This window comes from Pseudomonas campi (assembly GCF_013200955.2).
In the GTDB taxonomy this organism is placed as follows: domain Bacteria; phylum Pseudomonadota; class Gammaproteobacteria; order Pseudomonadales; family Pseudomonadaceae; genus Aquipseudomonas; species Aquipseudomonas campi.
In genome coordinates this window covers 281,827-339,497 of the sequence record NZ_CP053697.2, presented here as the reverse complement: position 1 = coordinate 339,497, position 57,671 = coordinate 281,827, and the positions used below count along the sequence as shown (strand labels likewise).

The window sequence follows — 57,671 nt, the reverse complement described above, 5'->3', positions numbered from 1 at the left end:
CTGTTTCGGCAGCGGTTGTGGCGATATCGGCTGGAACAGAGCATGAGCCGCCGGGGCAACTGCCGGGATAACTCGCCGATGGAGCGGTTGTTCCGAAGTCTAAAGTCGGAGTGGATTCCTGCGACCGGTTACCTGACAGCCCAGGAGGCCCAACGAGATATCAGCCATTACCTGATGCATCGCTATAACTGGATCAGGCCGCATCAATACAACGACTGGCTGCCACCTGCGGTGGCCGAAGAAAAACTTCGGCCCACTGTCAGGGATGGGTTGACCACTACAGTGCAACACCTGGCCATTTCGGTACGGTGCTGCCCCTATGTCTTATTCCGAACTCAGCGTTGAAGAGCGCGCCACCATTCAAATCGGTCATGCCCAAGGCTTCAGCCTGCGTAGGAATGCCTGCTTGATCACCCGATCCCCTTCGACCATCAGCCGGAAGCTGCGCCGCAATCGAGATGCCTGTAGCGGCTACTCGGCCCGCGTGGCTCAGCAGCAGATGCAGGCCCACCGCCAGGTTTATCGACCGAGGCGAAAGCTGTTGCCGGGTAGCGAGCGTTTCGAGTTGATGGCCCATATGCTCGTGAGCGTTTGTCTCCCGAGCAGATTGCCGGCAAGCTGCGCAGCATGAACATTCCCAGCCTCAGAGATGCCTACGTCTATCGCGAGACGATCTATAACGCGATCAATGCCTTGCCGGTCGGCGAGCTGCGTAAGGAGCTGATCATCTGTCTGCGCCAAAGCAAGATAACGCGCCGGCCGCGCTCTGGCGACGTAGATGGGCGCGGTCAGATCCCTGAGATGGTCAGCATTCATGTGCGCCCGCCGGAGATCGAAGACCGGCTGATGCCAGGGCATTTGGGAAGGCGACCTGATCAAGGGCAAGGCCAACGCCTCGTCTGTAGACACGTTGGTGGAGCGCACCAGTGGTTATCTGATGCTGGTGAAGATGAATGACGCGACGGCAACCATCGGCGATGGAAGGCTTCAGTGCAGCGCTCAATGGCATGCCGCTGGCGATGCGCAAGAGCATGACCTACGGCCAGGGTCGAGAAATGGTGCGGCATGCTGAAATCACCCAGCAGACCAGGGTGGCAATTTACTTCTGCGACCCGCACAGCCTTTGGCAGCGCGGCGGCAACGAAAACATAAATGGCCTGATCCGCCAGTACTTGCCCAAGAGCACAGACCTGTCGGTACACAGCCCGAAGGAGTTGGATGCCATCGCATACTGAACATGCGACTGCGTAAGCGCTTCGACTTTAGGTGCCCCATCGAAGTTATGGGTGAGGTGATGCAGAAGGCCATGGCTATGCGGCATGATGCCCCATGTTGCACTCAGCTCCTGCAACCGCTCAGCTTCAAGTCAATAGCGGTGCTTTCCTCAGGTTCTGCAGCCTCCCAAATTAAGAGAAGTATGCTTCCAGGGCATGAATCACAGGAATTCGACATGACAATGTTTTTCGAAGACAAGAAAGTACTGGTGACCGGTGGCTGCGGCACTGTGGGCAAGGAACTGGTCCATCAACTGGTGCACAAGTACGCGGTGAAAGAACTGGTCGTGCTCGACAACAACGAAAGCGAGTTGTTCTACCAGACTGAAACCTACAGCGACCACGCGAACGTGCATTTCTACTTGTGCGACATCCGTGACGAGTCCGCCCTCACCCGCAAAATGGAAGGCGTGGATCTGGTCTTCCACACGGCTGCCTTCAAACACGTCATCCTCTGCGAGCAAGTCCCGCACGAAGCGGTGCAAACCAACATCCTCGGTGTCGATAACGTTGTGCGGGCTGCCGTTAATGCTGGCGTATCGAAGGTCATCTTCACCAGCTCGGACAAAGCCGTTAACCCGACCAACGTCATGGGCACTTCCAAGCTCATGGGTGAGCGCCTGATCACCGCCGCCAACGTCGAGTTCAAGAAGTCCGGCTGCATCTTTGCCTCTACCCGTTTCGGTAACGTTCTTGGCTCCCGTGGTTCGGTCATCCCCATCTTCCGCGAGCAATTGCGCAAGGGCGGCCCGCTGACCCTGACTCACCACGAAATGACCCGTTTCATCATGAGCGTTGAACAGTCGGTTCAACTGATCATCGACTCCGCCATGTTGGCCAAGGGCGGCGAAGTATTCGTTACCAAAATGCCGGTCATTTCGATCAAGGATCTTGCCGAAGTGATGATCCGCAAGCTGGCGGCCGAATACGACCGGGACCCGAGCACCGTCGAGATCAAGGAAATTGGTGTCAAGCCAGGCGAGAAGCTCTACGAAGAACTGATGACCGGTGAAGAGACCGGCCGCGCCATCGAGCTTGAGCATTACTTCGTCATCAAACCGGCGATCATGAAGCGCTTCACCGATATCGACTACAGCTATCAGGGCGTTCTCTCCACACAGGTCGACAACCCCTACAACTCGGCGAATGAACCAAAACTGAGCCAGGAAGAGCTGGGCGTATTCCTCGTCGAAAACAACCTGATCTGAACTGGATCATCAACACAATTCCGGCAGCTCCAGCGGCTGCCTGAAACTATCAGGAGCAAAAGATGCACGTTTTGATTCTCGGCGGTGACGGTTACTTGGGTTGGCCTTCTGCCATGTACTTCTCCGCCCGCGGCCACCAGGTGACCGTGGTTGACAACTACTTGCGCCGCAACAACTGCCAGACGCTGGACGTCGGCATGCTGTATCCGGTGCCGACCCTCATGGAGCGGGCCAAGATCTGGCACGAGCTGACGGGGCACGAAATCAAGGTGGTGATTGGCGATCTGGCCGAGCCGCAAGTCATGCGCTCGCTGTTCGACGGTAGTGTGAAGTATAACTGGTGCATCAACCCGGCTTTCACCGGCATCCCGGAAACCGTGGTGCACTACGCAGAACAGCCGTCGGCGCCGTACTCGCTGATCGACTATGCCCACGCCGACCTGACCATCGTCAACAATCTGCGAGTCACCAACAACCTGATGTTCGCCGTGCGCGACTTCTCTCGTGATACCCACATCATCAAACTGGGCACCATGGGCGAATACGGCACGCCCAACATCGATATCGAAGAAGGCTGGATCGAGATCGAGCATAAAGGCCGCAAGGGCAAGTTCCTGTTCCCGCGTGCTGCCGGCTCCATCTACCACACCACCAAGGTGATGGACACCGATCTCATGTGGTTCGGCGTGCGTATGTGGGATCTGCGAGTCACCGACCTGATGCAGGGCCCGGTTTACGGTATCGAAACCGACGAAGCGGCGATCGACCCACGGCTGAGCACCATCTTCAACTATGACGAAGTGTTCGGCACCATCGTTAACCGCTTCATCGTCCAGGCCGTTGTCGATTACCCGCTGACCGTTTACGGCAAAGGCGGCCAGACGCGTGGCTACCTCAACATCAAGGACACCCTGCAGTGCGTGCATCACGCGGAGATGAGCCCTGCGGCCAAGGGCGAACTGCGCATCTTCAACCAGATCATGGAAACCTTCTCCGCCAACCAGCTGGCCGAAAAAGTACAGAAAGTCGGGCAGTCGCTGGGCTATGACGTCAAGGTCAACCACCTGGACAACCCGCGTAAAGAGGCGGAAGAGCACTACTACAATCCGTCCTACCAAGGCCTGATCGACTTGGGTGTGAAGCCGCACTACCTCACTGACGAGGTGGTGGCGGGCATGTTCAAGGTGGTCGATAGGTACAAAGACAGCATTCGCAAGGATGTGATCTTTAAAGGTATTAAGTGGTAGCTCTCTAAGAGCGGAGCCACTGCCAGCTCGGGAGTGGTTCCGTTATTTATAAAAGTGGAGAAGTTCGATGAGTTTTTTTGAGGCGGAAGTTGCGCGAGTGCACGGAGAGTCGGTCTGGCATCCTCCAGTAGACTTTTTCGAGCCGAGAAAGCGGAAACCAAACTCCTCATTAAATATGGCTGCGGTTGTTGGCGAGAAGCTCTATCAAGGGTTGCGCTACGAGGGGCGGCTGCATGTTGCTCTGCCAGGTACATGGAGGGATATATTAGATTTTGCTGAAGTGGACTTTCTCATCATTGAGTCTTTTTTTGTTTCCTGTACAGGGCATTGGAAGTACGGGCAGACCAATGAGGGTGCCGCGCGAACTGATCTGGAGAAGTTGCTAAGCTACTCTAGGGAAAGAGGCATTCCGTCCGCGTATTGGATAACTCATGGCGTGGAATACTTCAATGCGTTCTTGGCTTTTTCTCGACTCTTTGATTATGTGTTTTGTGCAGATCCGGAGATGGTAGATCTATTGGCTGCGTCTGGAGTTGAGGCGAGAGTTTTGCTGCCGGCTGTACAGCCAGCTGTCCATAACCCGCTGAGGCAGACTGAAGCAGAGCCTTTTTCTATTGGTGTTTTAGTGGATCAGGTGTCGCTAATTTATAAATCGACGACTGGGGCTGAAGCGCTACATGACCTAGGCGAGCACGGTTATAAGTCTATTGACTTGGGTAGCGTTAGTGCCAGTTCACATCTTGGGCGGGATAAGCACTTTCTGGGTACCGTATCACCTGAAGCACTTTTAGAGGTGATAAAGCGCACAAGTGTGTATGTAACTTGTGAGTCTAGCGCGGAGTCACCTACGAGCCAGCAGTGGAGGAGTTTGCAGGCTGTAGCATGTAAAAGTTTGGTCATGCATTACGGTAATTTGGGTGAGAGTGACATACGTCAAGGCTTGGTTCAGTCCTGTAAAGATAGAGAGGAGCTGTTGGTGGCGTTGGCTGCGTTTGAGCAGGACGATCTCTATCGCCGCAGGCTTTGCCATAAAGTCTGGCGTACAGTTTATAGCGAGCATACCTTTTCTCATCGGATGCGTGATCTGGCTAGGGTTTTGGGCATCCGGCATGATTGGGTGGAATCTCAGAAAATTACAGTTGTTATGCCTACCTGTAGGCGAGAGCTTCTTTCAGTAGCGCTGGATAATTTTGAAAAGCAATTATATGGCAATAAAGAGTTAGTTGTCGTAATGAATTGGCCGGGTGCCTCGAATAGTTCTTTTCCTGCCAAGGCCGGCGTAAGAGCATTGGTTATGCCATTCGAGAAGTCTGCGGCGGCGTGTTTGAACTTTGGAATTGAGCAGGCGACAGGTAAATACTGCGTCCGAATGGATGATGATGACCTGTATGGTGAGTATTTCCTTAGTGATATTGCACTTTCTCTGAATGCTGTTGATGCGGTTGTATTTGGAAAGCCGCCGGCGTTTGTTTGCTTTGAGAGTGATGGTGCGATCTATTCTAGAGCGGTCACTTTGCCCGATACTCTTGTGGGTAAAGATGATGTTCTGAGTGGGAGTAGATGGTTGGCTGGGAATTCCCTTGGGGGGGATGTCGGGTTTTTTAAAGAGCACCCGTATCCAGAGTTTTTTTTGAATGCTGCCGATACTGGCTTTTTGAAGAATGCTGCCTTGTATGTGGATGATTTTTTTGTCTTTGATGCCTTCAATTCAGTTGCATGCCGGCGTGTAGATGCTTCCAGTCATACATGGAAGATCGCTGAGGTAGAGCTGAGGAAGAAAGGGGCCCGCTTAGTAGGGGTTGCGGTTAGCGATCTTTTTGTTTGAGGCTGGAGATGAGGCTTTTTCTGTTTTGTGGTTCTTTAGCTGTGGGGAAGGGTGGGGCTGAGAGAGTTGCCACTGAATTGGCAGCGGAGATGCAACGTAGAGGGCACGATGTCTGGTTGGGCTTTAATGGGCCTGGTTCTCCGGCCTATACCGTGCCAGCAGGAATATCTTTATACCGCCGAGATAAGAGGGATGACGCTGGGTTCCAGCAGGATTTATTAGAAATTGATCCCGATGTCATATTTATTTTTTATACCAATCAAGAATTGTTGCGGCTGTATGGTCTTGTTGGTGGGTTAGGAATACCTGTTGCAATTCAGGAGTGCACAAATCCTGATCGTTTGTATAGAAATAATTGGCGTAGTAAATGTGGGCGTCCTAGTGGCGCGCTTTGGGAACGGGAGTTGGTCGCGTCAGGGTGTGTCCGGCTTAGGATGGTTATGCCTGGATATGAAGATTCATTTCCAGAGTATATTCGTCAGAATGTAAGGGCGTTCCCCAACTACGCAATGCCACCGTTGGATGGCATGCTTGAAAAGCAAGGTCCCCGGAAAAGAATAATAAATATAGGGGGGCTGAAAAGGAATAAAAATCTGTCTGTTCTGTTGTCTGCTTTTGCTCAGCTTGCTGGTGAATGCAGTGATTGGGATTTGTATGTTTATGGTGGGGGGACGCCAGCAACTGATTCCTATAGAGAAGAGGTGGATGCCCTTATTTCGTCTTACTCTTTGGAGGGGCGGGTGGTCTTTCCTGGTGCAATCCAGGATATATCCTATGAGTATCAAAAGTCAGATCTGCATGTAATAACATCCCCCAGTGAAGGATGCCCAGGGTGTGTATTGGAGGCGATGGCGCATGGTATACCAAGCATTGGTGGTTCGCATTGCCATGGAACCAATATGCTGATAACGCCGGATAATGGTGTTTTATACGATGGGAATAATGAAGTGTCATCTTTGGTTGAGGCGCTCAGCACGCTGATGAATAACTCAGGTCTGCGGGAGCGGCTTGGCCAGCAGGCACTTGAGGACTCGCTGCTCTTTTTGCCGGAGCGCACATATGAGCAGTGGGAGGCGCTTTTCTCTGAGGCGGCTTCCTATAAGGATAATATGAGCAGGCTCTACCATGAGCAGGTCGCAATTGATCCAGAGCGCGCTCGTCATATGCTCAGAAGTCGTGAAAAATTCTTCAGTGAAGCAGGTGCTCTATGAATATCTTAATTACGGGTGGTTGCGGCTTTATTGGGACTTCCTTAATACAGTCTCTAATAAATGATCATGGGGTTTCTGATATCTGTGTCCTGGATAATCTATCTGAGGGCTCTTTTGAGGATTTGCAAGAGGTTGGTGGCTTCGTTCGATTTGACGCTGGCTCGAATATCCCTGAGGAGGGTCTCAGATTTGTCGAGGGGGATATTCGGGACTATGAAGTGGTCGAAAAATGTTGCCGTAAGGTCGGGGGGGTTGTGCATTTGGCGGCGAATACCGGAGTGGCTCCTTCGGTAGAAAATCCCCGGATGGATATGGAGTCAAACGTGATAGGAGTCCTCAACCTTTTGGAGGGTATGAGGGTCAATGCTATCAATAAATTTGTATTTGCCTCGTCGGGCGCTCCAGCGGGTGCCGTAGAGCCCCCTATTCACGAAGAAATAGCCCCGCATCCGGTATCGCCTTACGGTGCTAGTAAGCTTGCCGGAGAGGGCTATTGTTCGGCTTATTATCATTCATTCGGTATTAATACTATTGCTTTGCGATTCGGTAATGTCTTTGGGCCGCGTTCAAAAAATAAATCTAGTGTCATTGCTAAGTTCATTCGGCAAGCATTAAGTGGTCAGGTTTGTGAGGTCTACGGTGATGGGGCGCAGACACGTGACTTTATTTACATTGACGATCTGGTTCGCGCTATAGTTATGGCTTTTAACGCACCTCTCGGAGGCGAAATTTTCCAGATTGCTAGTGGTGGCGAGTTGAGCGTGTCGGAGGCCATTGATGAGGTCTCTTCTGCGTTGGGGAAGTTTGGTTTTTCTTTAGCGGTGGTGAAGTCTTCGCCTCGGGTAGGGGATGTCAGAAGGAACTATTCTGACACTAGCAAGGCAGCCAGAATGCTCGGTTGGCAGCCAGAGGTGCCATTTGCTCTTGGCGTTGAGAAGACTGTTAAATATTTCATTGATAGGCTGTAGGGGTTATGTCTGATAGAGCTCGTCAGGTTGTTTCCATTGTTGGGCCGGGAAGGACAGGAACTTCTTTGCTCGCTAAGATTCTCTTGGGCGTTGGAATGAAGCCCTCTCCTGCATACACTATGGCAGCGGAGCATAATCCTGAAGGGCTGTATGAAGATATAGAAATTCAGGCGGTGCATAAAGAAATCATCCAGGCTGCGGGAGGGCATCCTTACCTTCCAATGCCGGATGGATTTCTGGATCTACCCGGGATGGAAGTATTTCAACGTCGCTTGATCGATCTCGTTGATGCCAGAGTTGTAAGCGACGAAATATGGGGGTTTAAAGACCCTAGAACAGCTGGATTGATTCCGCTCTGGACCCGTGTTTTTAATAGGGCAAAAGTGGTTCCGAAGTATGTCTTGGCTATTAGAAACCCTGCTGCAGCCGTTGCCTCAATGCATCGCCAATATAATGACCCGCACGAGGTGGCTGAGCTGGTGTGGCTTTGGCGTACCTGTGAATCCATTTATCAAACGGGTGGTAACTGCTTCATTGTTAATTACGAGCGCTGGTTTGAGCCGGGGGCTGATGAATTTCTTCAACAGCTTCGTGAGTTTACGGGGCTCAAGGGCAATGAAGAGTTTCAACTTTCGGGTGTTCTTCGTGAAAATCTAAACCGGTCGTCGTATGATGATTATGTCGTAGTCAATGAGCATGTGCGGCAGTTGTACTCTGTTTTAAGCGAGTGTCATGGTGTTTCGTTTGATCGTGACCGTCTGATGCAGGCTGTCAGTTCATGTCGAAAAGCTATCAAAGGTTTTTCCGGGTGGGCGATGGCAGCCCGGAACCATTGGGCTCGATCGGAGAAGCTTAAGGCTGATCGCGCTGCACTTAATAAGCCTGCTACTAACATGGCCTCTCCAGAAATCAAGAGAGACCTTGAGCTGCTCAGTGAAACGCTAATCGGTCTCAAGGATCTGCAGGCTGAAAATTTTAATCTTCGTAATGCACTTAAGCAGAAAAATCTTAGTGCTGATGAGGCTGTTAAGAGCCGGCACAAAGAATTAGCCGAGCTCAAAGAAGCCCTTGTCAGTGAGGGGCGGCTAAAGCTTGAGAAGAATACTCAACGTATGCGTCGGCTTGATGAAGAGGTCTCTTTACTACGGATTCGTCTGAAAAAAGAGGCTGCACTGTCAAAGCAACGCTTGGGGCGGCTTTCTAAGGTGGAGAGGTCCACTTCGTATCGCTTGGGCTCAATCATTGTTCGTGCCTTTGCTCGTCCTGGTATCAATACGTTGAGATTGCCCTTTGATTTGTGCCTCCTCGTATTCAAGAAAAATTGATATAGGTACTCGAGATAATATGGCTCCTGTTGTTTCGGTTATAGTGCCTGTGTTCAATACAAAGGATTTTTTGCCTGAATGTATTGATTCCGTGCTTGCGCAGTCGGGTGTGCAGGTTGAGTTAATAGCGGTAGACGATGGTTCTACTGACGGCAGCCTTGAAGTGCTTCAGGATTATGCTGCTCGGCATAAAAACATTCATGTTTTTACCCAGAGCAGGAAGCGACAGGGTGCGGCGAGAAATCTAGCTATTGAATATGCTTGTGGTCGTTTTGTGTCTTTTTTGGACTCTGATGATACTTTGCCTGAAAATGCTCTTAAGAATATGGTTGAGGTCGCTGAAAAATATGATGCAGACATGGTTTGCGGCATTCAGCAATCTTTCAGCCCATGGCGTAAGTGGATTGGAGTTCCTGTACATCAGCGAGAGTTCAATCGACTGATCGAACGTACCACCATCGGCGAGATGCCGACCTTGATACAGGACATTAGCGCCTGTAACCGCTTGATTCGCCGTGAGAGTATCGAAAAGCACTCAATGCGCTTCCCTGAGGGTACGGCTGGCGAAGACCTAGACTTCATGGCCAGAATGTATCTGAAGTGTGATGCAATCACCATTTTGCCCGAGGTCGTTTACAACTATCGCGGGCGTGAGGATTCGCGTACTAGTCGAATATCTCCACAGTTCTTCGAGGATCGTGTAGCGGTCACCGAAAGCCTTGAACAGGCTTTTTCCGAGAAGGGGGCGCTGGATATTTATCAGCGCTTATTGCGATCGGAAATCAGGAAGCTAATAGGTAATCGCTTCTTAAAGGTGATAAAGCAGTCCTCCTACGACGAGCAGCTACAGATATTCAGCATCATCGGTCGCTTGGTAAGCAAGTTGTCGTCTGACGAGATGCGCTCTGCGGAGGATTATGCGCTGCATGAGCAAGTGCGCATCATCATGCTCAGCGGTCAGGAGTATGACGCGCTTGTTGCCTATGAAAATGCTCCGCGTTCTCCGCGTTACTTGACCTTGCTCAAGTCCGATTCCGTTAAGGCACTGCTCTTCGAGCCGATGATGCGCATGCAGTTCCAGGGGCTCGCTAGCTTCGAGCGGATTCAGAAGGTGCAGAACTCCAGGGCATATGCTTTCGCCTCGCGTATTAGCCTGCTAATCGCGAAATGCCTGAAGCTGGCATCGACGGTCAAGGGCCTGCCGATGGTCAAGTACTTCGCGGTGGCGCCGGTGGCCAAGCTGGCCGGGCTGCTGATGCCCAAGGAAACCATCTGGCTGATGGATGAACGCGTCTCCACCAGCGCAGAGGACAATGGCTACTTCCTCTTCAAATATCTGCGAGCGAGCCATCCGCAACTGCCGGTGTTCTACGTGCTGCAGCGTAACTCCCCGCACTGGGACATCGTTGCGCCGCTGGGCAACGTGGTGGCGCAGTACTCCTGGATGCATGCCTACCTGCTGTGGCGGGCACGGGTAATGCTGTCCACCGACAGTTTTCGTGGCCTTGATTACCCCGGTGAGTCGCTGCCCCGCTTGCGGCGCAATACGCTTAACGTTTTTCTGCAGCATGGCGTGGCAGGCAACAAGACCATGACTTATACGCGGAATAACTATCCCTACTTCTCGCAGGTGGTCGTTTCCAACGGCATTGAGCAAGCGTTTTTCAGTGGACACTATGGATTCACGCCGCATCAGGTGAAGCTGACCGGCATCGCCCGGCTGGATGCCCTGGTGCCAGGACGTGGCGCAGAGCGTTCGCGCAAGATTCTGGTGGCACCCACTTGGCGCCGTTGGCTAAAGGGGCAGGAGCAGATTCAGGCCAGCCGCTACTATCACGCCTGGAACAGCTTCCTCACTAGCCCGCAGTTGGCTGAGCTGCTGGAGCAGCACCAGATGGAGCTGTATTTCCGTCCGCACTTCAACATGATGCATTTCATCGATGAATTCGTAAAAGGCTCGCCCCGCGTCCATGTGATCCGCGATCTCGATGAGCCGTTGCACCATCTTATTCGCGAGGCAGATTTACTGATTACCGATTATTCGAGTGTGATGTACGACTTCTTCTATCAGGAGAAGCCGGTGCTGGGCTACATGTTCGACCGCTACGAGTGGGAAGTGCAGCCGCCAGGGCCGCCGCATCTGGACTACGAACGCGACCTGGCGCTGGAGCTGGTCACCACCGAAGATGCACTGTTGCAGCATCTGCAACAGTGCTTGGAGAGCGGTTGCGAGATGACTGCAGAGAATCGCGGTCGCCTAGAAAAACTGTTCAGCCACCGCGATGGCGGTAACTGCGAGCGCATCTATCAGGCCGTGGTCGAGGATCTCGCCCGAGCATGAACAGCCTTTTTGACAAGGGCAGGAGCTGCTGATGCTGCAACTGTTCAAGGACCTGCGGCATTACCGCCACGCATTAGTCACACTGTTCTCGGTCAATGTGAAAACCACCGTAGCCTCGGCCCGTCTTGGCTGGCTGTGGTGGTTTCTTGATCCATTGATCATGATGGCGATCTACTACTTCATCATTCGCGTGGTGTTTCAGCGCGGGGGCGAGAATTACCACCTGTTCGTGCTGTGCGGCATCGTCGCATGGCAGTTCTTCGCGCGCTCCTTGACCGCAGCAGTCTCGGCGATCAGCAAGAATCGCGGCATCATTCGCCAGACCAGAACGCCCATGGGCCTGCTGATTGCAGTGCCTTGCGCGGTGCAGCTGTTTTTCGCTTCGGTGGGTATTCTGATCGTCATGGGCTGGTCGTATGCGACCCTTGGTGCGCAGTCGCTGGCGGTGCTGCCATTGCTGCTGCTGGTGTTCGTCATCGCCTATGCGGTCAGTTTGTTCGTGGCGGTGACGCAGGTATTTTTCGCGGATACCGCGAAACTGATGACGTACGGTATCCGAGCCGGTTTTTTCCTGAGCCCTGTGCTGTATCCCACTTCACGGGTATTGGATGCGGATAACATTCCCGCCTTTGCCAAGCTGCTGTTCGAGTTGAATCCCATGGGCTGGATTATCGAGGCGTTTCGCCAAGTGATTCTCGATGGAGGAATATTCAACTGGTTGCAATACGGCGTTCAGCTAGTGCTGGCGCTGATCTTGGTGCAGCTAGGGCTGATCTACCTGCGACTGTGCAGCAACCGAATCGTGAAGATGCTCTAGGGGTTTATGTGGCACGTTTCGTTCTTTCGCTGCATTCGGCATTTGATGATAAGTCGGCTATCGGTGTGTTTGATAGCGAGCAGGGGCTGCAGTACCTGCAAATCGAGGATCTCTCCCGCTCGTTGAGTCAACCTCAGCTGCGTGGCCTTTGCTGCGCGGAGGGCAGGCTGTATGTCACGACGCCTTCGAGCCTGCGCATCTATGCCATCGCGCCGAATACACGACCGGGGCAGGCCTGGTTCCGGTTGGAGCGGGAGGTGGTTCTGCCGGAGTGGGTGCTAGACAAACGCCCCGATGCTGGGTTGCAGGCTGTGCATTACGCCGCGCACAGGGGGCGTCTATTGGTGGCTTGCAATGCCCTGGCGAGCATTGATGAGTTTGACCTGGCGGGTGATTTCCTCGGTCGCCGTCACCTCTGGCAGATCGCTCCGCAACACTTTCAGGTGCCTGCCCAGGCCACAGGTAGGGAAGGCTTCGGGCATATTCGCGGTATTTGTGAAAATAGCGCTGGAGAGCTGTTCCTTACAGTGGCGTTCCGCAATTGGTCAGAGACGGGCAGCGTAATCGGCTACGACTCCGGTGAGCTGTTGCTAGATAAACTGGAAACGCCACATTCCGGTCTGTTCCTTGAGGAGCGTTATTTCGTGCTGAATGTGCAGGGCGGTAGCCTGCTTGGCCTGCCGCTCGTTATGGATGGCGAGGCGTTGCAGATCAAGGCGTCGATCCAGAGCATTGCGTCGCGCGGATTGAAGATCAACCTGCGCGGGTTGTCTGGCGACAGCGATGGTTTGTATGCCGGTCTCTTCAACTTCGATAAGGATGAGAAGAAGAAGGTCGCCTCGCAGCTCGTCCGTTTCGATCCGCTCAGTGGTCAGCAGGATCGGCTCTATCTGTTGCCGGAGATAGCAGGCTTCCGCTATCCGGCGCCTTTTTATCTCAGCCCCTTTGCCGGTGTTGACTGCCATGTGGCGGAAGACGCCTTGGTGCTGGTCGATGCGACTGAGCTACAGACCTGCCCAGTCGTGCCTGTCGAGGAACAAAGGGTCGTTGCGGCTGAGTCGTCTGTTATGACGGCGCCGGTAGTGTCGGAGCAGAAGCCTGCACCCGTGCGCAAGACACCGCCTCTTGGCAGGCCGGTGATCGATGTTGTCGAGGCCAGCCTGTCCTATCGACGTGGTGTGCGCTTGCACACCTGGCTACGCAAGCGACAGGATCGCGACTTTCGAGCGCTCAAAGGCGTATCACTGACATTACGTGAAGGTGAAGTGCTGGGGCTGGTTGGCCGCAATGGTTCGGGCAAGAGCACCATGGGTATGCTGTTGGCCGGCATCCTGCAGCCCGACCAGGGCAGCATCGAGCGGCATGGTCGGATACAGCTGCTGTCGCTCGGGATTGGCTTCAACAATGAGCTGTCCGGGCGCGACAACGTGTTCGTCAATGCCGCATTGCTGGGGTTGTCGCGGCGCGAGGTGCTGCAGCATCTGGACGAGATCATCAAATTTTCAGAGATTGGCGAGTTCATCGATGAACCGATCCGCACCTACTCGGCTGGCATGCGTAGCCGCTTGGCGTTCGCCATCGCCACGGTGATCCAGCCCGATGTGCTGATTCTGGACGAAGTCCTCTCCACCGGCGATGACTCCTTCAGGCGCAAGGCCGAGGCACGCATGCGCGAGATGAAGGGCAAGGCAAAATGCGTGGTGATGGTTTCCCACAGTGCTAACCAGATCAAGAAACTCTGCACCCGAGTGGTCTGGCTGGAGCGCGGGCATTTGGTGCTGGATGGCAGACCTAAGCAGGTGATGCCTGAGTACGAAGCCTTCTGCCAGAGCCCGGAGAAATGGCTGAGACGCCACCCCAATATTGCGGCGAGGTTGCAGGAGTGAGTAACGAGCCGCCGAGCATACTGATGCTGGCTCCCGTCCATCGATCCTGGGGCAATCGGGTGGTGCGCGAGTGTGTATCTCTGGTCGAAGCGGGGTATCGGGTCACTGCGCTGGTGCGCTGCGAGCATGCACACAGTATTGATGGTGTGCAATTCATTCCAGCGCCCTCGTATCGCAATCGCCTGCAGCGCTTTCTGAGGATTCCGCAAGTCTTGTTCGCTGCGCTACGCGAGAAGGCCGATGTCTATCACCTGCACAATCCGGACATGATTCCGGTAGCGCTGGCCCTCAAGCTGTTGGGCAAGAAGGTGATCTACGACACCCATGAGGATTATTCACAGCGTCTGCTGATTCGCAGCTGGCTGCCGCGACCACTGCGCCGAACACTGAGTTTTCTGATTTCCCGCGCCGAGCGTGGGTTGAGTCGCTGGGTCGATGCCACGCTGGTTACCCAGGAGCAACAACTGGTCGATTTCCCTCGGCGGTGCCACTTGTTGCGCAATGCCCCGTCTATAAGCGAAGAAATGCGGCAGAGATCTACCACCCTGGCGGCTCACATCGACCGTCGAGCCGGCGAGTACCGCCTTATCTATGCGGGGGGCATCTCCAAGACTCGTGGGCTATACAACATGCTTGCCGCGTTGGACATCCTGAATAGCCGCGGATTACCAGTAAGGCTCTGGCTCCTGGGCCCCGATCTTGAAAATTGCCTAAGCGCGGCAGTCAAACACCCGGGCTGGTCCTATGTGGACTACTTGAGGTTGCAATCGCACGAAGCGGTATTTGCCCATATGGCTCGCGCCGATATCGGCCTGGCCATGCTCGAGGATGTTGGCGATCATGCCGCAGCGCTCCCCAGCAAACTATTTGAATACATGGCCTGGGGACTGCCTTTTGTCGCCAGCGACTTTCCCTTATGGCGCGAGTTCACGGGAGAGCACGCTGGGCTTTGGGTTAGGCCTGGTAGCCCTGAATTACTGGCAGAGCAATTATCCGCGATATTGCCAGATGCTCCGCGTCGACAAAGCATGGGCGAGGGGGCTGCCGAATTCATTGGCCAGTTCACCTGGCTACAAGAACAGGAAGTGCTCCTGAAGCTCTATGCGCAAATTGTGGAAGGCAGGTGCAAAAGCTGACTGCAACCTGGCGCGCCGGCACCCAGTGCGGTCCTACACTAGGCATCGACGCCCGCCAGTGGTTACACCTGAGCAACTGCGCACATTAGCAGTGCAGTTGCTTTCGCAGATCGACACGATGGGCAATAGATCTCTTGCGTCGAAACGGTCACCGAACAGCCCACCCACGGAATCGCACCGATCAAGCGACAACAGTTCACCAAACGCATAACCGCTTTGCGCTGCAATCTTCCTTTAAGTATTTTCTTTCATCGAGTCTTCAGGCACCGAACTCTCGCCAGACATGCAGCCCAGCACATCATGTGCCATGTCCTGCATGATCTTCCGCCTAGAGAAGCACCGAACGAAGTCCTCCCGTGGGGCCACCTTCAGGGATAGCCGTTCCAAAGCCGCCACGGCCCCCTCAACCTCACAAGGCGCGAAAACCTCGGCGTTATGGACCTCTCGGGCGATAAAGTCCGCAGCATAACCGGCAACGCCCGCCCAGATGGGCTTGCCCGTGGCGGCATACTCGAACAACTTGGACGGCAGGACACGCTTGAAGGCAGGGAAGTCATTGAGGTGCAGGAAGAGCACATCGGCCTCCCGGTAGAGTTCCAGCAACTGCTCCCGCGCGACCGGTGCAAGCAACTCGACATTATCCAGCCCGCTGCCCTGCAGAGCATCGCGCAAAGCAGTGAGGCGCCCGCCCGCACCCACAACCCGAAAACGCACTCGCCCCTCCAGCTGCCGCGCCAATGCCGGCAGGATCAGGTGCATGCCCTGCCCATCCCCGAGATTACCGGCATACAGCACCTTTAACGGCTCGCCGGTGGAGCGTGAAGACAAGGCCTCGGCAACTGCAAAGGTCTCGAAGGCCTCATCCACACCATTGGAAAACACGGAAAATCGCCTGGAGGGATAACGCAGCTGGAAATAGCCGAGAAAGCCCTGCGAGACCAGGTTGACTCGCTGCGCGCGCCCCACAGCCCAGCGCTCAAGCGCACCGAATACCCAGCCCAGAGGTATGGCTAGCAGAGCCGGGAAGAGAACCTTGAGGTTCTCGACGAAGATATCCCTGATATCCAGATAGAGTCGCGCACGCTTGCGATAGGCAACCCAAGCACCCAGCACAGCGGTCATCAGGCGTGAGGAGGTAGCCACCACCAGATCATATTGATTGTCGGCGGTAAGACGCTGAACCTTGCGCACATAACGCCAGAAAGACACCGCCTGCCCGATGAAACCTCTGCGCATCTGCGGCAGGTGGATGCGACGCACGTACAACCCAGGGGACTCCTCCACGGAGACGGTCTCGAAACTGTGGTCGGCGTAACGATTGGGCTGCGTCGTCAGCACTTCGATCTGCACATCGGTTCCGGCCTGCTGCAGCGCCCTTACCAGCGCCGAAGCCCTGAAGGATCCTGCAGACAAATCGGGCGGATAGAAGAAGGTCAGCAGCAGTATTCGTCTAGACATCAGATTCAGCCCACCCATCCGTGTATCGAAAGATCCACTCTAGGCATAGCCCATCAGTCCTTATTGGGCTCAATGGCCCACGCGATATCATGGACAACGACTGCTCCCTTTGAGGTGGCATCGTAGCGCCCCAACTCCTTCCCCACCGATGGATAAATAGACACCTCCAAGGCATCCAGCGCACCCGGCAATACATACTGGGCCTGCACCTTCACCTCGCCATCGGCGACATTCACATCAGCCTCGACGGTGCCGCTCTCCCCGCGCTTAGCCAACTGGGCCGAGGCGCAGTCCAGCATCACATCGTATTGGCTCTGCCGCTCACCCTGCCGAGCCCGCAGGCGCAACAGTGGCATCGCATCCGTGCAGGAGGTCATGGTCAGCTGCAAGCGGATCGGAATCCCTTGCTGCAGCTGCTGCAGCTCATCCGCCGCAAAACTGTAGCGATAGGCCGAAAAGGCCGCCGCGCTGGCATCGGCCAGGCGCATACCCTTGGCACGCTGCTCGCGCTGGACATTGCCATGCCATTGCCCATTGGACATGAGTGAGCTCCAGCGCTTTACCGGAACTTTGAAGACTGCCTTGCCACGCTCAAGCAATGCCTGCTCTAAGGACGGCGCTCCCAGCGCTGGTACGCCGTTACCAAGGTGGGAAAAGAAATCTGGCACGCCTTGCTCTCGCACGATCTGCCGGCCTACGACCCAAGAACCTTCCATACTCAGATGGCCGGCATCGAAATACACGAGATGCCCGTCGAGATAGGCGCTGCACCGTCCTCTTGGGCACAGCTGTTCCCGCGGATCGAAGAAATGCACATTGGTCCGCCCTGCCGCCAGCGCCGACAGCCGGGCATTAATTGGCACCACACCGGGATCCTCGGCGCCGCTCTCGCTGCACACCAGCATTGGCAGCTTCAAGGACTTCTGCGAACACTTGCGATTGACCGCTAGGAATCTCGGCACACTGGCCATGATCACCACCTGCTTGCCCTGCTTGACTAACTCATCGACCGTCGCCTCCAGATTCTTGAGGAAACTGTCACTTTTGCGCGCATGAGTGGCCCAGGCCGCACCCAGGATCACGGTGGAGTAATCACCAAGATGCTGACGGACCACCTCGATGGAGGCCAAGCATTGTTCCAGCCGTTCCGGCTTCTGCGTGGCCGCCGTCCCTTGCAGCAGAGGTGGGCAGCTACTGTGCGCCGCATTACGGAAACCAAAGCCACTCGCCTCGGCGAAGGCACCCAGCATTCCGACATAGTGGGCGGCATTGGAATCACCCCACAGCAGCACCGCGGGCTCCTTCTCGGCATTGACGATGCAAGCCTTGCTCTGCAGCTCTGCCTCCCTCAGGCGGGGACGCTGGCAAACATAGGGATAGGAATAAGCGGCCGGTGCGGGGCTCAGACGCTTGATATCCGCCCGATACTGCGCGTCCAGGCCGTAGAGACCGAAACCATCGCTCCACAGGATGGCACCGCAGAACAGGGACAAGGCTGCGGCGTTGATCGCAACCAGCCGCAGCATCACTTGGGAGAAACTCCAGTGCAGCCGGCGACAAGGCTTCTCAACCCAGCGGTAACTCGCTAGCGATAGCAGCAGCATCAGGCCGAACAGCAGCACTCCGGCCAGCGGCTCGACGATGCCGTAGACATAGCGATAGAAGGCCAGTACCGGCCAATGCCACAGATACAGCGAATAAGAAATCAGACCGACCAGCACCAGCGGCCGCAAGGACAGCAGCCGACTCATGCCCACGCGCCTGCCGCTGCCAGCCCAGATCAACAGGGCTGCGCCCAGGGTGGACGGCAGAGCATTGACCCCGGGGAAGCCCATGTCCTCGGTGATCCACCCCAGGCTGGCGACGATCAGGCCGGCACCCACCAGCCCGAGCAGCACTCTGGCCCAGTTACCTATCACGGCATGCCCACGGCTCAGCCAGATCGCCAGCAAGGCCCCTACCATCAGCTCGCCCGCTCGGGCCGGCAGCATGTAATAGGCAAACATCGGCGCCTTGGGGATCAACACCTGCGCCAGCACGAAAGAGGCGAGCATCAGCAACAGCGTGGCCGAGAGCAGCCAGCGCCGGGTAAAGCGTGTCAGCAGGGCGAGCAGAATGACCGGCCAGAACAGATAGAACTGCTCCTCCACCCCCAGTGACCAGAGATGCAGCAGAGGCTGCAAATTGCTGTCATCGGCGAAATAGCTGGTATCGAGGAAATAGGTGAAATAGACGTTAGCGGCAGAAAACACCGCTGCCAGGGACGAATAGCTCAACGAACTAAGGTCCTCGGGCAACAGAATGAAATGCCCCACCAGCAGGGTGGCCAGCAGCACCACAAAGAGCACCGGCAGGATGCGCAGCGCACGCCGTCGATAGAACTCAGTCCAAGAAAAACCCTGAGCCGAGCCGGCGTCCTTGATGATGTTGCCGGTGATCAGGAAGCCCGAGATCACGAAGAAGATATCGACCCCGGCAAAGCCTCCCTGTATCAGGTTGGCATCGATGTGGAACAACACCACAGCCAGCACCGCAATGGCGCGCAGGCCGTCGATATCCGGGCGGTAATTGATTCTGGCGTCGTGAGCAAGAGTCGTCATGGTCGCTTAGCTGGCAGAAGGTTTCGATTGACCGAGAATTCGGCGGTACAGCTCAACCAGCAGGTGCTCCTGCATTTCCCAGCTCAAGGCAGGCGCGGCCGCACGAGCGCAACCCGCATGATGTGCCCGCAACTGGGCCTCGCCGACCATACAGCGCAAAGCATCAGCCAGAGCCTCGTTGTCGCCCTCAGGCACCAGCAGGCCGAGGTCATGCTGGCGCACGATGCGGCGAATCTCCGGCAGATCCGAGGCAATCACCGGCAGGCCTGCCTGTACGTACTCGAACAGCTTGTTGGAGTCGGTGGTGTAATGGTTCAGGCAGGTGTTCTCTATAGGCTGTACACCGATATCAGCCGAAGCGGTATAGGTCGGCAGCTCAGCCAGCGCGACAGTCGGGATGAAGCGCACCCGATCCTCGATCTGCAGCTCTTGGGCGATCTGCCGCAGACTGGTATCCAGGCGGCCGCCGCCGATGAACACGAAGTAGGCATCTGGCACCTGAGCAGCAACGCGTGCCAGGCGCTCAAGACCGCGTCCCTGCTGCACTCCACCCTGATACAGCACGATGGGCCAGGACTCACTCAGACCAAGCTCCTGACGAATACGATTGGAGACCTGAGGAGCCTGCTCACGCGGCCGGTTCTGCAATACCAGAGGGCGGGCAATGCCATAGGCTCGGGCGAAGAACTTGGCTCGCGCCTCGGTGGTGGTGATAGTGCCATCGGCACTCGGCATCAGGGCCTTTTCGACTATGGCAACCAGCTTGCGAAAGCTGGAGTAACCCTCGCGGCTGGTGCTGATTTCATGGGCATCGTAGACCAGCCGCGCGCCCGACAGGCGCGCCGCCAACCAGGCCGTGGGCAGGGTGTTCACATCGTGCGCGTGCACCACGTCGGCACGCAGGCGCACCATGTGCCAGAGTAAAGCCAGATGGGTCCAGGCGCGTGCGGCAATGCGCAGCGCCTGCGCGACAGGCCCCATGCGGCCAATCCGCCCGCCATCGGCCGGTGCTACAGCTCCCCCCGAAGCCGCTGGGCGACGCAGGCGCCAAAACGGACTGCGGGCCACGCGCACCACCTCAACGCCCGTGGAAACCACTTCGCGCTCCTGCGTGATGCCAGGCGCATGCAGCGCATGGACGATAACGCGGTGCCCGGCAGCGGTCAGACTTTCTGCCTCCTTGAGCACACGGGCGTCATTGCGAAACTCGTTCCAGACAATCATTGCAACACGTGCCAAACAACCTCCCTAGGCCCTGGCCCGATAGCCATGGTCAAAATTCACAAAACTCTGCTAGCGAAAACCGTTCCGTTAGCGATCCAGAGCATCGAGGGTGTCACGGAGCTTCCCGAGCAAAGCGAATGCATCGAGGTAGGCCCAGCGAGCGCAACGCTCTTCGAAGGCAAAGGCCAACGCCGCCAGTCGCACCTGAAACAGAGACAGGGATCGCAGCTCGTCGCTGCTCTCGCTGAGCAGCGCAAACCTCTGATCCAACCTCTCAAGCCCCAGTTCAAGCGGCCAGCCGCTGCCAATCGGTTCGAGGGTCCAGTTCTCCCACCTGAGCGCCCTAGGATCCCCCGCAAGCACATAGATGTTGTCGAGGATGATATCGGGATTATACAGGCGCAAGGGAAGCGCCCCGAGCGCGCTCTGCAGGCGCAGAGGGGCAGCCGCTAGCTCATCCACCAATTGGCGGGTATCGGCATCCAGCCAACGCGAGAAGGCCTTACAGCGCGCCCACAACGCCGGGTTGCAGCGCGAAACCAGGCTACCGGACTGGTGGCCCCCAAACAGCAGCTCGGGAACCGACCAGGTGCAAGACTCAATAAACGCCTGCTCGCGACATACGTAGAGAACCTGGACATCCTCCGGTTGGCGCGCCTGCTCCGCCCACTCGTAAAGATGGGCAGCGAAACCGTCTCGCTCGATGACCGCCCGCAACCTCACCGCGGCCTCGCCTGGATACGGCGCCAGCAAGGCGGCAGCGCGGCTCACTCGCTTAGCTTCTTTACGGTTAAACATCTTTAAAAGAAAGTACTCAGCGCGCTGACCAGCTCCACCGCACGTCAAGTGCAGCGCCAGCTCGCCTCTACGCCCCGCATCCAGTTGTTCGATAAGAGGCTTGTGATTGCTTACGCCCGCCGTGGCCAAAACTTCCCGAATCCAGGCCGAGCAGTGCGCAGGATCGACCATATTCCAGAACGGAGGGGTGCCTGGTGCGCTACGTCTCTCAACCAACGCGCCATCGTCGCCATCTAGAAGGCCGGGAGGCTCATCGGCGCCCTCAAGCAAGTCGCCGGAAAGCTCATCATCGAACTCATCCTGTACATGCAATCCGCCGAGCACCCGCAGAGCTCGCTCACGATGACCATACAGGCGCTCAATATTTTTCAGCGCCATCGCCATCCGGCTGAACATCTGTCTGCACAGCAGCAAGGTCAGGATGCCCAGCCAAAGCCCTTCGGTATCCCCATAAAGAAAACACTCGACTAGAACACCGAACACCAGCAAGAAACCACAGGCGGACAGCATGTCGACAACGCGGGAAAACTGCGTGACCACCTTCTCGAGCAGGGCCGGCACCCATCTCAGCACCAGTGCCCCGATCAGAAACACCGCCAGGAAATATCCCAGCACCACCACAAGTAGCAGGGCATTGAAAACGCCTAGGAAAACCAGCACACCGAGGGCAAATACAGACCCAGTGGCGACTGTGATCACCCCCTGGTAGAAACTCTGGGCTATCTTCCTCTGACGGGAGAGCTCCTCTCCCTCCTGCGGTTGCTGGATGAGCCGCTCGCTGCCCGCTCGAGCCAGGGCCGCACCAATGAAGTCCATCAACAGATGCATCAGATACAGCAGCACCGCGATGGCGGCCAGCAGCAGAATCAGCCGCTCGCGCTCGACACCGACCAGAAGTTGGGGAAAGTAGGACGGCACGCCGGACGAGCCAAGCAGGATCATCACCTTCAGCGGCAACAGAAAAGCCAGAATCTGGAAGAGCTGCGAGCACAGCGACACCAGCATCGAAACCAATACCTGCAAGGGGGCTAGTCGTACCAAGCGACCGATGAAGCTAGACAGCCAGCTCAATACGGCGAAGCAACCGGCAATCAAGACGACCACCGTTCGGGGAACACCTGCGCAGTGACGCTGGGGTGACGCCAGACCATGAGCGACCCGCTCTCGTTCGTCTTCATTTCATAAGGAGGTTTGGCCACGCTCAGACCTTAAACATAGACAAAAAGCGCGATTGTATACGGCGAAACCTTGTGGCAACCGCCTTTGATCGTCGAGGCCCGACAGGGCTGGAGTCGCCTCCCGCGTCGCTCTGCTTCGAATACTTCACCCCCAGCTCGCCATCAGCCGGCCTACCGACCTCCAGGCGATGCGTTCCATGCTGGTCTTGCCAGCGCAGTTGTATTTGTCGGCCGGACGCCTTGACGCGCGAGCGCGCAGTATCAACCGCTATCCCTTCGGCGAAGCTGAACAAGGTGGCGAAGCTTCCCGAGACCGCCGCAGCCTGCTCATAGCAGAAGGCGGAGTTGGGCAACAGTTGTCGCTCAGCAGGCGACCACCAACCCTGCATGAGAGGCTCGCTTTCCCCTCGATAAGCTCTGGAGGCGGCACAACCAGGCAGCAAGGCAGCTATCTGCAAACGCTGTCCGGTCTTATCGGACACCGCCTGATAGCCATCCTTCTGCGCTTCGAGTTGCCAGTCCTCGGCCAGGTGGAACCACTGTCGAACATCATGCGGCTTGTTCTGATTGTCATGAAACCAGTCAAACACTATCAGCCACTGCCCGGGCATCAATAGCAGCAAACGTGCATGGCGATTGCCCTTGAAATGGCGACACTCGGTCTCCATCGCCACCAATCCACAGGGGAGCTCCAGGCTGCGCCCCAAAGCCACACCATAGGGTTTGATGCCCTTGCGCGGATAGTTTTTGCCATCGAACTCCAGGCAGTTGTGCGCTCGCGTAGACTCGCAGTAGACCCGCTTGGGGTCTGAGTACCAGTGGCCATCGAGCCACAGCTCTGAGTTCTGCTCGGTTTTACCCAAATAACCGTAGCGCCCTGCATCGACCAGCACCTCGCTGCCACGGTCATACCAAAAGAACGACAGATCGTCGGCATGCTTGTGGGTACGCGAATGAAAGGCCGCCGTCTGCGCCAGATAGGCGGCCTGCTCCGTGAACTCAGCCGCAGGCTGCCGGTAGACGAAGTAGCCACCCTGCTCGAAGCGTTTGAGCCCTACGCCAGGGTTCTTCCCAATCGCTCCGGCAGAAGTCTGCCAGCGCATTCCCTGCGTACGCCACTTTTGATCGGCCTGCTTTGCAGTCCGAGCGACGTCACGGTAATCCGAGTCACCGAAGTTAACCAAACGCCGATTGGGCAGCACGAACCAGGCCAGAGCCTGCTCCACTCGCTCGGACAACTCGACCAATGCGGAGTCTTCCACTAGGCCGCTGCCGATCAAGCCGCTGAGGGTGTCATAGACCATGCGGTGATAGTCCGGCGAATGCTCCCGATGCACCCCGTCGGCGGCGAACTGCTGCTCGAGCATGACGCGTAGGCGCTCCTCGCCCTGAGCATGAGCCTGGGCCATCAGCGGCGACTGAGCGCTGAAGCGCCGCCCCATGGCCAGTTGCCCTGCCACTTGGTAATAGCCGTGGTTGTTGTGGAAGGCAATATTGTCGTCGTCAGCCAGATAGGCCTGATGAGCCTGTAAGGCCTGCCAAAGCAGCTCATCCTCCTGCGCCGACAGTATCCCTATCTCCCGTGCGGCATCGAGCAGGTAAGCCAGGCGGTATGCACGCATCCCTACCGCCATGTCATACCAGGCAAACGGCGTATCCTCTTTGGCACTAGCGCCGTCACCGTAACGGGTAGACCAGTCCAAGGCGGTTCGCACACAGAGAGTAAGTAACTCCGGCTGCTGCTCTGCCGAATAGCTGGCCAGCAGAACATCAAGCATGTCCCAGCAATGGATATAGAAATTCCAGGATCGCTGCGCGCTATCGCGCAAAGCCCAGGGAATCTCCTGCTCAAGCCTGATCATGGGATAGTCTCGACGCGACCATCCCATTTCCAGCATTTCCCGCGCCCGCAAACGCAAATTATTCGGGGCGATGCTGGTCAGTAGCTCATATCCCTGCATCATTGAAGCTCCGGCTTGCCGCCTCACGATACTCCAACATCAGGAGTCATACCCAGCCAGCTCCAGCACCTGCCCACATTTGCTACGAATGAGATCAAGAGTCGATGGAGCAAATATGTCGACAGGAGATAAGTGGCTGGCATTCTTCTTCAAGAATGGAAAATCTGTCATATCAGGCTCCCCCACCAGAGGAGCCAACACACTAGATATATCATCGCGCAGGTTCTCGTAGCGCATTACCTTATTGACTAGGCTACGGCCTTCCCACGCATAGAAATTGCAATTCATCAGCCCTGCGAAACCATCGCTTTCGAGAAACTCGATTGCACGTCGATTTATATCATTCAAGTCGAGATCGCACGCACCACTAGCATTATACGAAGCGTTGTCATACAACAAATAGGACAAAACCCAGCTATACGGATGCCGCTCAATAGAGAAGGAGTAGAAGTCTTCCCAACGATACCCATGCCGCTCCAAGACGGATTTAACCTTGTGCGCCGGCATGTGATTCACATATATGCGTCTTGTCGACTCGACAAATTTCAATGCCTCATCAAACTTGCCATCCTGACACAATGCAACATACTGACTCTCAGCATCCCGGCTCACCGCGTAGTTCCTGCTAGGCCACCCTCGCTCTGCACACCATTTTTCGTCCCTGGGTGTCAGCTGCGTCACAACATCGGCTGCCCCCGAAAAACGCCGTAGAAACGCCTCAACGGAAGTACTCGCAGTCTTCCGCGTTTTAATGAAAATGAATTTGTGTTCAAAATTAATAATTGTCATTATCTTGACCTGTCGAACAAACGCCATATTTGCGGCATTAACAGCAGCCTATACCCACAGCGCAGCAGCCTTTACTTCTTTCGGGAAAAGCCGAATCGGCCTGTGGTGATTAGTTCGAGAAATGCTCTTTCATGGCCACGAGCACCATATTGAATTCAGCGTGTTCAACTTGGGGAGCCTCGGCCGGAAAATAGCGCACGCTGTCAATCTTGGCCCGATCCAGAGCAGCTATGGCTTCTGGTGTAGCCCGCGCAGCCAGGGTGCCGAGTACCGCATGCTTGGCGCCGGAGGCTTGCACCAGCAGGCTAGACCAAGCGCATTTTTCCTCAATACTGCTTATCACCGCGTTCAATTGCCGCATAATCTCCACAGCGGCATCCGAAACGCTCTCATTATGTCTAACTCGGAGAGAGCTAGGATCAACCGGAAGCCCAGTGCAATATTGAATTACTTGAGACACTTGAATTTCTTCGTAACGCATAACCCGTACAGGAGCCTGAAAACCAGCACTGACATCTTGAATCAAAGAGCCAAAATCCAGTAACCGCCTTACCGGCTCCAGCTCTCGAAAAGCGTCGACTGGTAAACTATTCTGATAGTGCGACTTACCTTTTACCGACTGATTGATCACTGCCTGCTTGTAATAGGACTTCAGCCAATCACTCTCTCGACGCAGCACCATGCATATTTCTAGCTCACCGTGTAAACGCAGCAACTCGGCCAACTGCCGATTTTGCTCTATACCATGGTGGTAGAAGTCATTTGATAGCGCTTCATTGGAAATCACGATGCGGCTAGCGGCCTTGTAGCCCCGCTCGCTGCTGATATCGTGACCCTGCCCCTTTCGCACCAGATCGAGCACGAAGTTGTGCTTGGGGTCATCTTCGCGGTGCACTTTCGCCGGATACAGCACGCCCTGTCGTAACAGAGCCTCTCGCGATTGGTGGAGCGCCTGCTGCAATGCGGTGGAACCCGTCTTGGGCAATCCGATGTGCAGAATGATTTTTTTCTTGCTAAGGGCACGGAAGAACATCGTCATCGCCCCATCACTGCGCGCTCGACAGCCTGCCGATAGCTGACTGCCGCTCGCTGCGAGCCATAGTGTCGAGCCACTGCATCGCGCAGGCGTTGCGGCTCATAAGGCATTCGCAATACCGTGCGCAGAGCCTCGATCAGCTCAAGCAGCCCGGCATCGCCGTCCACGCCAACACCGATGGGCGTACCCAGCTCGGCCTGGATTTCTCTCAGGGTAGGGGCGAAACCCACTACCGGAACTCCACAGGCCAACGCTTCCAGATAGACGATGCCAAAAGACTCGCTAGTACTCGGCACGCAAAGCAGCGAGGAACGAGACAGCTCATCAGCGATGCGGGCCGGCGTGCATTGCCCCAAGAAGTGAATGGAATTGGATGCGACGCTGACCTTGGCCAGTCGCTCTAGCTCGGCGCGCGCCTCGCCCTCACCAATAATCACCAGTTGAACGCCCAGTGAGGTCGCAGCGTCGATCAGCAGGTCGGCGCGCTTTAGCGCGATCAGCGAGCCCACGAAGACGATACGGGCGCCGGTGCTCTCCACATGCAATGGTCTATCGAAGAACTCGCGGCTGATAGCGTTGGGCACTACAGTCGGAATCCTCTTGTAGTGAAAGCCCAGAGCCTCGCCTTCAGCCGCGCAGTAAGAACTTGGGACGATAAGCTCGGTAAATCGCGGCAGCGCCTGCCGGAGCTTTTCCCGCGTCCGTGCTGCCAGACCTTGATCGGACTGCATGGTCAGGGCATTCCAAGAATGGATGGCCCCGACCGCCGGCACAGCTGCGCACAGCTGCGCATGCCAATAGGCCCAGCGGTGGGAGATATGGAAGAACAGTACGCAGTCAATCCTCTCATGCCGCAGCAGGCTGCAGTACCAGTCGCGCTCCTCGGCCGAACTCGAGGGCGGTGTGAATAGCCGCAGGCCAGGCGGCAGTTCGGGGCCGGCCTGGCCCGACCAGTTGTTGGGCAGCACACCCACCAGTTCGATGGCGCTATCGCCCCGTTCGACCAGCCACTGCTCCAGCACCACCTTATGGATGCTGGCCACGCCACCGCTGGTAGCGCCGCCCCATTCGGGAGGCAGGGAGCCGACCGACAAAACGCGAATAGCCGGCTTGTCGACAGGCCGGGTGCTCGACTGCACATCGCAGGCGGCATAAAAATCACCGAGAGGCCGAATCACCTGGTTCCACTGGCTACGTCGGCTGACCTGGGCAAAGGCGTTATCGGCCAGGCGCTGGCGCAGAGCCGGGCTCTCGGCCAGGCGGATCATAGCCTCGGCAAGAGAGACGGCATCGCCGGCCTTGTGCAGCAGCGCGGTCTCCCCCTGTTCGAAGATCTCGCCCAAGGCATCCACATCGGAAACCACCAGCGGCACGCGCATGGCCATGGCCTCGAAAGGCTTGAGCGGGGACACCAGCTTGCACACGGTGTAGGGCTTGCGCGGCAGGGCGATGGCGCTGAGCAAAGAGAAGTAGCGCGTGACGTCGGCATGGGCGATCCGCCCGGTGAAGCACACATGGGCGGATACGCCCAGGCGCTTGGCCTGCTCGCGCAGGTGGGCCAGTTCATCGCCATCACCCACCACCAGCAGCCGACTGTCGGGCACACGTCGGAGCAGCGCCGGCAGCGCCGCGATCAGGTCGTCCAGGCCCTCGTACTTGACCACCGAGCCGACGTAGCCACAGACGAAGGTGTCCGGTCCTAGCCCGAGCTGCTGGGCCAATGCCCGGTCTGGCTCCAGGGGCTTGAAGAACTCGAGGTTGACCGCATTGGGCAACAGCTCAATGCGCTCCCCGTCCACGCCCCGGCGTACCAGTTCGGCCGCCAGCGCCCGAGTCAGGGTAAAGACCTTGTCGGCATGGCTGGCAGTATGAGTTTCCAGCATACGATCCAGGGCGAAACGCTCGGTCTGCTCCCAGCCCGCCTTCTTCGAGGCCGCGGTGTACTCCCAAAGCCCGCGCACCTCGTAGCAGAATGGCAAACCAAGGCGCCGAGCCGCGATCAACGCAGGCAAGGCTGCCTCATAGTTGGAGGCTGCGTGAATCACCGCCGGGCGCAGGCGGCGGGCTGTCTGTTCCAAAACTGCCGCAGCCTGGAGCAGGTACTGGTCGTAACGTACCTCGCGCCGATGCTGCCCAGGCAGGCGTTCGTAGGGCACATCGTCAATGAAGTTGAGCGCGGCAGCATCCAGGTTGCGCGAGTCCGGGCGATCAGCCGGATAGCCAGGGCGCGTCACGCAGTGTACGGCCCAGCCCTGCGCCTTGAGCGACTCAAGCAAGTGGTGAGTGCGGGTGGTGTAGCCGGTAGTGTGGTAAGGCCTGGAGCTGGAGGCTACATAGAGGACACAATGCGGGTCGGCAATATAATCACCAGGCAAGGCAGCCACAGGTATGTCCGGCAGGCAGTTGTACAGGCGCTGGGCCCCAAGGATCTGCAGGGCCTTTTCCTGCTCCGGCAGGCTCAACTCCCCCTCTAGCAGCCCCTCTAGCAGAACGCCCGCCTCGCGGATGGAGCCGGCGTCCCAGAGCGTCATGCAGTTGCGCCGCCGGTTATCCGGCGAGGAGTCCAGCCGCAGGGATTCCCTTGCCAGCGTCGCCGCACTGAGTACGTCACGGGACAATTCTCTTCTGGCCAACACCTGATAGGCCTTCGCCTGCAACGGCGCCTTTCTCAGCGCCTTGACAAGCCCGAGAGCGCCTTCAATGCCTTGAGTTTCATAGGCATCCAGCACGGCCCGATAGCCCCACCCGCGCACCCGCTCGATCCGCCGAATAAAATTGCGGACCGGCCTGGAGAGGTACTTTTTGGCTCGCCAGCGCAAGCCCCAGTACAACCGCAGATACAGTTTTTTCGGTGACAGGCCCTGCATGAAGACTCCCCGCTCGACAACCTACGGCTCAAAAATAGGCCTATGGATCGGGCCTGTCAGCTGGCAGACCTGATCAACGAAGGATCAGCCCCAGATGCCTTTGGTATCGATGACGTATTGCCCCGCCGCAAAAGCCGGCTTGGTCGAACGGAACTGCTCATGGTCCACCAGCAGAACGACGACATTGGCATTTTCCAGTGCCGCTTCCTGGCTCACGAGCTGCACACCCGCCGCCTGCAGTTTCGGTGGCAGACTACCGATATTGGGTTCAACGGCCAGAATGCGCGCTGCAAACTGCTCGGTCAGCGCCAGGGCAATGCCTACCGCAGGGCTTTCGCGCAAGTCGTCGATATCGGGCTTAAAAGCCAGACCGAAACAGGCGATCGAAACCTCGGCAGCGGTCTTGGTCGGATTCGCCTGCAAATACTCGGCGACGGCCAGTTTGATTTTTTCGATGACCCATTGCGGCTTGCTGTCGTTAACCTCGCGAGCGGTACGAATCAAGCGCGCCTGCTCCGGTGCCTGGCTGACAATGAACCAGGGATCGACTGCAATACAGTGGCCGCCCACGCCCGGACCAGGTTGCAGAATATTGACTCGCGGATGGCGATTGGCCAGGCGCACTAGCTCCCAGACATTAATATCCAGCTTGTCACATATGATCGAGAGCTCGTTGGCGAAAGCGATGTTCACGTCGCGGAAGCTGTTTTCAGTCAGCTTGCACATCTCGGCAGTACGCGCATCAGTGATGATGCACTCGCCTTCGACGAAGGTCTTGTAGAGTACCGCTGCGGCTTCGGAGCAGTCACGGGTCATGCCTCCGATGATGCGGTCGTTCTCCACCAGCTCGCGCAGGACATGCCCAGGCAGAACGCGCTCGGGGCAGTGAGCAATGCGAATATCGGAGCTTTCGCCATGCGACTGAGGAAAGCTCAGATCCGGGCGCACCTCTGCCAACCAGGCAGCCATCGCTTCGGTGGCCCCCACGGGCGATGTGGATTCGAGAATCACCAAATTGCCCTTCGCAAGCACCGGAGCGATAGCCCTGCTGGCGGCCTCAATGTACGAAAGATCCGGTTCGTGATTGCCCTTGAAGGGTGTCGGCACTGCAATCAGAAAAGCATCGGCCGGCTCGGGCGAGGTGGTGGCCCGCAGGTAACCTTCCGTCACCGCAGCATGCACCAGCATGTCCAGATCAGGCTCCACGATATGGATCTCACCGCGGTTAATGGTCGACACCGCGTGCTGACTGATGTCCACGCCGATCACTTTTTTCTTGCGAGAGGCGAACACAGCCGCAGTTGGCAGGCCAATGTAGCCAAGGCCCACAACCGATACAGTATTGAATTGCATGATCATGACTTCTTAAGTTGAGAAAGACTTTCTAGGATGCGCAGGCAGGCTTTACCGTCACCGTATGGATTATGAGCAAAGCTCATCTGACGGTATGCCGCTTCATCGGTAATCAGGGTGGCTATGGCTGTGGTGATGGCAGCCACATCGGTACCGACCAGCTTGACCGTACCGGCCTCGACGGCTTCCGGGCGCTCCGTAGTGTCACGCATGACCAGTACGGGCTTGCCGAGCGAAGGCGCCTCCTCCTGAATACCACCAGAATCGGTAAGAATCAGATAAGACTGGTTCATCAGGTAGACAAATGGCAGGTAGTCGAGCGGCTCAATCAAATGCACATTTTCGATGCCGACCAGCAGACGGTTTACCGGCTCACGCACGTTAGGATTCAAATGCACGGGATAGACAATTTCGACTTCCGGGAAACGTCTGGCAGTCTCCGCCAGCGCCTGACAAATACGCTCAAAACCACTGCCAAAGCTTTCCCGGCGATGCCCGGTCACCAGCACGAGCTTACGATCTGGGCGCAGGAAAGGAAAACTCGAAGCGAGCTTCGCTTGCAACTCGGCATCACCATCCAACTTGGCTACCACCCGAAGCAGGGCATCGATAACCGTATTGCCTGTCACAACGATGCTTTCCGACTGAATACCCTCACGCAGCAAATTGCCGCGTGAAGTTTCGGTCGGTGCAAAGTGCAGCTGGGCCAGGGCACCAGTGAGCTTTCGGTTACCCTCCTCCGGCCAGGGAGAGTAAATATCGCCGGTGCGCAACCCAGCCTCGACATGCGCTACGGGGATCTGTTGATAGTACGCCGCAACGCTGGCTGCAAAAGTAGTGGCCGTATCGCCATGCACCAGCACCACATCAGGCTTGAACTCTCTCAGCACCTCACGCATGCCAAGCAGAATCGCACTGGCAACATCAGTCAGATCCTGCCCGTGTTTCATGATATTTAGATCGAAGTCTGGCACCAACCCGAACAGATCCAGCACTTGATCTAGCATCTGTCGATGCTGACCGGTGACACAAACCTTGGCATCGAACCGCTCATCACGCTGCAGAGCCAAAACCAGCGGAGCCATCTTGATGGCCTCGGGGCGGGTACCGAAAACACACAAAGCTTTAAGAGACATCAAAAATCCTTTTTGCCGTGACGCCGAACCGAGGCGGAGGCCACACGGACACCCTTGTTCAACCACAGCATAATAGAATGGCGAGTGAGAAGAGCCCACTCGGACGTGAGTCACCCAGCAGCGGATCTAGCCGCTGCAGAGGAAATCGGGACTCGCCACTGAAATGGATGGCAAAAAGCCATTATATACCCGCAGATTGACGCCAATAAACCACCGACGGTCGCGGAAAACGATAGAGCTTATGTTCGCTAAAGGCCACGCATTGTACAAAATTTGAGGCAAAAGCCATACTTACCCCAAGGGAAAGTGCGGAGTCAGCTCCCCCTCCCATATCCCATTGCCATCAATCGTGTATACAGCCAATCTAGCGGGCCTTTTTCCCGCCGGAGCTGTGACTTCTTCTATGCGAATTCTGATCACTGGCGGTGCCGGCTTTATCGGCTCCGCATTGGTTCGTCACCTACTGGTCGGCACGGATCACGAAGTACTCAACCTCGACAAACTCACCTATGCCGGCAACCTTGAGTCACTCGCCTCCGTCGAGAGCTACCCGCGCTACCAGTTCGTCCAGGCCGATATCGGCGACCGCGAGACCGTTAGTCGGGTACTGCGCGAGTTCCAGCCAGACGCCATCATGCACCTGGCTGCCGAATCCCACGTCGACCGCTCCATCGACGGCCCCGGTGAGTTCATCCAGACCAACATCGTCGGCACCTATCAGTTGCTGGAAGCCACCCGCGCTTATTGCTCGGGCCTGCCGGAAGAGCGCAAACAGGCGTTCCGCTTCCACCATATTTCCACCGACGAGGTTTACGGCGATCTACATGGCGTGGACGACCTGTTCACTGAAACCACACCCTATGCTCCCAGCTCGCCCTACTCGGCTAGCAAGGCTGCTTCCGACCACCTGGTGCGTGCCTGGCAGCGCACCTACGGCCTGCCGGTATTGCTGACCAACTGCTCGAACAACTACGGGCCCTTCCACTTTCCGGAAAAGCTGATCCCACTGGTGATTCTCAACGCCCTGGATGGCAAGCCCCTGCCCGTCTATGGCGACGGCTTGCAGGTTCGCGATTGGCTGTTCGTCGAAGACCATGCACGCGCCCTGCTCAAGGTGGTGAGCGAAGGCCAGGTCGGCGAGACCTATAACATCGGCGGGCATAATGAGCAGAAGAATATCGATGTGGTGCGCGCTATCTGCGCCCTGCTCGAAGAACTTGCGCCGAGCAAGCCGGCCGGCCTGGGCCGTTACGAAGAGCTGATCACCTTCGTCAAGGATCGTCCCGGCCACGACCAGCGCTATGCCATCGACGCCGGCAAGATCGAGCGCGAACTCGGCTGGGTGCCACAGGAAACCTTCGCCAGCGGCCTGCGCAAGACCGTGCAGTGGTATTTGGACAACCTCGAATGGTGCCGCCATGTACAGGACGGCAGCTATCAACGTGAACGCCTCGGAGCCTCAGCATGAAAGGCATCATTCTCGCCGGCGGATCTGGCACTCGCCTGCACCCCATCACCCTGGGCGTGTCCAAGCAACTGTTGCCGATCTACGACAAGCCGATGATCTATTACCCGATCTCGGTGCTGATGCTGGCCGGCATCCGCGACATCCTGATCATCTCCACCCCGCATGACCTGCCGCAGTTCGAGAAGATGCTCGGCGACGGCAGCCAGTTCGGCGTGCGTTTCAGCTATGCCGCGCAGCCCACGCCGGACGGCCTGGCCCAGGCCTTCCTGATCGGTGAAGAATTCATTGGCAAGGATCCGGTGTGCCTGATCCTGGGTGACAACATCTTCCACGGCCAGCACTTCAGCGAGATGCTGCTGCGCGCGGCAGCCGAGCCCAGTGGGGCTTCCGTGTTCGGCTACTGGGTCAGCGACCCGGAGCGCTTCGGCGTGGTCGAGTTCGACGCCCAGGGCAAAGCCATCTCCATCGAGGAGAAGCCCAAGCAGCCCAAGTCCAGCTACGCGGTGACCGGCCTGTATTTCTACGACAACGACGTCATCGAGATCGCCAAGGCGGTCAAGCCGTCGCCACGCGGCGAGCTGGAGATCACCGACGTCAACAACGCCTACCTGCAGCGCGGCGACTTACGCGTGGAGCGCTTCGGTCGCGGCTTCGCCTGGCTCGACACCGGTACCCATGACAGCCTGCTGGAAGCCTCGCAATACGTGCAGACCATCGAGCACCGCCAGGGCCTGAAAGTCGCCTGCCTGGAAGAGATCGCCTTCCAGCATGGCTGGATCGATCGTGAGCAGTTGCTCAGCCAGGCCAAGGCCTTCGGCAAAACCGGCTATGGCCAGTACCTCTACCAGCTGGCTGGAGAGCATGCATGAATGTAATCCCGACCGACCTGCCGGAAGTACTGATCCTCGAACCCAAGGTGTTCGGCGACGAGCGCGGCTTTTTTTACGAAAGCTTCAATGCCAAGGCCTTTACCGAGGCCACCGGCCTGCAGCGCGAGTTCGTCCAGGACAACCACTCGCGCTCGCAGCGCGGTGTATTGCGCGGCCTGCACTATCAGATCGAACAGGCCCAAGGGAAGCTGGTGCGCGTCACTGTCGGTGAAGTGCTGGATGTGGCGGTGGATATCCGCCGCAGCTCGGCCAACTTCGGCAAGTGGGTCGGCGTGCGCTTGTCGGCAGAGAACAAGCGCCAGCTCTGGGTCCCGGAAGGCTTTGCCCACGGCTTCGTGGTGCTCAGCGACTATGCCGAGTTCCTCTACAAGACCACCGATTACTACGCCCCGGCCCACGAACGCTCGATTCGCTGGGACGATCCGACCCTGGCCATCGACTGGCAGTTCGACGGCACGCCGCAACTGTCGGCCAAGGACCTGGCCGGCAAGAGCCTGCAAGACGCCGAGCTGTTTCCATGAGAGTGCTGATCACCGGCCGCCACGGCCAGGTTTCCCGCGAGCTGCAACTGGGCCTGGCCGATAAAGCCGAGCTGCTGGTACTCGGCCAGGAACAGCTGAACCTGGCCGACAGTGAGGCGATCCGGCACCAGGTGCGCGCGCTGCGCCCGGACCTGATCATCAACGCCGCGGCGCACACCGCAGTGGATCAGGCCGAGAGCGAGCCGGAGCTGGCCTTCGCCATAAACGCCCAAGCGCCCGGCGTGCTGGCCGAGGAAGCAGCAGCGCTGGATGTGCCACTGATTCACTACTCCACCGACTATGTGTTCGATGGCAGCAAGCATGGCCCCTACCGCGAAGACGATGCCACCGGCCCACTGGGCGTGTATGGATGCAGCAAGCTGGCGGGCGAGGAGGCTATCCGCCAGGTCGGCGGCCAGCACCTGATCCTGCGCACCAGCTGGGTCTACTCGCTGCATGGCAAGAACTTCCTGCTGACCATGCAGCGCCTGCTGCAGGAGCGCGAGGAGATGCGCGTGGTGGCCGACCAGATCGGCGCACCAACCTGGGCCGGCAGCATTGCCCGCGCCACTGGCGAGCTGATCCAGCACTGGCAGAACGGCCAGGCCGGCCCCTGGGGCACCTATCACCTCAGCGGTCTAGGGGAAACTTCCTGGTTCGGTTTTGCCAGCGCCATCGGCGAACAGCTACGCCTGCAGGGCAAACCTTGCGCACGCCTGCAGCCGATCCCGTCGAGCGCCTACCCGACACCGGCGCAGCGCCCGCTCAACTCGCGCCTGGACTGTTCGCGCCTGCAGCAGGAATGGCGTATCCGCCTGCCGGACTGGCACGACGCCCTGCTGGAGTGCCTGGCCAGTCCACGCTGATACGCTGCAGTGCATAATGCGCCTGTCTCTCAGGCGCAGCGCAACATGACTCCAACCCTGACACCCCGCCGCCCCCGTTGGCGCAGCCTGGCGCTGCTGGCCCTGCTGCTCGCGCCCTTGCTGTGGCCGCTGCAGCAACTGGCCGAGCGTTATTACCGCGACGAGCTGATCGAGCAGAACCGCCAGACCCTCGACCTGTACGTGGCCAACCTGCTCGGCACGCTGCGCCGCTTCGAGGTGCTGCCGCCGATCCTCGGTAACCTGCCGGACTTGCGCGGCGCGCTGCTCCAGCCAGGCGATGCGGCTGCACTGGACAAGGCCAACCTGCTGCTCAAGCGCGTCCGTGAACAGACCGGCGCCGACGTGATCTATCTGCTGGACGCCGCCGGCGATACCCGCGCCGCCTCCAACCACGATCAGCCAGACAGCTTCATCGGGCGCAACTTCACCTTCCGCCCCTATTACCAGGCCGCCAGCGAAGGTCGCCTGGGGCGTTTCTTCGGCCTCGGCACCACCTCCGGCAAGCGCGGCTATTACTTCGCCGCCGGGGTGCGCGAGGGCGACACGCGCCTCGGCGTGCTGGTGGTCAAGGTCGACCTCGACTTCACCGAGCGCCTGTGGGGCCAGACCCCCGAGCAACTGCTGGTAACTGACAGCAACGGTGTGGTGATCCTCACCTCCAACCCGGACTGGCGTTATCGCGCCAGCCGGCCACTGAGCGCGCCGGAGCTGACGCGCATCGCCGCCGACCAGCCCTACCCGACCCAGCAGCCGCAGCCCTTGCAACTCGACACCCATGCCTGGCTGATGCAGAGCCGCGAGCTGGCGGAAACTGGCTGGACGGTGAGCATCCTCGCTCCGCGCAGCCAGGTCGAACGCCCGGTGCAGAACGTGCTGGCCATCGGCGCGGCCAGCCTGCTGGCGCTGCTCGCCCTGCTCGGCCTGCTGCTGCAACGCCGCCGCCACTATATCGAGCGCATCGCCTTGGATGCGCGGGCCAAGCGCGAGCTGGAGATCCGCGTACTGGAGCGCACCCGCGATCTGGAAGCCCTGAACGACCGCCTCAAGGATGAAGTGCTGGAGCGCGAGCAGGCCCAGCAGGAGCTGCTGCGCACCCAGGACGAGCTGGTCCAGGCCGGCAAGCTGAGCGCGCTGGGCACCATGAGCGCGAGCATCAGCCACGAGCTCAACCAGCCGCTGGCGGCGATCCGCAGCTATGCCGACAACGCCGGCGTGCTGCTCGACCACCAGCGCACGGATGACGCCCGCGACAACCTCAAGCAGATCAGCGAGCTGACCGGGCGCATGGCCTCGATCATCGCGCATCTGCGCGCTTTCGCCCGGCGCGACCGCCATGCCCCGGAAAGCGTGGCCCTGCAACCGGCGCTGGATGATGCCCTGGCCCTGCTGGCCAAGCGCCGCCGGGCGCTGGACGTGGAGCTGATCCGCGACCTGCCGGAGGCCACACTGTGGGTGCAGGCCGGTGAAACGCGGCTGCGCCAGGTACTCGGCAATCTGCTGGCCAATGCCTGCGATGCGCTCAGCGAGAAGGCGCCACCAAGGCGCCTGTGGCTGAGTGCCGAAAGTACGCCGACCGGCGTCAACCTGATCCTGCGCGACAATGGCCCGGGGTTCTCCGCCCAGGCCCTGGAGCATGCGCGCGAGCCGTTCTTCACCACCAAGACCAGCACCCAGGGCCTCGGCCTCGGCCTGGCCATCTGCGAGACGCTGATGCGTGCCCTGGGCGGCGAGTTGCTGCTGGCCAACCACCCCGACGGCGGCGCGCAGATCACCCTGCAACTGCGCCACGCCACGCCCGGCGCCAACCTGGCGGCAACCGAGGAGTTTTCATGAGCAGTGCCATCGACAGCCGCATCCAGATCCTGCTGATCGACGACGATGCCCACCTGCGTCAGGCGCTGGCGCAGACCCTCGACCTCGCCGGTTTCCGCGTCGAAGCCCTGGCTGACGCCCAGGGCGTGGCCCAGCGCATCCCGGCCGACTGGCCGGGCGTGGTGGTCAGCGATATCCGCATGCCCGGCATCGACGGCCTGCAATTGCTGCAGCAGCTGCATGAACAGGACGGCGAGCTGCCAGTGCTGCTGATCACCGGCCACGGCGATGTGCCGCTGGCGGTGCAGGCCATGCGCGCCGGCGCCTACGACTTCCTGGAGAAGCCCTTCGCCAGCGAAGCGCTGCTCGACAGCGTGCGCCGCGCCCTGGAACTGCGCCGCCTGGTGCTGGACAACCGCAGCCTGCGCTTGGCCCTGGCCGACCGTAACCAGCTCGCTGCGCGCCTGCTCGGCCAGTCGCCGGCCATGCAGCGCCTGCGCGAACAGGTCGGTGCCCTGGCGGCGATCAACAGCGATGTGCTGATCCTCGGTGAAACCGGCGCCGGCAAGGAAGTGGTGGCGCGCGCCCTGCACGACCTCTCCGCACGCAAGAAGGGGCCATTCGTCGCCATCAACGCCGGCGCCCTGGCCGAGTCGGTGGTCGAGAGCGAACTGTTCGGTCATGAGCCCGGCGCCTTCACCGGCGCACAAAAACGGCGCATCGGTAAATTCGAGTTCGCCACTGGCGGCACTCTGTTCCTCGACGAGATCGAGAGCATGAGCACCGATGTGCAGGTCAAACTACTGCGCCTGCTGCAGGAGCGGGTGGTCGAACGCCTCGGTGGCAACCAGCTGATCCCCCTGGATATCCGCGTGATTGCCGCAACCAAGGAAGACCTGCGCCAGGCGGCCGACCAGGGCCGCTTCCGCGCCGACCTGTATTACCGCCTGAACGTCGCGCCGCTGCGCATCCCGCCGCTGCGCGAGCGCGGCGAGGACATCCTGCAGCTGTTCCAGCACTACGCCGACAGCGCCAGCAGCCGCCACGGCCTGCCCAGCCGCAGCCTGCCGGTCGCCCAGCGCGCCCAGTTGCTGGGCCATGCCTGGCCGGGCAACGTGCGTGAGCTGCAGAACGCCGCCGAACGCTTCGCCATTGGCCTGGAGCTGGGCCTCGACTGTCCGTCGGGCATGCCGGCCAGTGTGGCCAGCGGACAGAACCTCGGCGACCAGGTGGAAGCCTACGAACGCGCGCTGATCAGTGCGGAAATGGCCAATGCGCACAATTCCCTGCGCAGCCTGGCCGAAGCCCTGGGCATCGCGCGCAAGACCCTGCACGACAAGCTGCGCAAGCATGGCCTGGATTTCGCAAGTAATATCCCTAACGACGGGGACTGAATACCTGCAAGACCGCGAGTGACTCATCAGTCATGAGTCTCGTCACCCTGGTATCCCGATTCATTTGAGTCGCCACCCGGCATTGCCGTATGGCGGTGGAGCCTGTTGCTGTCGGATATCTCCCGGCACCCCCTGCGCTCACCTGCCCTGCGTGCTACAGGTCGCTTGCAGGAGTTCCATGTAATGTCCCGACTACCCGTCATCGTCGGTTTCGGCGGTTATAACGCCGCCGGCCGCAGCTCCTTCCACCACGGTTTCCGCCGCACCGTTGTGGAAACCCTAGATAGCGCCGCGCGCCAGCAGACCCTGGCCGGTCTGGCGGTGATGATGCAGTTGGTGCAGGTCATCGATGGCCGCTACCACAGCCTGGCGGGTGCCCCCATCAGCCTGGCCGAGATCGAAACGCAGCATGCCGAGGCCATCCTCGCCGGCACCCTGGTACGGCGCATCGAGAAACGCTACCTGGATGTGGATGCCAGCCACTGGCAGAAAAGCCTGACGATCAGCGCGACGCAGTTCACCACCGCGCGCAAACAACTGCCCGAACCGCTACCGGCCAATTGGAGCGTCGAGTCCATCGACGAGCAGATGGTGCGGGTTACCCTGCATGACAGCTGTGAATTCAAGGTCGACAGCTATCGCCCCCTGCCGGTCAAGTCGGCCGGCCAGCTGCCCAGTGGCTTCGATCCCGGCGCGCTGTACCACTCGCACTTCCACCCGCGCGGCCTGCAGATGGCCGTGGTCGGCGCCACCGACGCCCTGCGCTCCATCGGCCTGCCCTGGAGCGATATCCTCGCCCAGGTGCAGCCGGACGAGGTGGCGGTGTTTGCCGGCAGTGGCATGAGCCAGATGGACGACAACGGCTTCGGCGGCATGCTGCAGGCGCGCCTCAAGGGCGGCCGGGTTACCGCCAAGCAATGCCCGCTGGGCCTCAACAGCATGCCGGCCGACTTCATCAACGCCTATGTGCTGGGCAGTGTCGGCACCACCGGCAGCGTCACCGGCGCCTGCGCGACCTTCCTCTACAACCTGCAGAAAGGCATCGAGCAGATCGCCAACGGCCAGGCACGTGTGGTGCTGGTAGGCAACAGCGAGGCACCGATCACCGCGGAATTCATCGACGGCTACGGCGCCATGGGCGCGCTGGCCACCGAGGAAGGTCTGCGCAAGATCGAGGGCCGCGATGACGTCGACTACCGCCGCGCCAGCCGCCCGTTCGGCGATAACTGCGGGTTCACCCTGTCCGAGTCGGCGCAGTTCATCGTGCTGATGGACGACGAACTGGCCCTGCAACTGGGTGCCGATATCCACGGCGCGGTGACGGACGTATTCATCAACGCCGATGGCTTCAAGAAATCGATTTCCGCCCCCGGCCCCGGCAACTACCTGACCCTGGCCAAAGCCGTGGCCAGCGCTACCCAGCTGCTGGGCAGCGAGGCCGTGCGCCAGCGCAGCTTCGTCCACGCCCACGGCTCCAGCACCCCGGCCAACCGGGTCAGCGAATCGGAGCTGCTCGACCGCGTGGCCGCCGCCTTCGGCATCGAGGCCTGGCCGGTGACCGCGGTGAAGGCCTTCGTCGGCCACTCCCTGGCACCGGCCAGCGGCGACCAGCTGATATCGGCTCTCGGCACCTTCCACCACGGCCTACTGCCGGGTCTGAAGACCATCGACAAGGTCGCCGACGACGTGCACCGCCAGCGCATCAGCCTGGACGTGCGTGATCGCCGCATGGAAGGCATGGAAGTGTGCTTCCTCAATTCCAAGGGCTTCGGCGGCAACAACGCCACCGGCGTCCTGCTGGCACCGCAGGTGGCCGAGCGCATGCTGCGCAAACGGCATGGCGAAGCGGCCTTCGCCGCCTGGCAGATCAAGCGCGAACACACCCGCGCCGCCGCCAGCCAGTATGACCAGCAGGCCCTGCTCGGCCAGTTAGACATCCTCTACAACTTCGGCCATGACCTGATCGATGACCAGGAGCTGCAGTTCAGCGCCGAGGGCATCCAGGTGCCGGGCTTTGCCCAGCCGCTGCTTTACAAGAAGGATGAGCGCTACAGCGACATGCTGTAGCAAAGTCATGCTTCAGCGGTGCAGCACGTACTGCCCGCTGAAACGCACCGCCTCGACCGTGCCGGTGAGGATGCGACTGTGCAGCCTGATCCGTGCCAAGCCGCGACGCCGGTACAGGGCGAGGAACTTGTCCCACTCGGCCGCCGCTGGTGCCGTGCATACCGCCAGCGCATCGCCGAGCACCGGCTGCACATAGTCGATCTGCCCCTGCTGGATGACGATGTGGCCGTCGACCACCCCGGCCTCGCGCAAGCGCAGGTGTAACCAGCCCCAGCCTGCCAGCACGGCACCGCAATACAGGCTGCCGCCGAACATGCTGCTCTTGTGGTTGAGGTTGGCCGCCAGCGGCAGACTCAGGCGCAGCTCACTGCCATCCCAGCTGGACACACCCAGGCCGAGGGCCTGGGTCAGCGGAATGTCCTGATGCAGTAACTGCTCCAGGTAGCCGCAAGTGCCGTCCATCTCAGTCCAGCGCGCGCGCCAGCTGGATTAGCTCGGCGCGCCAGGCGGCGGCCTGCGGCAGACCGAGGAAGGACGGGTTGAGGTAGGACTCGCGCGCCTCGTAGGTCAGCGCCTCGCCCTTGAGGTCGAGCACTTCGCCACCGGCGCCTTCCAGCACGCCTTGCGCCGCGGCGGTGTCCCACTGCGAGGTCGGCGCCAGGCGCGGATAGCAGTCGGCATTGCCTTCGGCGAGCAGGCAGAACTTCAGCGAGCTGCCGACACTGGCCAATTCCAGATCGCCGAAACGCTCGGACAGGCCTTCGAGCAGACGCTCCTGGGCCGGGCTGGAGTGGCGCTTGCTGGCCACCAGGGTGAAGGCCTCGGCCGGTGCCAGGCGCACGCTGATCGCCTGCGGCTCGCCGCCGGCTTCCATGCGCCAGGCACCCAGGCCGGCACCACCGTAGTAGCAGCGGCCATTGGCAGGGATGCCGACCACGCCGAATACCACCTGGCCACGTTCGATCAGCGCCACGTTGACGGTGAATTCCTCGCTGCCGGAAATGAACTCCTTGGTGCCATCCAGCGGATCGACCAGCCACCAGCGCTGCCAGGCGGCACGCTCGCCGAACGGAATCTCGCTGTCTTCTTCGGAGAGCACCGGCACATCCGGCGCCAGCGCCAGCAAACCGGCTTCGAGGATGTGGTGGGCGGCCAGGTCGGCGGCCGTCACCGGCGAGGCATCGGCCTTCTCGTTGACCACTACATCGTTACGCCAATGCGGCAGGGTGGCCTGGCCGGCACGTTGCACCAAGGCGATGACCGCCGGCAGATAGGGATGACTCACAGGCGAAATTCTCCGCGTTGGCTTAACAGGTCTCGGACCAGATAGAGGGCCGCCAAAGCGCGCCCCTCGGTGAATTGGGGGTGCTGCACCAGGCTGCTCAGCTCGCGCAGGCTGACCTGATCAACGCGCAGCGGCTCAGGCTCGTCACCCGGCAGGCTTTCTTCATAGAGTTCACGGGCCAGTACCACCTGGATTTTCTGGCTCATGTAGCCGGGCGACAGGCTCAGCTCGGCGATCCACTCCAGCTGACGGGCACCGAAACCAGCCTCTTCCTTGAGTTCGCGATTGGCCGCGTCGAGCACATCCTCGCCGGGCTCGACCAGGCCCTTGGGCAGGGACAGCTGGTAATCGTCGGTACCGCCGCAATACTCCTCGACCAGTACCGCATGCTCGGCATCGAGCATCGCCACCACCATCACCGCGCCATAGCCGGAGCCCTTGCTAACCAGGCGCTCATAGGTACGTTCGACGCCGTTGGCGAAGCGCAGCTGCAGCTCCTCGACGCGGAACAGGCGGCTACTCGCAACAATCTCGCGGGCCAGCACGACAGGTTTCTCACGCATGGGATCACTCCTTGAAACGAACGAGTATCATACCCTGCTGATTCAGATTGTCCGTGGCGGATATTGCATCCGCACACCTCTGTTAACCATTTCACGCAAGAATTCATCATGCCACTGCTGCCCTGGGCCGACATCGATACCGTCCTGCTGGATATGGACGGCACCCTGCTCGACCTGCACTTCGACAACCACTTCTGGCTGGAATATCTGCCGCAGCGCTATGCCGAACTGCATGGCACCAGCCGCGAGGCTGCCGAGGCCGAACTGCTGCCATTGTTTCGCGAGCACGCCGGCCAGCTGTCCTGGTACTGCACCGACTTCTGGAGCCGCGAACTGAACCTCTCGGTACGCGAGCTGAAGCGCGAAGTGGCCCATCTGATCGCCCTGCGCCCGGATGCCGACACCTTTCTCCAGGCTCTGCGCAGCGCCGGCAAGCGCGTGGCGCTGATCACCAACGCGCACCGCGATTCGCTATCGCTAAAGCTGGAACGGGTCGAGCTGGCGCCCTATTTCGACCGCCTGATCAGCTCCCACGACTATGGCTTCCCCAAGGAAGATCAGCAGTTCTGGTTCGCCCTGCAACAGGACTTCCCCTTCGATCCGGCGCGCAGCCTGTTTATCGACGACAGCCTGCCGATCCTGCGCAGCGCCAGGCGCTTCGGCGTGGCCCAGCTGCTGGCAGTGCGGCAGCCGGACAGCCGCAAGGACGCCAAGGACACCGAGGAATTCGCCGCAGTGGAGGACTACCGGTTGCTCTGCGCAGACCTGCAGTCGTCCGGCTAACTTGGCCTGACTCACGGGCGAGGCGCGAGTTCGCCCAGCCGCAGCAATTTTTGCGAGGCCGTGAAGTGCCTCGCAAGCCCCGCACTTAGCACTTGTCTGCCCGCAGCGCGCTGGCAGGATGCGCGCGTTACCCACCCAGAGGTTTTGTATCCATGAAGTATTCCTCTCTGCTCCTGCTTTCCCTGAGCCTGGCCAGCGCCGGGGCATTCGCCGGCAACACCGAAGCCGGCGTCGGTGGCGCCCTCGGTGGCGCGCTGGGCTCGGTGGTCGGCCAACAGGTCGGCGGTGATACCGGCGCCGCGATTGGTGCCGGGCTCGGCGGCGCAGCCGGCAGCGCGGTCGGCGCAGACAAGCGCAACCGCACCGAAGCAGCCATCGGCGGCGGCCTGGGGGCGGCGGGCGGCAATGTGCTCGGGCAGAAGGTTGGCGGTGATACCGGCGGGGTGATCGGCGCCGCCGTCGGCGGCGGTGCCGGCGGTGCGCTGGGCAATGCCTATGGCGACAGCGACGATGGGCACGACAGCGATCGCCACCGCCATGACAGCGACGACCACCACCACGGCAAGAAGCACAAGAAACACAAGAAACATCGCCATCACGATCACGACGACTGATCGGCAGACACAAAAAAGCCCGCGATTGCGGGCTTTTTCTTGGGCTGCGAAATCAGATCCCTTCGCGGCGCAGGGCCGACGCGGTGAAATCGCTCTTGTTCAGCTTGACGTTGAAGTCGTACATCGGCTCGTTGTTGTCGAGGCCGTCGACGAAATAACGGTCACCCTTGAAGTCATAGATAGTTTCCAGGGTGCTGCCAAACATCGGTACGTCGTAGTAGCTGATCGGATGGGCTTCCTGCAGACCAACCAGGGCACCCGTCTTGTCGTACAGGTCGACGGCGAGGATCTGCCAGCTGTCTTCATCCAGGTAGAAGCGACGCTTGGCATAGGGGTGGCTGTGGCCCTTGCGCAGATCGGCCTCGACAACCCAGACGCGGTGCAGCTCGTAGCGCAGCAGCTCGGGGTTGACGCTCTTGGCCTGGAGAATCTTCTCGTAGGGGATGCCTTTCTGGTGCACGGCATAGCTGTTGTACGGCATCAGCATTTCCTGCTTGCCGACCAGCTTCCACTCGTAGCGATCCGGGGCGCCGTTGTAGGCGTCGACCACGTCGGCGGTGGCCATGCCGTTGGTGTCCGGCTGCATGGCCTCATAGGCCAGCATCGGCAGGCGACGTACGCGCCGCTCGCCACGGCTGAAACGCCAGGCCTTGCGGATCGCCAACACCTGGTCGAGGGTTTCCTGGACCACCAGCGAAGAGCCGGACAGCTTGCTCGGTGCGGTCACCACGTACTTGTAGAAGAACAGGGTGTTATCCAGATCGGCCGGGGTGACCCCTTCACGGCCATAGATAAACAGAACGTCGCGGTCGCGCTTGAGCAGGGTGTAGTCACCGTTGGCCAGCACCGCCGCCTGATTGGTGATCATGCGGATCTGGTCACCGCGGTAACGCATGATGTGGTTCCAGATGGCCTCGGTGCCATTCTGCGGGAACGGGAACGGGATGCCGGCAGCGGTACCTTCAACCCCATTGCCACCGGAAATCATGCTGGCATTGCTGGCGTTGTAGCGCGTGGCGTCATAGATGCGCTGGGGCGCGGCGGCGCTGCGATGTGTCGGGTAGATGCTCAGAAAGTAGCCCGGATGCTCTTCCAGCAGCTTTTGGAAACCCGGAGCTAGCTGGGCCTTGTACTGCGCCTGGTTGCTGGCGTCGACACGATAGACTGGCTTATCGGCCGCATAAGGATCGGGGTGGTGCATGCCCGGCTGAAAACTGGCCGGCGGCGTACTCAGGCCACCATCCCAGGGCGGAATGGTGCCGGCAGCGTTACCGGCACGCTCACCACCCAACGGCATCAGGTCTTGCCCCAGACGGGCAGCCTGGGCGGCATCAACGCGCGCCTGGGCAGGCAGCGCGGCGGCTGCCAACAGCAAAATTGCAATGGTTCTCAACACAGCGATCTCCTCGCAGCACGTCGTACGCGCCGCTGTTCTTTTTCTAAAGCCAGTGTAGGCCGCACTTGCAGATAGCTATCGGGGTGAGGTCAACGCCATCCTGGCGCCGGGTGGACCCGGTCGGTTTTACCCTGCTCCGCAGGGGCTGTTGATTCAGTCTATACGCTGGAACTTGAGATCCCAGACGCCGTGACCGAGGCGTTCGCCACGGCGCTCGAACTTGGTCACCGGGCGTTCGCTCGGCCGCTCCACGCAACGCCCATCGGCCGCCAGGTTGCGGTAGCCAGGCGCCACGTTCATCACTTCGAGCATGTGCTCGGCATACTGCTCCCAATCAGTCGCCATGTGCAGCACGCCACCGATCTTCAGTTTCTGCCGCACCAGTTCGGCGAAGGCCGGTTGGACGATGCGACGCTTGTGATGACGCGATTTGTGCCAGGGGTCTGGAAAGAACAGTAGCAGGCGATCGAGACTGGCATCGGCCACGCAATCGCGCAGCACTTCCAAAGCATCGCAGCTGTACACGCGAATGTTGCTCAAATTCTGCGTGAGCATGCCGTTGAGCAACGCGCCAACGCCCGGCTTGTGCACTTCCACGCCGATGAAGTCCTGCTCCGGCGCGGCAGCGGCCATCTCCAGGGTGGCATGGCCCATGCCGAAACCAATCTCGAAGGTGCGTGGCGCGCTGCGGCCGAATACCTGGTCGAAATCGCGCAGGCCATCTTCCAGCTGCAGGCCGAATTTCGGCCAGCCCAGATCGAGGCCACGTTGCTGGCCTTCGGTCATGCGCCCGGAGCGCATGACGAAACTCTTGATCGCGCGGTGCGGGCGCTCGGCAGCGCCGTCTTCGACCGGCTCGACTACTTCACTCATCGGATTCTCTTACTTGATCAAACCATCCAGCGGCGACGATGCGCTGGCATAGAGTTTCTTCGGCATACGCCCGGCCAGATAGGCCATGCGCCCGGCGATGATCGCGTGCTTCATTGCCGCGCCCATCAGGATCGGGTTCTGCGCATGGGCGATGGCGCTGTTCATCAGCACCGCCTCGCAGCCCAGTTCCATGGCGATGGTGGCGTCGGAAGCCGTGCCCACACCGGCATCCACCAGCACCGGCACCTTGGCCTCTTCGAGGATGATGCGCAGGTTGTAGGGGTTGCAGATGCCCAGACCGGTACCGATCAGGCCAGCCAGCGGCATCACCGCAATGCAGCCCATATCGGCCAGCTGACGGGCAATGATCGGGTCGTCGCTGGTGTACACCATCACGTCGAAGCCTTCCTTGACCAGCACTTCGGCGGCCTTGAGAGTTTCGATCACGTTGGGGAACAGGGTCTTCTGATCGGCCAGCACTTCCAGCTTGACCAGCTTGTGGCCGTCGAGCAGCTCGCGGGCCAGGCGGCAGGTGCGCACTGCTTCGCTGGCGTCATAGCAGCCGGCGGTGTTGGGCAGGATGGTGTAGCGCTCGGGGCTGATCACGTCGAGCAGGTTGGGCTCGCCGGGGTTCTGGCCGATATTGGTCCGGCGCACGGCCACGGTGACGATCTCGGCTCCCGAGGCCTCGATGGCCAGACGGGTTTCTTCGAGGTCCTTGTACTTGCCGGTGCCCACCAGCAGGCGCGACGTATAGGTGCGCCCGGCCAGAGTAAAGGGCTTGTCGATGATGGCGCTCATGGCAACTCCTCGCGGGCGGACTAGCCGCCGCCGATAGCGTGGACGACTTCCAGCTGGTCGCCGTCGCGCAGAACCGTGCTGGCGTGCTGGCTGCGCGGCACGATATCCAGATTGAGCTCGACCGCCACCCGCTTGCCGAGCGCATCCAGGCGTACGAGCAGGTCTGCGACGGTAACGCCGTCCGGCAGCTCGAAGGGTTCGCCGTTCAGTTGGATGTGCATGGCTGGGCAGTCAGAACATGAAAGGGTCGGCATTCTAGCCCGATCACGGGCAGCGACCAAGGTATATGGCCACCATTCATCTGCATGATAGTGGCCCTGAGCCTTGGCCGTTCAGTCGCGGTTCAGAACCTGTCTACGATCTCGCGAGCTAGAGTCAGGCAAGGCAAAAACAGGCGAGGAAGCGCAGTTTACGAGCTGTAAATGAGCATTCCGAGGCTGTTTTTAACGCAGCATGGCCGACGCGCAGCAGATCGTAGGCAGGTTCTCAGGCCCCGCGCCAGGCCGCCAACCCCAGGCATAGCCAGCCGCCGAGAAAGGCCAACCCACCCAGCGGCGTGATCATGCCGAGCTTGCCGATGCCGCTGAGGGTCAAGGCATACAGACTGCCGGAAAACAGCAGAATGCCCAGGGCAAACAAGCTGCCTGCCGCCGCCAGCAGACGGCCCGGCAGATGCGCGGCCAGCAAGGCCACGCCGAACAGCGCCAGGGCATGCACCAGTTGGTAGTGCACGCCGGTCTGGAACACCGCCAGGTACTCGGCACTCAGGCGCGCCTTGAGTCCGTGGGCGGCAAAAGCGCCCAGGGCGACCCCGGTGAAACCGGCGAAGGCCGCCAGCAACAGAAAGATGCGAAGCATGAATCACTCCCGGACAGAGCCAATGTGGCCGCTATAATGGCCTGCCCCCAGCCTTCGGCCAAGCCAGCCCATGCTCCGTCGCCTATTTCGTCGCCTGTTCAAACTGCTGCTGTGGTTCGTCGTTGGCTCGGCGCTGCTGGTGCTCGCCCTGCGCTGGATCGACCCGCCGGGCACGGCATTGATGGTCGAGCGCAAGATCGAGTCCTGGCTGGATGGCAAACCCATCGATCTGCAACGCAGCTGGCGGCCCTGGCAGGAACTGCCAGACGATTTGAAAATTGCGGTGATCGCCGCCGAAGACCAGAAGTTCGCCGAGCACTGGGGCTTCGACCTCGCGGCCATCCAGAAGGCCATGGCGCACAACGGCAAAGGCGGCAACCTGCGCGGCGCCAGCACCATCAGCCAGCAGGTGGCGAAGAACCTGTTCCTCTGGTCCGGCCGCAGCTGGCCACGCAAGGCACTGGAAGCCTGGTTCACCGGCCTGATCGAGCTGTTCTGGCCGAAACAGCGAATTCTCGAGGTGTACCTCAATAGCGTCGAGTGGGGCGACGGCGTGTTCGGCGCGGAAGCTGCCGGGCGCCATCACTTTGGTGTCGGCGCGCCCTATCTGTCGCGCCAGCAGGCCAGCCTGCTGGCCGCCGTACTGCCCAACCCGCGTGCCTGGAACCCACGCCGACCGGGGCCGCACGTGAGCCGCCGGGCTAATTGGATCCGCAAGCAGAGCTATCAGCTGGGCGGCAGCCACTACCTCAAGCAGCTGGCCCGGCCGTTGCCGGACTGGTGGCCGCAGTGGCTGCCACGCCCCTGAGCTTTAACAGACCCCAGGCGATCAGCGCCTGGCCGGTGAAGTAACAGCTGACGATCACCAGTACCGCATGCGGAAACGCCTGGATGAACTTGTTCACCCCGATCAGCGAATCGGCGATGACGAACAACATGGCGCCCAGCCACAGCGGCCCCGGCCGTTCCTCGACCCGCGCCGCGCTCAGCGCCATGGCCAGAAGGCAGGCGAAGTAGAATGCCACCGGCACCTGCAGCGCGCCGGTGCCCGGCAGCATCCACAGGGTCATGCCGATGGCATAGGCGATCACCGGCAGGCTCCACAACCAGCGCCAGGAGCGCCCACGCCCCAGCAGCAAGAAGCCGCCGACGAAAGCCACTTGGTTGACCAGGAAGGCCAGCAGCGCCTGAATAAACAACCCGTCGCGGTTGCCATAGTCGAGGAAGAAATCACCCGCCGCAGCCGCCACGAAACCCAACCCCAGCCAGCGCCCGGCAGCACCCGGATGAGCCAGCCAGACCAGCCAGGCGAACAGCAGCATCGGCAGCGGCTTGAGCAGCCAGCTCAACGGGTAGGGTTGGAACGGAATCAAGGCGATGTACAGATAGCCGAGCAGCAGGGCGAGGAAATACGGCCAGCGAGAGGCGATGGGCATGTCAGGCTCCGGTTTTTGTTATCTGCCGCGATCCTGCACCGCCACGCCCACCACCTCCAGCCTCGGCACGCCATTCATGCCGGCCGCAGGCGTCAGAAAACCCAGGCAGAAAAAAGCCGCACCTGGGTGCGGCTTTGCGAGCGTTATTAGAACGTGCTCACGAGTTCGCGAGCTAGAGCCAGACAAGGCGCTACGCCAGTAACAGCCTCCGGCTGGTCAAAATGGCCGAGGGAGCGGAGTTTACGTGCAGTAAATGAGCATCCCGAGGCCGTTTTTAACGCCGGCTGGCCGACGCGCAGCAACTCGTGGGTACGTTCTACGCCTGAATCGAGCCTTTCAGCTTGTTCATGGCGTTCTTCTCCAACTGGCGAATACGTTCGGCGGAGACGTTGTACTTGGCTGCCAGGTCATGCAGCGTGGACTTCTCCTCGGCCAGCCAGCGCTGGTAGAGGATGTCGCGACTGCGCTCGTCCAGGCCTTCCAGGGCTTCGTGCAGGCCGGCGCTGGAACTGTCACTCCAATCGGCGTCTTCCAGCTGGCGGGCCGGGTCGTAGCGATGGTCTTCCAGGTAATGGGCTGGCGAGTGGAAGGCGCTGTCGTCATCGTCATCGGCGGCCGGGTCGAAAGCCATGTCATGGCCTGACAGGCGGCTTTCCATCTCGCGCACTTCGCGCACCTCGACACCCAGGCTATCGGCCACAGCGTGCACTTCATCGTTGCTCAGCCAGGCCAGACGCTTCTTCTGGCTGCGCAGGTTGAAGAACAGCTTGCGCTGCGCCTTGGTGGTGGCGACCTTGACGATGCGCCAGTTACGCAGGATGAATTCGTGAATCTCGGCCTTGATCCAGTGCACCGCGAAGGACACCAGACGCACGCCCATCTCCGGATTGAAGCGTTTGACCGCCTTCATCAGGCCGACGTTGCCTTCCTGGATCAGGTCGGCCTGGGCCAGGCCGTAACCGGAGTAGCTACGGGCGATATGCACGACGAAGCGCAGGTGCGCCAACACCATCTGCCGGGCAGCCTCGAGATCCTGATGATAGAAGAGGCTGCCGGCCAGCTCGCGCTCCTGCTCGGGGGTCAGCAAGGGAATGCTGTTCACCGCGTGCACGTAGGCCTCCAGGTTTGCACCGGGGACTAGGGCATGGACAGGTTGCAGGGCTGTGGTCATGTAAAACCTCCAACTTTCAAAGCGGCCAGCAGTTTAGCACTGCGACCTCCGACTGCAAGAGCCTGGAAAAGTTCCCTTACAGTCTAGAAAATACAATAAAAACAGACACTTACTATCTTGGCGCGAGTTCACTCAAGTGTCGAGCCACCGCCAGCCAGGCGCCAATATAGCCCAACAGCACCGCGCCGAGCAGCAGCGACAGCGCGTCATCGGTCGGCACCCCGGCCAGGGCGAAATCACTGCCATATAGGCCGGCCAGGCGCACCACCGCGTCATTCAGCCAGTCCAGACCGAAGGCCAACACGGCCCAGGCCAGCAGGCCGGCGCCGACGCCATACAGCGCGCCCATATAGAGGAAGGGCCGGCGCACATAGCCATCGGTGCCGCCGACCAGCTTGATCACCTCGATCTCGCTGCGGCGATTCTCGATATGCAGACGAATGGTATTACCGATCACCAGCAGCAGGGCCAGTACCAGCAGCAGGGTCAGGCCGAAGACAAAGTGCTCGCCGAGCTTGAGGATCGCCGACAGGCGCTCGACCCACAGCAGGTCGAGCTGCGCCTGCTCCACTCCGGGCATTTCCGAAAGGTTCTGCCGTAGCGCTTCCAGGGTCGGCTTGTCGACTTCCTTGGGCGTCACCACCACCACGCCGGGCAGCGGATTGTCCGGCAGCTCGCGCAGGGCCTCGCCGAGGCCGGACTGCTGCTGGAAGTCGGCCAGGGCCTGTTCGCGGCTGATCCACTCGGCGCTGGCCACATCGCCCATGCCGGCGATCTCGTCGCGCAGTTGCTGGCCGGCGGCATCGCTGGTTTCCAGTTTGAGGTACAGGGAAATCTGCGCCGCGCGCTGCCAGGAGCCACCGAGACGCTCGACGTTGTCCAGCAGCAGCGACAGGCCCATTGGCAGGGACAGGGCAATCGCCATCACCAGACAGGTGAAGAAGCTGCCAATCGGCTGGCGGGCCAGGCGGCGCAGGCTGTCGAGCAGGCTGCTGCGGTGACTTTCCAGCCAGGCGTGCAGCAGGGTGGAGAAATCCGGGCCGTGATCGACCGGTTTGTCGGCCTTGGCCTTGACCGCGCCGACCCGTTCGGCGGCCTTGGGGTTGCGTTGTTCGCTCATCAGCTGGCCTCTCCGTCGCCAATCAGGCGGCCGCGTTGCAGGGTCAGCATGCGGTGGCGCATACGCGCGATCAGCGACAGGTCGTGGCTGGCGATCAGCACCGTGGTGCCCAGACGGTTGATGTCTTCGAACACGCCCATGATCTCGGCCGCCAGGCGCGGGTCGAGGTTACCGGTGGGTTCGTCCGCCAGCAGCAGGGCCGGGCGATGCACCACGGCGCGGGCGATGCCGACGCGCTGCTGCTGACCGGTGGACAGGTCGGCCGGCGACTGCTCGGCCTTGTCGGACAGCGAGACGCGCTCCAGCGCCGCACCGACGCGCTTGCTGATCTCCTCCTTGGAAAGGCCGAGGATCTGCAGCGGCAGGGCGACGTTGTTGAACACGCTGCGGTCGAACAGCAGCTGGTGGTTCTGGAACACCACGCCGATCTGCCGACGCAGGAAAGGGATCTGTGCATTGGTGATGGTCGACAGGTCCTGCCCGGCCAGCAGCAGCTTGCCGGTGGTTGGCCGCTCCATCGCCAGCAGCAGGCGCAGCAGGGTCGACTTGCCGGCGCCGGAGTGGCCGGTGACGAAGAGGAACTCGCCCCGGCGCACGCGGAAACTCAGTTCGTGCAACCCGACATGGCCATTGGGATACCGCTTGCCGACCTGCTCAAAGCGAATCATGCGCGCTCCTTCTCCGCAAACAGGGCCTGGACGAAGTCCTGCGCGACGAAAGTGCGCAGGTCGTCGATGCCCTCACCGACGCCGATATAGCGGATCGGCAGGCCGAACTGCTTGGCCAGGGCGAAGATCACCCCGCCCTTGGCGGTGCCGTCCAGTTTGGTCAGGGCCAGGCCGGTGAGCGGCACGGTCTGGTGGAACTGCTTGGTCTGGTTGATGGCGTTCTGCCCAGTGCCGGCGTCCAGCACCAGCAGCACTTCGTGCGGCGCCGTGTCGTCCAGCTTGCCGATCACCCGGCCGACCTTCTTCAGCTCTTCCATCAGATTGTCTTTGGTGTGCAGGCGCCCGGCCGTGTCGGCGATCAGCACGTCGATGTTGCGGGCCTTGGCCGCCTGCACCGCGTCGAAGATCACCGAGGCGGAGTCGGCGCCGGTGTGCTGGGCGATCACCGCGATCTGGTTGCGCTCACCCCACACCTGCAGCTGCTCGACCGCAGCGGCGCGGAAGGTGTCGCCGGCGGCGAGCATGACTTTCTTGCCCTCACCCTGCAGCTTCTTGGCCAACTTGCCGATGGTGGTGGTCTTGCCCACGCCATTCACGCCGACCACCAGGATCACGTAGGGCTGCTTGCTGCTGTCGACCAGCAGCGGCTGCTCCACCGGCGCCAGCAGGCCGGCCAGTTCTTCCTGCAACGCTTTGTACAGCGCATCGCTGTCGGCCAGCTCCTTGCGTGCCACGCGCTTGGTCAGGCTCTGCACGATGGCGGTGGTCGCCTCGACGCCGACGTCGGCCATCAGCAGGCGGGTTTCCAGTTCGTCGAGCAGGTCGTCGTCGATCGCCTTCTTGCCGAGGAACAGACTGGCCATGCCCTCGCCCAGACTGGCGCTGGTCTTCGACAGGCCTTCCTTGAGCCGGGCAAACCAGCCGCCCTGGTTGTCGCCAGGTTTGTTCTGTTCCAGTTGCGGCGCCAGCTCGGGCTCGACCGGCACGACGATGACTTCGGCCACCGGCTCGTGCACGGCATGGGTAACTTCGGCGCCGGCATTGATGCGGAACCGCGAGAAGGCCGGCTTGGCGGGCTCGCCGGCAGCGGGAGCAGCGGCGGTAACGGGCGTAGAAGCTGGCGCAACGGGCGCTGCGACGACGCTGGACTCGGGCGCAATGTTGGCCGGCACCTCGGCAACCGGCGCGGGGACGGCTTCGACCGGCGCAGGAGCTGCAACGGGCTCAAACCGCGGAGTGAAGGCCTGTAGCTCGACCGGGGCCACAGGTGGCACTACGGCGACTTCCACCACTACCGGTGCAGCAACAGGCTCGACGAGCGGTGCGGCCACTGGTGGCTCGACCGGAGCGACGACAACTGGCGCTGCAGGAACCTCGGCCAGCACAGTCGGAGCTACCGGCTCGACGACAGGCACAAGCGGCGCAGTAACCGCAGTCGACGCTTCGACAGGCGCAGCCGGGGCCGTAGTCTCTGTCGTAGTTGCGCTGGGTGCCGCCGGCGTCAGTTCGTCCGGCTTTTTGCGCAGCCAGCCGAACAGTGATTTCTTTTCCCCGGCCTCGGCCGGAGCCTTGCCAGCCGGGGCTGGCGACTGCTTGTCGTCGTTGGAACCAAACATGGGTCGTTTGTATCTCAAATGAGCCGCGCAACAGGCTGCAACAGCCACTGCGCCGCCCCGGAAAAGGATGCGGTATCCTAGCACCTCTTCGCCCGCCGGCGGTACGACCGCCCGGGCTGTCTGACAGGTTCCAAATCAATGAATCGACTCGCCCGCCGCTGCGCCGGCCTGCTATTGACTGCCTTGTGCGCGCCACTGGCCCTGCACGCCGCCGAAAGCCAGCCGACCCACGAATTCAAACTGGCCAACGGACTCAAAGTCATCGTCCGCGAGGATCACCGCGCCCCCGTGGTGGTCTCACAGCTCTGGTACAAGGTCGGCTCCAGCTACGAGACGCCCGGCCAGACCGGCCTGTCCCACGCCCTCGAGCACATGATGTTCAAGGGCAGCCGCAAGCTTGGCCCCGGCGAGGCCTCGCGCATCCTGCGCGAGCTCGGCGCCGAGGAAAACGCCTTCACCAGTGACGACTACACCGCCTACTACCAGGTGCTGTCGCGTGATCGCCTGGCCGTGGCCTTCGAGCTGGAGGCCGATCGCCTGGCCAGCCTCAAGCTGCCAGCCGACGAGTTCGCCCGAGAGATCGAGGTGATCAAAGAAGAGCGCCGCCTGCGCACAGACGACAAGCCCAGCGCTCTGGCCTACGAGCGCTTCAAGGCCATGGCCTACCCCGCCAGCGGCTACCACACGCCGACCATCGGCTGGATGGCCGACCTCGAGCGCATGAGCGTCGAGGAGCTGCGCGCCTGGTACCAGACCTGGTACGTGCCGAACAACGCCACCCTGGTGGTGGTCGGCGATGTCGGCAAGGACGAAGTGCAGCAGCTGGCCGAGCACTACTTCGGCGCCATCCCCCAGCGCCCCGTGCCGGCGGCCAAGCCCCCGCGCGAGCTGGCCGAACCCGGCGAGCGACGCATCAAGCTGCATGTGAAGACGCAGCTGCCAAGCCTGCTCTACGGCTTCAACGTGCCCGGACTGGCCACCGCCAAGGACGTGCGCGAGGTGCACGCCCTGCGCCTGATCAGCGCCCTGCTCGACGGCGGCTACAGCGGCCGCCTGCCGACCCGCCTGGAACGCGGCGAGGAACTGGTGTCCGGCGCGTCGTCCTGGTACGACGCCTTCGTCCGTGGCGACAGCCTGTTCATCCTCAGCGCCACCCCCAACGTGCAGAAGGGCAAGACCCTGGAGCAAGTGGAAGCCGGCCTGTGGCGCCAACTTGATGACCTCAAGCGCAACCCGCCGAGCGCCGAGGAACTGCAGCGAGTGCGCGCCCAGGTGATCGCCGGACTGGTCTACGAGCGCGACTCGATCACCAGCCAGGCCACCACCATCGGCGAACTGGAAACCGTCGGCCTGTCCTGGACCCTGATGGACCAGGATCTCGCCGCTCTGGAGGCGGTGACTGCCGCCGACATCCAGAAGGCCGCGCAAACCTACTTCACCCGCAGCCGCCTGAGCGTGGCCCGTGTACTGCCCGAGCAAGCCGCCATTGAAGGAACCCAGCCATGACTGAACGCAACGGCATGCGTTACGCCATCGTCGGCCTCGTCACCCTGCTGCTGGTCGGCCTGCTGACCTTTATCGCCAGCCGCAGCGCCCAGGCGCCCACAGAGGTTGCCGAAAGCGCCCAGCTGGAATCCCTGGCCAACCTCGATGGCCAGGCCCTCAGCCGCCGCCAGCTGGAGATCCAGACCTGGCAGACCGCCGAAGGCGCCAAGGTGCTGTTCGTCGAGGCGCGCCAGCTGCCGATGTTCGATCTGCGCCTGACCTTCGCCGCCGGCAGCAGCCAGGACAACGGCGTACCCGGCCTGGCCGCGCTGACCAACGGCATGCTCAACGAGGGTGTACCGGGCAAGGACGTCACCGCCATCGCCGAAGGCTTCGAGAGCCTGGGTGCCCAGTTTGGCAACGGCGCCTTCCGCGACATGGCCATCGCCAGCCTGCGCAGCCTGAGCGCAAAAGAGCAGCGCGAGCCCGCGCTCAAACTGTTCGAACAGGTGATCGGCCAACCGACCTTCCCCGAGGACTCGCTGGCGCGGATCAAGAACCAGCTGCTGGCCGGCTTCGAATACCAGAAGCAGAACCCGGGCAAGCTCGCCGGCCTGCAACTGTTCGAGCGCCTGTATGGCAACCACCCCTACGCCCACCCGAGCGAAGGCACCGAGCAGTCCGTCCCGGCCATCAGCACCGCCCAGCTACGCGCCTTCCACCAGCAGGCTTACGCGGCCGGCAACGTGGTGATCGCCCTGGTCGGCGACCTCTCCCGCAGCGAAGCCGAAGCCATGGCCAGCGAAGTGTCCGCCGCCCTGCCGAAGGGCCCGGCGCTGGCCAAGATCGCCCAACCCGAGATGCCCAAGCCCGGCCTCAGCCATATCGAGTTCCCGTCTCAGCAGACTCACCTGATGATCGCCCAGCTCGGCATCGACCGCCGCGAGCCGGACTACGCCGCGCTGACCCTGGGCAACCAGATCCTTGGTGGCGGCGGCTTCGGCACCCGGCTGATGGAGGAAGTGCGCGAGAAGCGCGGGCTGACCTACGGCGTGTACTCCGGCTTCAGCGCCATGCAGGCGCGCGGGCCGTTCATGATCAACCTGCAGACCCGTGCCGAACTGAGCGCCGGCACCCTCAAGCTGGTGCAGGACCTGCTCAGCGACTACCTGGCCAGCGGCCCGACGCAGAAGGAACTGGATGACGCCAAGCGCGAAATGGCCGGCAGCTTCCCGCTGTCCACCGCGAGCAACGCCGATATCGTCGGCCAGCTCGGCGCCATGGGTTTCTACGACCTGCCGCTGACCTACCTGGAAGACTTCATGGCCCAGGTGCAGAGCCTCAGCGTGGAACAGGTGAAAACCGCCATGGCCAAGCACCTCGACCCGCAGGCCCTGGTGATCGTCACCGCCGGCCCGACCGTGGCGCAGAAAGACCTGCCGCCGCCCACTGACAAACCTGCCGCGCCACCCGCAGGCATCCCGGAGCACTGATGCGCAAGCCCAGCCCCAAACACGAAGACACCGGCAGCGGCCAACTGCGCATCATTGGCGGCGAGTGGCGCAGTCGCCAGTTCAGCTTCCCCATGGCCCACGGCCTGCGCCCGACCCCCAACCGGGTGCGCGAGACGCTGTTCAACTGGCTGGCACCCTATGTCGCCGGCGCCCATGTGCTGGACTGTTTCACCGGCAGCGGTGCGCTGTACCTGGAGGCCCTGTCGCGCGGCGCCAGCAGCGCCCTGGCCCTGGACAGCAACCACAGCGCCATCGCCAGCCTACGCCAGACCCTGGCCACGCTGAAATGCAGCAATGGCCAGCTGCTGCAAACCAACGCCCTGCTGCACCTGGAAAACCAGGCAGCCACGCCCTACGACCTGGTCTTCCTCGATCCGCCGTTCGGCCAGAACCTGCTGCAGCCGGCCTGCACCCTGCTGGAAGAGAAAGGCTGGCTGGCCAAGGACGCCTGGGTCTACACCGAAAGCGAAGCAGCGCCCTCGACCCTGGCCCTGCCCGGTAACTGGCGCCTGCACCGCGAACAGAAGGCCGGCCAGGTGTATTACGCGCTGTGGCAACGCGGCTGACATGGCGGAAAAGGCCAGCGCCGTGAAGGATTTCATCTACGCCAATCTGCCCTACCTGCTGTTGGCGCCCCTGGCTCTGGCCCTGCTGCTGGCCGAACAGGAAATCGGCTTTGCCGCCTCCCGCAGATTCTGGGAACCATCGGAAGGCCTGACTCTGGGCCTGACGGTGCAGCGGATGATCGCCGCGCTGCTCCTCGTCTTCGCTGTCCGCAAGATATGGCTCAACACCCGCCGCTAAGCCCGTA

The 57,671-nt window shown here is 60.4% G+C and carries 47 protein-coding genes and 2 pseudogenes (1 of these 49 running past the window's edge); 26 read left to right on the top strand and 23 right to left on the bottom strand.

Annotated elements, in window-relative coordinates:
- From HNE05_RS01545 to HNE05_RS01490, 12 genes and pseudogenes are all read left to right on the top strand, one after another.
- A pseudogene (locus tag HNE05_RS01545) lies at nt 1-274 on the top strand (IS3 family transposase) (it extends 890 nt beyond the left edge of the window).
- A 45-nt stretch (nt 275-319) separates the two neighbouring features.
- Nucleotides 320-1,342: pseudogene (locus HNE05_RS01540) on the top strand (IS30 family transposase); the annotation flags it as partial.
- A 108-nt stretch (nt 1,343-1,450) separates the two neighbouring features.
- Nucleotides 1,451-2,482 (top strand): SDR family NAD(P)-dependent oxidoreductase, encoded by a 1,032-nt coding sequence (locus HNE05_RS01535; protein ID WP_173211755.1) that lies wholly within the window; start codon nt 1,451-1,453, stop codon nt 2,480-2,482.
- Nucleotides 2,483-2,544: 62 nt separating this feature from the next.
- Complete coding sequence (locus HNE05_RS01530) at nt 2,545-3,729, top strand: NAD-dependent epimerase/dehydratase family protein (protein ID WP_173211382.1); 1,185 nt, start codon at nt 2,545-2,547, stop codon at nt 3,727-3,729.
- Between the two features lie 67 nt (nt 3,730-3,796).
- Nucleotides 3,797-5,554, top strand: coding sequence for a glycosyltransferase family protein (locus tag HNE05_RS01525; RefSeq protein ID WP_173211380.1), 1,758 nt, complete (start codon nt 3,797-3,799; stop codon nt 5,552-5,554).
- An 8-nt stretch (nt 5,555-5,562) separates the two neighbouring features.
- Nucleotides 5,563-6,765: a glycosyltransferase gene (locus HNE05_RS01520; protein WP_173211378.1), complete on the top strand. Its 1,203-nt coding sequence runs from the start codon at nt 5,563-5,565 to the stop codon at nt 6,763-6,765.
- Nucleotides 6,762-7,733 carry an NAD-dependent epimerase/dehydratase family protein gene (locus HNE05_RS01515; RefSeq protein ID WP_173211376.1) on the top strand — a complete coding sequence of 324 codons (972 nt, stop codon included), beginning with the start codon at nt 6,762-6,764 and terminating at the stop codon, nt 7,731-7,733. Before HNE05_RS01520 ends, HNE05_RS01515 begins: the two co-directional genes overlap by 4 nt.
- A 65-nt stretch (nt 7,734-7,798) precedes the next feature.
- Nucleotides 7,799-9,058, top strand: coding sequence for a hypothetical protein (locus tag HNE05_RS01510; protein ID WP_173211374.1), 1,260 nt, complete (start codon nt 7,799-7,801; stop codon nt 9,056-9,058).
- Nucleotides 9,059-9,077: 19 nt separating this feature from the next.
- Nucleotides 9,078-11,399: a bifunctional glycosyltransferase/CDP-glycerol:glycerophosphate glycerophosphotransferase gene (locus HNE05_RS01505; protein ID WP_173211372.1), complete on the top strand. Its 2,322-nt coding sequence runs from the start codon at nt 9,078-9,080 to the stop codon at nt 11,397-11,399.
- A 31-nt stretch (nt 11,400-11,430) separates the two neighbouring features.
- Nucleotides 11,431-12,216: an ABC transporter permease gene (locus HNE05_RS01500; RefSeq protein ID WP_173211370.1), complete on the top strand. Its 786-nt coding sequence runs from the start codon at nt 11,431-11,433 to the stop codon at nt 12,214-12,216.
- Nucleotides 12,217-12,224: 8 nt separating this feature from the next.
- Entirely contained in the window at nt 12,225-14,102 is a 1,878-nt protein-coding gene (locus HNE05_RS01495) for an ABC transporter ATP-binding protein (RefSeq protein WP_173211368.1), read from the top strand.
- A gap of 23 nt (nt 14,103-14,125) precedes the next feature.
- Nucleotides 14,126-15,238, top strand: a complete 1,113-nt coding sequence (locus tag HNE05_RS01490; RefSeq protein ID WP_173211366.1) for a glycosyltransferase — start codon at nt 14,126-14,128, stop codon at nt 15,236-15,238.
- Nucleotides 15,239-15,472: 234 nt separating this feature from the next.
- On the opposite strand, the gene HNE05_RS01485 is transcribed toward HNE05_RS01490, so the two are convergent.
- The 10 genes from HNE05_RS01485 to wecB all read right to left on the bottom strand — a co-directional run bounded on the left by HNE05_RS01485 (nt 15,473) and on the right by wecB (nt 31,638).
- Nucleotides 15,473-16,714: a glycosyltransferase family 4 protein gene (locus HNE05_RS01485; protein WP_240008797.1), complete on the bottom strand. Its 1,242-nt coding sequence runs from the start codon at nt 16,712-16,714 to the stop codon at nt 15,473-15,475.
- A gap of 35 nt (nt 16,715-16,749) precedes the next feature.
- On the bottom strand, nt 16,750-19,296 hold the full coding sequence (locus HNE05_RS01480) for an acyltransferase family protein (RefSeq protein WP_173211364.1): 2,547 nt from the start codon (nt 19,294-19,296) through the stop codon (nt 16,750-16,752).
- A gap of 6 nt (nt 19,297-19,302) precedes the next feature.
- Nucleotides 19,303-20,520, bottom strand: a complete 1,218-nt coding sequence (locus HNE05_RS01475) for a glycosyltransferase family 4 protein (protein WP_173211361.1) — start codon at nt 20,518-20,520, stop codon at nt 19,303-19,305.
- 87 nt (nt 20,521-20,607) lie between these two features.
- Nucleotides 20,608-22,422: a hypothetical protein gene (locus HNE05_RS01470; protein WP_173211359.1), complete on the bottom strand. Its 1,815-nt coding sequence runs from the start codon at nt 22,420-22,422 to the stop codon at nt 20,608-20,610.
- 97 nt (nt 22,423-22,519) lie between these two features.
- The gene (locus HNE05_RS01465) at nt 22,520-24,460 is read right to left on the bottom strand and encodes a heparinase II/III domain-containing protein (RefSeq protein WP_173211357.1); all 1,941 of its coding nucleotides are present in this window, start codon (nt 24,458-24,460) and stop codon (nt 22,520-22,522) included.
- Between the two features lie 36 nt (nt 24,461-24,496).
- A complete protein-coding gene (locus tag HNE05_RS01460; protein ID WP_173211355.1) occupies nt 24,497-25,246 on the bottom strand; it encodes a hypothetical protein in 750 nt (249 codons plus the stop codon).
- 109 nt (nt 25,247-25,355) lie between these two features.
- A complete protein-coding gene (locus HNE05_RS01455) occupies nt 25,356-26,285 on the bottom strand; it encodes a hypothetical protein (protein ID WP_173211353.1) in 930 nt (309 codons plus the stop codon).
- On the bottom strand, nt 26,282-29,149 hold the full coding sequence (locus HNE05_RS01450; RefSeq protein WP_173211351.1) for a glycosyltransferase: 2,868 nt from the start codon (nt 29,147-29,149) through the stop codon (nt 26,282-26,284). The genes HNE05_RS01455 and HNE05_RS01450 overlap by 4 nt, the downstream gene beginning before the upstream one ends.
- Nucleotides 29,150-29,233: 84 nt before the next feature.
- Entirely contained in the window at nt 29,234-30,502 is a 1,269-nt protein-coding gene (wecC, locus tag HNE05_RS01445; protein ID WP_173211349.1) for a UDP-N-acetyl-D-mannosamine dehydrogenase, read from the bottom strand.
- A 2-nt stretch (nt 30,503-30,504) separates the two neighbouring features.
- Complete coding sequence (wecB, locus tag HNE05_RS01440; RefSeq protein ID WP_173211346.1) at nt 30,505-31,638, bottom strand: non-hydrolyzing UDP-N-acetylglucosamine 2-epimerase; 1,134 nt, start codon at nt 31,636-31,638, stop codon at nt 30,505-30,507.
- 403 nt (nt 31,639-32,041) lie between these two features.
- On the opposite strand from wecB, the gene rfbB reads away from it, so the two are divergent.
- The 7 genes from rfbB (at nt 32,042) to HNE05_RS01405 (ending at nt 40,677) form a co-directional block, all read left to right on the top strand.
- A complete protein-coding gene (gene rfbB / locus HNE05_RS01435) occupies nt 32,042-33,106 on the top strand; it encodes a dTDP-glucose 4,6-dehydratase (protein ID WP_173211344.1) in 1,065 nt (354 codons plus the stop codon).
- Complete coding sequence (rfbA, locus tag HNE05_RS01430; protein ID WP_173211342.1) at nt 33,103-33,975, top strand: glucose-1-phosphate thymidylyltransferase RfbA; 873 nt, start codon at nt 33,103-33,105, stop codon at nt 33,973-33,975. The genes rfbB and rfbA overlap by 4 nt, the downstream gene beginning before the upstream one ends.
- Entirely contained in the window at nt 33,972-34,517 is a 546-nt protein-coding gene (rfbC, locus tag HNE05_RS01425) for a dTDP-4-dehydrorhamnose 3,5-epimerase (RefSeq protein ID WP_173211340.1), read from the top strand. The genes rfbA and rfbC overlap by 4 nt, the downstream gene beginning before the upstream one ends.
- Nucleotides 34,514-35,383 (top strand): dTDP-4-dehydrorhamnose reductase, encoded by an 870-nt coding sequence (gene rfbD, locus HNE05_RS01420; protein ID WP_173211339.1) that lies wholly within the window; start codon nt 34,514-34,516, stop codon nt 35,381-35,383. The genes rfbC and rfbD overlap by 4 nt, the downstream gene beginning before the upstream one ends.
- Nucleotides 35,384-35,428: 45 nt before the next feature.
- The gene (locus HNE05_RS01415) at nt 35,429-37,237 is read left to right on the top strand and encodes a sensor histidine kinase (RefSeq protein WP_173211337.1); all 1,809 of its coding nucleotides are present in this window, start codon (nt 35,429-35,431) and stop codon (nt 37,235-37,237) included.
- Complete coding sequence (locus HNE05_RS01410; protein WP_173211335.1) at nt 37,234-38,610, top strand: sigma-54-dependent transcriptional regulator; 1,377 nt, start codon at nt 37,234-37,236, stop codon at nt 38,608-38,610. Before HNE05_RS01415 ends, HNE05_RS01410 begins: the two co-directional genes overlap by 4 nt.
- A 183-nt stretch (nt 38,611-38,793) precedes the next feature.
- Nucleotides 38,794-40,677 (top strand): beta-ketoacyl synthase, encoded by a 1,884-nt coding sequence (locus HNE05_RS01405; RefSeq protein WP_173211333.1) that lies wholly within the window; start codon nt 38,794-38,796, stop codon nt 40,675-40,677.
- A 12-nt stretch (nt 40,678-40,689) separates the two neighbouring features.
- Here HNE05_RS01405 and HNE05_RS01400 read toward each other — a convergent pair whose 3' ends face one another.
- The 3 genes from HNE05_RS01400 to nudE are packed head-to-tail and all read right to left on the bottom strand — an operon-like array spanning nt 40,690 to nt 42,525.
- A complete protein-coding gene (locus tag HNE05_RS01400) occupies nt 40,690-41,139 on the bottom strand; it encodes a thioesterase domain-containing protein (RefSeq protein WP_173211331.1) in 450 nt (149 codons plus the stop codon).
- 1 nt (nt 41,140) lies between these two features.
- The gene (gene cysQ, locus HNE05_RS01395; RefSeq protein WP_173211329.1) at nt 41,141-41,962 is read right to left on the bottom strand and encodes a 3'(2'),5'-bisphosphate nucleotidase CysQ; all 822 of its coding nucleotides are present in this window, start codon (nt 41,960-41,962) and stop codon (nt 41,141-41,143) included.
- Nucleotides 41,959-42,525, bottom strand: coding sequence for an ADP compounds hydrolase NudE (gene nudE / locus HNE05_RS01390; RefSeq protein WP_173211327.1), 567 nt, complete (start codon nt 42,523-42,525; stop codon nt 41,959-41,961). The genes cysQ and nudE overlap by 4 nt, the downstream gene beginning before the upstream one ends.
- A gap of 108 nt (nt 42,526-42,633) precedes the next feature.
- On the opposite strand from nudE, the gene yrfG reads away from it, so the two are divergent.
- Both yrfG and HNE05_RS01380 read left to right on the top strand, forming a co-directional pair.
- Nucleotides 42,634-43,308, top strand: coding sequence for a GMP/IMP nucleotidase (gene yrfG, locus HNE05_RS01385; RefSeq protein ID WP_173211325.1), 675 nt, complete (start codon nt 42,634-42,636; stop codon nt 43,306-43,308).
- A 152-nt stretch (nt 43,309-43,460) separates the two neighbouring features.
- Nucleotides 43,461-43,922 carry a hypothetical protein gene (locus tag HNE05_RS01380; protein WP_173211323.1) on the top strand — a complete coding sequence of 154 codons (462 nt, stop codon included), beginning with the start codon at nt 43,461-43,463 and terminating at the stop codon, nt 43,920-43,922.
- 52 nt (nt 43,923-43,974) lie between these two features.
- Here the strand turns inward: HNE05_RS01380 and HNE05_RS01375 are convergent, their stop codons facing one another.
- From HNE05_RS01375 to HNE05_RS01355, 5 genes are all read right to left on the bottom strand, one after another.
- Nucleotides 43,975-45,318 carry a DUF1329 domain-containing protein gene (locus HNE05_RS01375; RefSeq protein WP_173211321.1) on the bottom strand — a complete coding sequence of 448 codons (1,344 nt, stop codon included), beginning with the start codon at nt 45,316-45,318 and terminating at the stop codon, nt 43,975-43,977.
- Nucleotides 45,319-45,471: 153 nt separating this feature from the next.
- On the bottom strand, nt 45,472-46,191 hold the full coding sequence (gene trmB, locus HNE05_RS01370) for a tRNA (guanosine(46)-N7)-methyltransferase TrmB (RefSeq protein WP_173211319.1): 720 nt from the start codon (nt 46,189-46,191) through the stop codon (nt 45,472-45,474).
- A 9-nt stretch (nt 46,192-46,200) separates the two neighbouring features.
- Nucleotides 46,201-46,992, bottom strand: a complete 792-nt coding sequence (locus tag HNE05_RS01365) for a thiazole synthase (protein WP_173211317.1) — start codon at nt 46,990-46,992, stop codon at nt 46,201-46,203.
- A 20-nt stretch (nt 46,993-47,012) separates the two neighbouring features.
- Nucleotides 47,013-47,213: a sulfur carrier protein ThiS gene (gene thiS, locus HNE05_RS01360; protein WP_173211315.1), complete on the bottom strand. Its 201-nt coding sequence runs from the start codon at nt 47,211-47,213 to the stop codon at nt 47,013-47,015.
- 265 nt (nt 47,214-47,478) lie between these two features.
- Nucleotides 47,479-47,850 (bottom strand): DUF423 domain-containing protein, encoded by a 372-nt coding sequence (locus HNE05_RS01355; protein ID WP_173211313.1) that lies wholly within the window; start codon nt 47,848-47,850, stop codon nt 47,479-47,481.
- A gap of 70 nt (nt 47,851-47,920) precedes the next feature.
- On the opposite strand from HNE05_RS01355, the gene mtgA reads away from it, so the two are divergent.
- Nucleotides 47,921-48,658, top strand: coding sequence for a monofunctional biosynthetic peptidoglycan transglycosylase (gene mtgA / locus HNE05_RS01350; RefSeq protein WP_173211311.1), 738 nt, complete (start codon nt 47,921-47,923; stop codon nt 48,656-48,658).
- Here the strand turns inward: mtgA and HNE05_RS01345 are convergent.
- From HNE05_RS01345 to ftsY, 5 genes are all read right to left on the bottom strand, one after another.
- Nucleotides 48,600-49,286, bottom strand: a complete 687-nt coding sequence (locus tag HNE05_RS01345) for a lysoplasmalogenase (protein ID WP_173211309.1) — start codon at nt 49,284-49,286, stop codon at nt 48,600-48,602. The two genes, mtgA and HNE05_RS01345, sit on opposite strands and share 59 nt — an antisense overlap.
- Nucleotides 49,287-49,602: 316 nt before the next feature.
- Entirely contained in the window at nt 49,603-50,457 is an 855-nt protein-coding gene (gene rpoH / locus HNE05_RS01340) for an RNA polymerase sigma factor RpoH (RefSeq protein WP_173211307.1), read from the bottom strand.
- 112 nt (nt 50,458-50,569) lie between these two features.
- A complete protein-coding gene (ftsX, locus tag HNE05_RS01335; RefSeq protein ID WP_173211304.1) occupies nt 50,570-51,577 on the bottom strand; it encodes a permease-like cell division protein FtsX in 1,008 nt (335 codons plus the stop codon).
- Entirely contained in the window at nt 51,577-52,245 is a 669-nt protein-coding gene (ftsE, locus tag HNE05_RS01330) for a cell division ATP-binding protein FtsE (RefSeq protein ID WP_160076924.1), read from the bottom strand. The genes ftsX and ftsE overlap by 1 nt, the downstream gene beginning before the upstream one ends.
- Entirely contained in the window at nt 52,242-53,861 is a 1,620-nt protein-coding gene (gene ftsY / locus HNE05_RS01325) for a signal recognition particle-docking protein FtsY (protein ID WP_173211302.1), read from the bottom strand. The genes ftsE and ftsY overlap by 4 nt, the downstream gene beginning before the upstream one ends.
- A gap of 138 nt (nt 53,862-53,999) precedes the next feature.
- Here ftsY and HNE05_RS01320 point away from each other — a divergent pair, with 138 nt between their 5' ends.
- From HNE05_RS01320 to HNE05_RS01305, 4 genes are read left to right on the top strand one after another with little or no spacing between them, the layout of a single operon-like run.
- Entirely contained in the window at nt 54,000-55,367 is a 1,368-nt protein-coding gene (locus tag HNE05_RS01320) for a M16 family metallopeptidase (protein WP_173211300.1), read from the top strand.
- Nucleotides 55,364-56,839, top strand: a complete 1,476-nt coding sequence (locus HNE05_RS01315; RefSeq protein ID WP_173211298.1) for a M16 family metallopeptidase — start codon at nt 55,364-55,366, stop codon at nt 56,837-56,839. Before HNE05_RS01320 ends, HNE05_RS01315 begins: the two co-directional genes overlap by 4 nt.
- Nucleotides 56,839-57,426: a 16S rRNA (guanine(966)-N(2))-methyltransferase RsmD gene (rsmD, locus tag HNE05_RS01310; protein ID WP_173211296.1), complete on the top strand. Its 588-nt coding sequence runs from the start codon at nt 56,839-56,841 to the stop codon at nt 57,424-57,426. The genes HNE05_RS01315 and rsmD overlap by 1 nt, the downstream gene beginning before the upstream one ends.
- Nucleotide 57,427: 1 nt before the next feature.
- Entirely contained in the window at nt 57,428-57,664 is a 237-nt protein-coding gene (locus tag HNE05_RS01305) for a hypothetical protein (RefSeq protein ID WP_240008796.1), read from the top strand.
- The last annotated feature ends 7 nt before the right edge of the window (nt 57,665-57,671 follow it).

What these genes read in the sequence shown, in the direction of transcription:
- trmB (WP_173211319.1), bottom strand. Translation starts at nt 46,191, where the DNA reads ATGAGTGAAGTAGTCGAGCCGGTCGAAGACGGCGCTGCCGAGCGCCCG.
- HNE05_RS01400 (WP_173211331.1), bottom strand. Translation starts at nt 41,139, where the DNA reads ATGGACGGCACTTGCGGCTACCTGGAGCAGTTACTGCATCAGGACATT.
- rfbA (WP_173211342.1), top strand. Translation starts at nt 33,103, where the DNA reads ATGAAAGGCATCATTCTCGCCGGCGGATCTGGCACTCGCCTGCACCCC.
- ftsY (WP_173211302.1), bottom strand. Translation starts at nt 53,861, where the DNA reads ATGTTTGGTTCCAACGACGACAAGCAGTCGCCAGCCCCGGCTGGCAAG.
- HNE05_RS01525 (WP_173211380.1), top strand. Translation starts at nt 3,797, where the DNA reads ATGAGTTTTTTTGAGGCGGAAGTTGCGCGAGTGCACGGAGAGTCGGTC.
- HNE05_RS01365 (WP_173211317.1), bottom strand. Translation starts at nt 46,992, where the DNA reads ATGAGCGCCATCATCGACAAGCCCTTTACTCTGGCCGGGCGCACCTAT.
- HNE05_RS01465 (WP_173211357.1), bottom strand. Translation starts at nt 24,460, where the DNA reads ATGATGCAGGGATATGAGCTACTGACCAGCATCGCCCCGAATAATTTG.
- HNE05_RS01505 (WP_173211372.1), top strand. Translation starts at nt 9,078, where the DNA reads ATGGCTCCTGTTGTTTCGGTTATAGTGCCTGTGTTCAATACAAAGGAT.
- rfbC (WP_173211340.1), top strand. Translation starts at nt 33,972, where the DNA reads ATGAATGTAATCCCGACCGACCTGCCGGAAGTACTGATCCTCGAACCC.
- rsmD (WP_173211296.1), top strand. Translation starts at nt 56,839, where the DNA reads ATGCGCAAGCCCAGCCCCAAACACGAAGACACCGGCAGCGGCCAACTG.
- HNE05_RS01345 (WP_173211309.1), bottom strand. Translation starts at nt 49,286, where the DNA reads ATGCCCATCGCCTCTCGCTGGCCGTATTTCCTCGCCCTGCTGCTCGGC.
- HNE05_RS01480 (WP_173211364.1), bottom strand. Translation starts at nt 19,296, where the DNA reads ATGACGACTCTTGCTCACGACGCCAGAATCAATTACCGCCCGGATATC.
- HNE05_RS01450 (WP_173211351.1), bottom strand. Translation starts at nt 29,149, where the DNA reads ATGCAGGGCCTGTCACCGAAAAAACTGTATCTGCGGTTGTACTGGGGC.
- mtgA (WP_173211311.1), top strand. Translation starts at nt 47,921, where the DNA reads ATGCTCCGTCGCCTATTTCGTCGCCTGTTCAAACTGCTGCTGTGGTTC.
- HNE05_RS01490 (WP_173211366.1), top strand. Translation starts at nt 14,126, where the DNA reads ATGCTGGCTCCCGTCCATCGATCCTGGGGCAATCGGGTGGTGCGCGAG.
- HNE05_RS01500 (WP_173211370.1), top strand. Translation starts at nt 11,431, where the DNA reads ATGCTGCAACTGTTCAAGGACCTGCGGCATTACCGCCACGCATTAGTC.
- HNE05_RS01535 (WP_173211755.1), top strand. Translation starts at nt 1,451, where the DNA reads ATGACAATGTTTTTCGAAGACAAGAAAGTACTGGTGACCGGTGGCTGC.
- thiS (WP_173211315.1), bottom strand. Translation starts at nt 47,213, where the DNA reads ATGCACATCCAACTGAACGGCGAACCCTTCGAGCTGCCGGACGGCGTT.
- HNE05_RS01410 (WP_173211335.1), top strand. Translation starts at nt 37,234, where the DNA reads ATGAGCAGTGCCATCGACAGCCGCATCCAGATCCTGCTGATCGACGAC.
- ftsX (WP_173211304.1), bottom strand. Translation starts at nt 51,577, where the DNA reads ATGAGCGAACAACGCAACCCCAAGGCCGCCGAACGGGTCGGCGCGGTC.
- HNE05_RS01315 (WP_173211298.1), top strand. Translation starts at nt 55,364, where the DNA reads ATGACTGAACGCAACGGCATGCGTTACGCCATCGTCGGCCTCGTCACC.
- HNE05_RS01515 (WP_173211376.1), top strand. Translation starts at nt 6,762, where the DNA reads ATGAATATCTTAATTACGGGTGGTTGCGGCTTTATTGGGACTTCCTTA.
- HNE05_RS01405 (WP_173211333.1), top strand. Translation starts at nt 38,794, where the DNA reads ATGTCCCGACTACCCGTCATCGTCGGTTTCGGCGGTTATAACGCCGCC.
- HNE05_RS01485 (WP_240008797.1), bottom strand. Translation starts at nt 16,714, where the DNA reads ATGGGTGGGCTGAATCTGATGTCTAGACGAATACTGCTGCTGACCTTC.
- HNE05_RS01520 (WP_173211378.1), top strand. Translation starts at nt 5,563, where the DNA reads ATGAGGCTTTTTCTGTTTTGTGGTTCTTTAGCTGTGGGGAAGGGTGGG.
- yrfG (WP_173211325.1), top strand. Translation starts at nt 42,634, where the DNA reads ATGCCACTGCTGCCCTGGGCCGACATCGATACCGTCCTGCTGGATATG.
- HNE05_RS01460 (WP_173211355.1), bottom strand. Translation starts at nt 25,246, where the DNA reads ATGACAATTATTAATTTTGAACACAAATTCATTTTCATTAAAACGCGG.
- ftsE (WP_160076924.1), bottom strand. Translation starts at nt 52,245, where the DNA reads ATGATTCGCTTTGAGCAGGTCGGCAAGCGGTATCCCAATGGCCATGTC.
- rfbD (WP_173211339.1), top strand. Translation starts at nt 34,514, where the DNA reads ATGAGAGTGCTGATCACCGGCCGCCACGGCCAGGTTTCCCGCGAGCTG.
- HNE05_RS01475 (WP_173211361.1), bottom strand. Translation starts at nt 20,520, where the DNA reads ATGATTGTCTGGAACGAGTTTCGCAATGACGCCCGTGTGCTCAAGGAG.
- HNE05_RS01380 (WP_173211323.1), top strand. Translation starts at nt 43,461, where the DNA reads ATGAAGTATTCCTCTCTGCTCCTGCTTTCCCTGAGCCTGGCCAGCGCC.
- rpoH (WP_173211307.1), bottom strand. Translation starts at nt 50,457, where the DNA reads ATGACCACAGCCCTGCAACCTGTCCATGCCCTAGTCCCCGGTGCAAAC.
- HNE05_RS01455 (WP_173211353.1), bottom strand. Translation starts at nt 26,285, where the DNA reads ATGACGATGTTCTTCCGTGCCCTTAGCAAGAAAAAAATCATTCTGCAC.
- wecB (WP_173211346.1), bottom strand. Translation starts at nt 31,638, where the DNA reads ATGTCTCTTAAAGCTTTGTGTGTTTTCGGTACCCGCCCCGAGGCCATC.
- rfbB (WP_173211344.1), top strand. Translation starts at nt 32,042, where the DNA reads ATGCGAATTCTGATCACTGGCGGTGCCGGCTTTATCGGCTCCGCATTG.
- HNE05_RS01415 (WP_173211337.1), top strand. Translation starts at nt 35,429, where the DNA reads ATGACTCCAACCCTGACACCCCGCCGCCCCCGTTGGCGCAGCCTGGCG.
- wecC (WP_173211349.1), bottom strand. Translation starts at nt 30,502, where the DNA reads ATGCAATTCAATACTGTATCGGTTGTGGGCCTTGGCTACATTGGCCTG.
- HNE05_RS01305 (WP_240008796.1), top strand. Translation starts at nt 57,428, where the DNA reads ATGGCGGAAAAGGCCAGCGCCGTGAAGGATTTCATCTACGCCAATCTG.
- nudE (WP_173211327.1), bottom strand. Translation starts at nt 42,525, where the DNA reads ATGCGTGAGAAACCTGTCGTGCTGGCCCGCGAGATTGTTGCGAGTAGC.
- HNE05_RS01320 (WP_173211300.1), top strand. Translation starts at nt 54,000, where the DNA reads ATGAATCGACTCGCCCGCCGCTGCGCCGGCCTGCTATTGACTGCCTTG.
- HNE05_RS01530 (WP_173211382.1), top strand. Translation starts at nt 2,545, where the DNA reads ATGCACGTTTTGATTCTCGGCGGTGACGGTTACTTGGGTTGGCCTTCT.
- HNE05_RS01355 (WP_173211313.1), bottom strand. Translation starts at nt 47,850, where the DNA reads ATGCTTCGCATCTTTCTGTTGCTGGCGGCCTTCGCCGGTTTCACCGGG.